Here is a 57521-nt window from a genome sequence, read left to right as displayed (position 1 = left end):
GCGAGCTGGGTCACCGAGATGGTCGCGTCGACCGCGGCGTCGGCGGCCTCCTCGGAGATCGCACCGCAGAAGGTCTCGTAGTCGATGAGGCCGGTGACGGTCGGGTTCTCCCCGCACAGCGCGCAGTTGGGGTCCTTGCGGACCTTCAGCTTGCGCCACTCGAGCTCGAGGGCGTCGTAGATGACCAGCTTGCCGATGGCCGGCTCACCCGCACCGATCAGCAGCTTGATGGCCTCGTTGACCTGGATCGAGCCGATCGAGGCGCACAGCACTCCCAGCACGCCGCCCTCGGCGCAGGAGGGGACCATGCCCGGCGGCGGCGGCTCGGGATAGAGGCAGCGGTAGCAGGGCGCGTCGTCGGACATCGTCGGCGCGAAGACCGAGGCCTGGCCGTCGAAGCGGTAGATCGAGCCCCAGACGTAGGGGATGCCGAGGAAGTACGCCGCGTCGTTGACCATGTAGCGGGTCGCGAAGTTGTCGGTGCCGTCGACGATCAGGTCGTAGCCCTTGAAGACGTCGAAGACATTGTCGTTGTCGAGACGCTCCTCGTGGAGGACCACCTCGATCAACGGGTTGATCTCGTGGATCGACTCCTTGGCCGAGAGACCCTTCGACTTGCCCAGGTCGGACATGCCGTGGATCACCTGGCGCTGCAGGTTGGACTCGTCGACCTCGTCGAACTCGGCGATGCCGAGGGTGCCGACGCCGGCGGCGGCCAGATAGAGCAGCGCGGGGCTGCCCAGCCCGCCGGCGCCGATGACCAGCACCTTGGCGTTCTTCAGGCGCTTCTGGCCGTCCATCGCCACGTCGGGGATGATCAGGTGGCGGCTGTAGCGGCGGACCTCGTCGATGGTCAGCTCGGCGGCCGGCTCCACCAGCGCGGGAAAGCTCACGGGGTTCAGCTCCTCGGTCGAACAGTGCGAAGTGGGGATGTCTACCGGCGTCAACGCCGTGGTGCGCCGCCGTGTTCCCCTGCTCTCCATGGTCCCTGCCCGATCCAGGCCCTGGACGCCACGTCCCACCGGCTGGACGGCCGTGGTCGCCACGGGGACCTGTCCGATCCTGCGGGCTACCAGCGAGTAGGCTTCGCAGCGTGGTGACCGAGCAGTTCGACCTGGACGATTCGCGGCGACGCGGCGTACGCCTGCCCCGGCGCGAGCGGCGTGCCCAGCTGCTGGCCGCCGCCCTCGAGGTGTTCGTGGCGCAGGGATACCACTCCGCCGCGATGGATGACATCGCCGAGCGTGCCGGCGTCTCGAAGCCGGTGCTCTATCAGCACTTCCCGGGCAAGCTCGAGCTCTACCTCGCGATCCTCGACGCCGCCTGCGACGCCATCATCGCCAACTGCCGCAAGGCCCTCGAGTCGACCCACGACAACAAGCAGCGCGTGAAGGCCGCGATCGCCGCCTTCTATGCCTACGTCGGCCACGACACGGGGGCGTTCCGTCTCGTCTTCGAGTCCGACCTCACCAACGAGCCCGCCGTCCGCGGTCACGTCGACAGGGTCACGACCGAGTGCGCCGACATGATCGCCGCCGTCATCGCCGAGGACACCGACCTGCCGGCCGGTGCCTCACAGCTGCTCGGTCTCTCCCTGGTCGGCATGGCCCAGGTCAGCGCCCGCTACTGGCTGACGGAGTCGGAGACCGCAGCGGCGCAGCTCAAGCGCGACGACGCCATCGCCCTCGTCGCGGGCCTCGCCTGGCGCGGGATCCGCGGCTATCCCAAGGTCGAGGAGCAGGCCGACGCCTGATCCCGCAGCTCCCGGCGTGGACCGAGGTCCTAGTCTGGACACGACGGGCCAAGACCGGCCCTCGCAGCGACACGAGGAGAGTGACCATGACCGTCGAGGTCAAGATCGGTGTGCAGCAGTCCGCCCGCGAGCTCGTCATCGAGACCGACCAGACCAACGAGGACGTCGCCGCGCTGGTCAAGGACGCCCTGGCCACCGAGGCCGGGGTCCTCACCCTGACCGACACGAAGGGCAAGGTCACGGTGGTCCCGACCGCCAAGCTCGCCTACGTCGAGATCGGTCGCAGCTCCAGCGGTCAGGTCGGCTTCCGGTCCTGAGCGCAGCGAAGGGCGGGAAGAAGCCGTTGGTCGAGGTGCGCCTGAGCTCGCGACGGCGCCTCGAGACCCGGTCCTGAGGCACGCCGCGACCGGTCGCGAAACCAGCCGATCGCACAGACTTTTCACAGCTTCATCGGCGACACTGGACCCAGGCCCCTCACGGCCGGATCCGAGGTCACCATGGTGCATTTCCGCGTCGCCGCGCTGAGCGACACTGGCCCTGTCCGGGAGATCAACGAGGACAGCGCCATTGCCGGGCCCCGGCTGCTCGGCGTGGCCGACGGCGTCGGGGGCGCCGCCGCCGGCGAGCTGGCCTCCGCCACCACTGCCTGTGTGCTGGACGCGCGGGCCCAGGCCCACCCCGGCCTGGCGCCCGACCGTCTCCTGCGAACCGCCATCGCCGAAGCACAGCGGATGCTCGCCACCGCTGTGCGCGCCGACGCCTCCCGCGCCGGCATGGCCACCACGCTCACCGCGATCCTCACCGACGGCGAGCACACGGCGATCGCGCAGGTCGGCGACTCCCGCGCCTACCTGCTCCGCGACGGACGTCTGGCGCCGCTCACGCGCGACCAGACCATGGTGCAGTCGCTCGTCGATGCAGGCCGCATGACACCCGAGGAGGCAGCGACGTCGCCGTACCGCCACGTCGTGCTGCAGGCCGTCGACGGCGAGCACCCGTCCGACCCTGTCGTCACGTCCCTCGACCTGCACCCCGGCGACCGGCTCCTCCTCTGCAGTGACGGGCTGACCGACGTCCTCTCCCCCGCCGCGCTGCAGATGGTGATGGGACTGGAATCGCGCGCGACGGTCGCAGAACGGCTCGTGCGGGGAGCGCTCGACGCGGGCACGCGCGACAACGTGACCGTGGTCGTCGCCGACGTCGTCGACGGTCCGCCTGCCCCGGGGCGGGGCGCCCAGGTCGGCGCGGTCGTGGATCCGGCCAACATCATCGCGCCGGCCCCCTACCTGGGCCTGCGGACGGCCTGACCGCTCGCGGACACACGGCGAGACCGAATCCGGCACGACGGCACGCGTCATGCGACCTACACTGACGACGTGAGCGGTCGACGGCAGTACGAGTACGCGCGCCTGTGGGTGCCGCTCTATGACGCTGCCGCGCTCGCCGTGACACGGCCGATCTACCTCGTCGAGGCCCACGACGGCTTCGAGGGCGTGGTCGCCGAGAAGAACACCACGCTCATGGGCGTCCTCGACGAGCTGGGCCGGCAGGGGTGGCGCATCGACATGGCCGCCGCCCGCGTCACCGATGCCACGGCCGAGCTCCAGCTGCTCATCGACGCCACGCTCGACGAGGCCGACCACGCCGTCGCCCCGGAGGAGCTGGCCGGTGTCGTGGGCTCCGGCGGCGACCCGGCCGGCGTGGTCACCGAGTTCGACGTCTACGGGATGCGCCGGCGCAGCGACGCGTGAGGAACGAACGCGGCGCGTGGGCGCCGGCGGATTGAGCAAGCGCGCGACCGAGGAACGAGGTCGCGACCGCGCGTCGAAATCCAGTCCGTTCCGCGCGACAGTCGACAGGAGGAGGTCGCGACCGCGCGTCGGAGTCGGAGCAGTCAGGCGAACAGGTCGCCGTACTCATCCACGCGCTCCAGCGCCTGCGCCATCGTGAACTGGTCGAGACCCAAGGGATCATCGGCTCCTTCGGCGACCTCCTCCCAGGTCACGGGCGTGGCCACCTGGGGTCGCGGTGTGCCGCGCAGCGAGTAGGGCGCGACCGTGGTCTTCGATCCGGCGTTCTGCGACCAGTCGAGAAAGACCTTGCCCCGCCGACGGGCCTTCGTCATGGTCGCCGTGACCAGGTCGCCGTGACCGGTCTGCAGCTCCTCGGCGATCTCCTTCGCCAGCGCGCTCGTCTCCTCGGGCGGCAGCGGCGCGTCGAGGCGTGCATAGAGATGCAGCCCCTTGCTCCCGCTGGTGACCGGGTGGGCGTCCAGGTCGCGCGCCGCCAGCGCCTCGCGCACGAGCAGGGCGACGCCGCAGCACTCGTGCAGGCCGGCCCCCTCTCCCGGGTCGAGGTCGATGACGAGCCGGTCGGCGCCCACCGGCTCGCCGTCGCCGTCGACCGTCCACTGGTGCACGTGGAGCTCGAGGGCCGCCAGGTTGACGGCCCACATCAGGGTCGCCAGCTGGTCGATGATGGGGAACACGAGCGTGTCGCCGTGCCTGCTCGCGCCGCGGCTGCCGGTCGTGGGCACCTCGGCCGTGCGCACCCAAGAGGGCGTGCCCGCCGGGGCGTTCTTCTCGAAGAAGCTCTTGTCGCCGACGCCGTGCGGCCAGCGGATCCGGGTGACCGGGCGGCCGGCGAGGTGCGGCAGCAACACCGGCGCGATCCGCGCGTAGTAGTCCAGCACCTCGCCCTTCGTCGTACCGGTCGACGGGTAGAGGACCTTCTCCAGGTTGGTCAGCCGCAGCGTGCGGCCCTCGACGTCGACGTGCACCTCGGTCTGCGGGCGCTGGGGACTCCTCGGCATCAGCGGTTCACCAGGTCGTCCGGGGTGAGGTCGGTCCGGACGCCCTGGAACGACGGTTGGCGCAGCCGGTCGTAGCCGACCCCGTGCGTGTCGACGTCCACCACCACGACCGGCTCGACCCACGTCGTGCCGGCGGCGTCGACGCGCGGGACCTCGTCGGCGAAGGGCCCGGTTGCCGTGCTGAGGTCCGCCAGCAGCTCGGTCAGGACCCGGGACTGCTTCGGCCCGATGCCGCTCCCGACCCGGCCGCGATAGAGCAGGCCGTCGGCGGTCGGCTCACCCACCAGGAGGGACGCGAGTCGGTCGGCCGTGCCGGTCTGGGGGCGCCAGCCGCCGATGACGAAGGAGCCGCGGTGGCGGTGCGGGAGCTTCACCCAGTGCGGCGTGCGCTGCCCGGGCCGGTAGGCCGACCCGACCCGCTTGCTGACGATGCCCTCGAGGCCCTGGGCCCGGGTCGCCTCGAAGAGCATCGCGCCGTCGTCGTAGTCCTGGGGGACCTGCCAGCCGGCGCGGCTGAGGTCGAGGTCGGCGAGCCGGCGGCGACGCTCCTCGAGCGGGAGGTCGCAGAGGTCCTCGCCGGCCAGGCGGAGCACGTCGAAGACCATGTAGGTCGCCGGGATCCTCTCGGCCAGTCGGGCGACGGTCGCAGGCTTGCGCACGTGCATCCGATCGGCGAGCACGCGGAAGTCGGGCACGCCGCGCTCGTTGAGGGCGATGATCTCCCCGTCCACGACCGTGTCGTCGCCGACGGCCGGCGCGACGGCGAGATCGGGCCAGGCCGCGGTGATGCGGTTGGCGTTGCGGCTGGTCATCGTGACCGAGCCGCCCGTGACGTGCGTCAACGCGCGGACGCCGTCCCACTTCACCTCGTGGCGCCACTCCTCGCCCGCCGGCACGTGGCTGCTCGGGGTGGCGAGCATCGGCAGCAGGTCGGGCACCCGTCCATCCTGTCAGGCCGGCTCGATCGGGGGACGCGACGAGTACGCTCGACCCATGCGTGCGATCTGGAAGGGCGCGGTCTCCTTCGGGCTGGTCAGTGTGCCCGTGAAGCTCTACAGCGCGACCGAGAGTCACGACGTGTCGTTCCGTCAGGTGCATGCCAAGGACGGCGGGCGGATCAAGTACCAGCGGATCTGCTCGCTCGACGGCGAGGAGGTCCCCTACTCCGACATCGCCAAGGGTTACGAGACCGAGGACGGCGAGATGGTCATCCTCACCGACGAGGACATGGCGAACCTCCCCACGACGTCGTCGCGCGAGATCGCGGTCGAGCGGTTCGTGCCCGCTGAGCAGATCGACCCGCTGCTGTTCGAGAAGTCCTACTACCTGGAGCCGGAGGGGACCGGCGCCAAGCCCTATGCCTTGCTGCGTCAGGCCCTGCTGGACTCGAAGCGGATGGCCGTCGTCACCGTGGCGCTGCGTCAGCGCACCACCACCGCCGTCCTGCGGGTGCGCGAGACCGAGACCGGCGACGTGATCGTGCTGCAGACGATGATGTGGCCCGACGAGATCCGGCAGCCCGATTTCAGTGTCGAGGCCGGCGAGGTCAAGGACGCCGAGGTCAAGATGGCCCAGATGCTCATCGAGACGCTCTCCGGCGACTTCGACCCGGCCGAGTTCGAGGACGACTACGCCGAGGCGGTCCAGGCCGTCGTCACGGCCAAGATCGAGGGCGGCGAGGTGCAGCGCACCGAGACGTCCGCCAAGACCGGCGGCGAGGTGGTCGACCTGCTGGCAGCCCTCCAGCGCTCGGTCGAGGCGGCCAAGGTCTCCCGCGGCGAGTCCGGCCCCGAAGAACCGGTGAAGAAGGCCGGCAAGGCGGCGGCTGGGAAGGCCGCTGCGAAGAAGGCACCGGCCAAGAAGACGGCCACGAAGAAGACAGCCGCCAAGAAGACTGCGGCAAAGAAGTCCACTGCCAAGAAGACGGCCGCCAAGAAGGCCAGCTGACTGGCGTCGACGCGCGGCGTCAGCCGACCGCGGCCTCGGCCTCCTCGATCAGGTCCTTCACGACATCGATCGAGCGGATTCGGCCACTGGTGACGGTGGTGCCCTCATCCGACTGGAGGGCGGTCGGGATGCCGATCAGCTCTCCGTCGTTGTTGACGGCCATGCCACCGGAGTTGCCGGGCGCGATGCGGGCATCGGTGTCGAGCTCCGAGCGCGGGCCGAGCTCGGGAATGTTGAGCACCGTCGAGATGACTCCCGTGGTCACGGTGATCGACGCCCCCGAGCCCGCCACCGCCGGGAAGCCGAGGACCGTGACGTCGTCGCCCGCCCTCAGGTCGTCGGAGTCGCCGACCTCGACGGCCGGCAGGTCCAGGTCGCCGTCGAGGTCGCTGCCGTCGGCGTTGGCATAGATCTGGACGACCGCCGCGTCGAGGTGGCCGTCAGCCGCGACCACCCGCGCGCGGAACGCCGGCGGAGCGTTGGTGTCGGTCATCCCGTCGGTCAGCGAGATCAACAGGTACTCGGGATTGGCGATCTGCGGCCCGCCGTACTGCTCGTAGAGGCCCTCGGCCTCCGGCTCGGCGACATGGGCGTTGGTGAGGATCAGCCCGTCGGAGCTGATGATCGACCCGGAGCCGTGGTATTCGCCGATCGAGGACGGGTCGTCGATGTAGTGCGTCTCCGCGGTGATCTTCACCGTCGCGGCCTTCGCTGCGTCCAGCTCGGCGTCGGACAGGAAGCCCATGGAGTCCGTCCCGGGAGACGGCGGGTGTGTGCCGTCGGGACCGGGCGCGGTGCCCTCGGAGCTGGACCCGCTCGTACGACGGTCGCCGTCGTCGTCCCGACCGATCAGCCAGGCACCAGCCACCGCCCCGCCGATCAGGGTGAGGACGGCAGCGACCACGCCGACGACCACGAGGCGCCGGCCCCAGCGACGACGGGCGATCCGCCGCTCCTCCTCGGCCGCCGACAGGATCGGCACCAGGATCAGCTCGGGGCCTGCCACCGGATGGCCGAGCCGGAGACTGGTCCGCTCGTCGAAGGCGCGGTGCACGACGCGTCGTCCGTCGAGGAAAGAGTTCTCGTTGGAGAGATTGGTGAAGCTCCAACCGCCGGGGTGCGCGTCGATCCGGCCGTGGATGCGCGAGCACGCCGGGTCGCTGATCACCACGGTGCAGTCACTCCGGCGGCCGACGGTGACCTGGGCGGGGTGGCGGAACCGGTGCTCGCGGCCCTCGGCGACCACCAGCAGGTCGGGGCCCGTGCGCGGGGGTGGTGGACCGCTGGGTCCGGGCTGCCCGACCGGACCCGGCGACGCGATGGCGGCCAGGACCTGGGTGGCCTCGTTGCCGTCGATCGGGGGTGGCACGACGGAGCCACCCGGCGGCCGTGCTCCCGCCGCGGGCGGCGCCTGGGGCACAGGAGGCAGGGCCGCAGGGACCGGCGGTGGGCCTGACAACGGCGCCGGCGGCAGGCCGGGTGGGGTCGCCGGAGCCGCACCCGGGGGCGCGAAGCGCTCACTGCCCGGCGCCGCCGCTGCTGGCAGGGGCGGTGGCGAGAGCGGGGGCACGGGAGCGTCCGGCGCACCGGCGCGGCGCGGCGCGACCGCCGTGTGGTCGGGCCGCGGCGCCTCCCCGCCCGGCGTGACCGGCCGCGGGACCGACGTCGGCTCGTCGAGCAGTCCGTCGGGCATGGGCGCGAGCGGCGCCGGGACGGACGGCGTGGCCGACGCGTCGTCGTACTGCTCGGCGGGGATGACCGTGAGCGTCGCGCCGGCCGCCGGCGGACCACAGCGCACCTCGACCCGCTGCTCGATGGGGTGCTCGGTGATCCGCTGCTCGTCGACGAACGTCCCGAATTGGCTGCCCGCGTCGATCAGGGTCCACACGCCGTCGACGGAGCGGATCTCGGCGTGGCGTCGCGACACCGAGCCCGCGGTCAACACGATGTCGGCCTCGATCGCCCGCCCGATGTGGAACGCGGATCGGCCCTCGAGGCGCAGGACCCGGCCGTCGACCTCGACCACGAGCGCGGACACTCCGCTCACCCCACGACGCTGGTCACGGGCGACGACGGTGCCGGCGGCGTCGGCTGTCGGACCTGCACGGTGGCGTTGCGGATCTGGATCCGAGCGCCGTTGACGAGCTCGATCGTCCGGTCCGGCTCCAGCAGGAAGTGCTGACCGCCCGGATAGGTCACGGGCCAGGAGAAGTCGGAGTCGTTGTGCAGGCCCCAGCGCTCACGCGCCTCAGGGTGCTGACGCACCCGTGCGAGCGGCGTCGGCTGATCGACCCCCGAGGTCAGGTGGTCGGAGCGGATGGCCGTCTGCGGCCCGACCGCCAGCGTGCGGCGGCCGATCTGCAGGAGATAGGGCGGGGTGAACTCGGTCTGGTCCTGCCAGCAGGTGAGGCTGGCGTCGCCCTGGCTCCAGAAGTTCGTGGTGCCGCAGGTGGGACAGGCGAGCATCCCGTCGCGCAACCGGTCCATCGCCTTGATCCACTGGCCCTCGGTCACGCGGGCACCCGGGTTGTCCATCCCGTCGACGAAGGCCTGGGTGAACAGGTCACGCAGGAACTTCGGGTAGATGTTCCAGTACTGCTGCACGATCGTCGCGGGGCGGTTCTCGGCGCGGGAGGGGTGCATGCAGAAGAGCGGGTCGGTGCCGAAGTGGGTCATCAGCCAGTGCGCGTCGCGCATCCCGGCATCCGTGCGTGCTCCCTCGAGCGGGTGCCCGAGGAAGAGGGAGTAGAAGAGCAGGACCGCCAGCGAGTGCCGGTCGGTGTCGGTGTTGGGCAGGGTCCGGTAGGTCGTGTCGCGCACGACCTCGGGCGCCATGAAGTACGGCGTGCCGAGCACTCGGCCGGTCCCGTTGTCGATGCCGACGTTGTCGTTGTCGCAGATCAGCACGTCCCCGTTGGACGGATCGAAGAAGACGTTGCCGAAGGAGATGTCCCGGTAGCACAGGCCGCGCGCGTGCAGTCGAAGGAAGCTGTAGCTCAGCTGCCGGCACAGCTCGATGATCGACGCGAAGGAGACGTCGAGGGGCCGACCGTCGCGATCGGCGTTGAGGAGGAGGTAGCTCAGCTCGAGGAAGCGCTGGTGACGCAGGTGCATGACGTAGCCGAAGCTCGCCTCAGCGCCGACCCGGGCCATGCTCAGCGGCCACAGGAAGCGCTGGTGCGGCGAGCCGATCTCGACGAGCTGCTGCATCTCGTCGTACTGCTGCGCGGTCGCGCTCTCGGGCTTGTACCACTTCAGCGCCAGCGGCTCGCCCGAGTCACGACGGACCTCGAAGACGTAGCCCTGACCGCCCTGACCGAGCAGGGAGGTCACCCGGGCGCGTCCCAACGGTCCGAGGTCGACCTCGACGCCCTCTGGAAGAACCATGGGTGTGCCAGACCTCCGTGTGATGACCTGCGGTGTCGTTGTCGCTGTGCCGGGACTGCGTGACAATCTATAGCCTCCACAGGTTCCGGCAGGTTGAAACGCGGACCCAGCCACCGAGGACCGATAGCGTGGACACCGCAACCACCGCTTCCCCCGCACCATCGCAAGGAGGGCTGAGATGAGTGATCGCCTCGGCGGCGCACTCGCCCGCAAGCCACTGCACTTCATCTTCGTCCTGGACGTCTCCGGATCGATGATGCGCGGGGGCCGCATCCAGGCCCTCAACAACGCGATCACCGAGGTCCTGCCACACCTGAAGGACGAGGCACGCGCCAATCCGCACGCCGAGCTGCTGATCCGAGTGCTCGCCTTCGCCAACGACCCCGCCTGGATCATCGAGGAGCCGACTCCCGTCGATCAGGTCCACTGGACCCGTCTGGAGGCGGTCCCGCGCGGCTTCACCGAGCTCGGCAGCGCGCTGCAGACACTCGCCGGGGCGCTCGACCACCTCGACGAGAGCAGCAGCGCCTTCCCGCCGGCGATCATCCTGGTCTCCGACGGCCGCCCCACGCAGAGCAGTGGAGTCACGTTCTCCGAGGGACTTCAGTCGCTGCTCAACAACCGGTGGGGAGCGACCGCCGTGCGGCTCGCCCTCGGCGTCGGCCGGGACGCCGACATGCACTCCCTGCGCCGCTTCATCGGCGACGAGGACGTGCCCCTGCTCCGAGCGGACAACCCGGAGCAGCTCGTCGAATACATCGTCTGGGCCTCGAAGGCCGCCAGCAAGGTCGCGTCCCGACCGGTCGTCGGTCCGGCCACCGGTCTCAACGCGGCGCCCCCGAGCCCGATCGGTGACCCGATCTGGAGCTCCCTGGCATGACCACCCGCCCACCGGGCGATCGGCCCGGGCGGACGCCCGCGACGTGGACGGCGCTGTCGGCGTCGACGATCGGGTCGGTCCACGTCCGTGACGAGCTCCCACTTCAGGATGCCGTGCTGACCTGGACCGATCCGTCCACGGGGCGTGCCGTGATGGCCGTCGCGGACGGCCATGGTCACAAGCTGCACTTCCGCAGCGACACGGGCGCGGCTCTCGCCGTGATCAGCGCCGTCGAGGAGCTGCGGCGGACACTGCCCCGCCTGGCCGACCTCGCCCCCGGTGCCGGCACCGGCGAGGTGGCCACCGACGAGGCACGCGTCCAGGCGGTGCACGCCCTGCTGCGCGAAACGGGAAGCGCCCTCGTCGCCACGTGGACCGAGAAGGTCGGCCACCACCTGGCGGCCCATCCCTACTCGGCCACCGAGGTGGAGTCCGGCGCGGCCGACGACCGGCTCCGCGCCTACGGCGCCACGATCCTGGCGACCGCCGCCGTCGGCGACCTCATGGTCTTCCTGCAGATCGGCGACGGTGACTCCGTGGTGGTCTCCTCCGACGGCGAGGCCGCGCGTCCCCTGCCGGAGGATCCCGACCTCGACGGACTGCACACCACGTCCCTGTGCCAGGCCGACCCGGTCGCGGCACTCCGCGTCGCCGCACTGGACGCCCGCGGCGACAGGGTGGCCCTCGCCTTCCTGTGCTCCGACGGCTTCAGCCGGCCGCGGGTCGACGCCGACGGCTGGTGGCGCGAGACCGGCCAGCAACTGCTGGACTTCAGCCGCCAGCGCGGGCTGACCTGGGTCAAGGAGCAGTTGCCGGACTGGCTGGCCGAGCCCGCCCGCGTCGGCGGCGACGACACCACCATGGCGCTGCTCATCCGCTCCGACGTCACGGGGATCTCGCGCCCCGACCTCGCCGACACGATCCCCACGCCGGACACGACCCCGCGCGCGCCCCAGCCCGATCAGCCGGACGCGCCCGACGAGTGGTCGGCGACGGACGAGGAGCCGTTCGATCTCGACGCGGCACCCGACACCGTCCCGACGCCGGCACCCGGATCCGGCTGAGCCGCCCAGCGCGCAGAGATCAGGCCGGGGTCACTCCTCGCTGGGCCACCAGTCCTCGACGAGCTTGAGCTTGCCGTCGAAGCTCCATGCGATGCCGTAGCAGAAGCACTGCGCCTCGTTCCAGTCCCAGTAGACGGTCGCGGTCGTTCCCTCGGCGTTGAGGTAGCCGTAATAGGCACCCTCCGTCCTGCCCTCGCCGAAGCGCCACGGGCCCCCACCGCCCTGGGTGGAGGCGGCGTCGTACTCACCCTTGTAGTAGGCCCGCTGCTTGCGGAGACCCTCACGGGTGGTGAAGCGGCCCACGCTCACGACGACGCCGTCGACATCCGCCGTGCAGTTGTCCTCCTCCGACTCGCCGTCGAAGTAGGTGTGGCTGCGGGTGCAGCCGGCGATGTCCATGTTGATGCCGATGAACTCGCGCAGCTTCTCGTTGCCGGGCCCGCTCGGGACGCTCACGCGAGGCGACGCGTCGTCGAAGAGCGCGCGCACGGTGTCGAACTCGGCGCCTCCCTCGCCCCGGATCGTCGCGGACTGGAGGGCCGCGGTGCTGTCCCAGTAGACGAGGGCGGCGTCGTTGCTGCCCGCGGGCTCCGGGTCGAACGTGTAGAGAGCGGATGCGTCCTCGACCTGGGTGATGGTGCCGGCTCGGTAGTCGAGCCGGGTCTCGCGCGCGTTGGTGAAGGCCGCTTCGTCCGACCAGGTGACGAGCTGAAGGGTGGCAGCGTCGAGGGTGCAGTCGACGACCTCGGACTGTCCCGACGTGGGCGTGCCCGCCTCGCACTCCCCCGCACCGGTGCTGATGCCGGCCGCCAGGGCGTCGTACCGCTCGTCGATCGCGTCGGGCTCGACGTCGACCGTCGCCTCGGTGGCGCTCGGTGAGGCCTTGTCCCCGTCGTCGTCGGCGCTGGGGTCGTCACCACCGCCGGCGATGAGGACGACAGCGACGATGGCTCCGGCGATCACGACGACGACGGCAACGGCCGCGGCGACCCACACCGCCACCGACCGCTTCCTCGGCGGCGGAAAGCCGCGGGACGGGACCGAGGAGTAGGGCGCCCCCGGGATGCCGACGCCCGGCGGGGCCGTGGTGACGCCCTGCTGCGGCACCTGCGGCCACGAGGTGGGTGGCGACTGCATCGGTGGCTGCTGCACCAGTGGCTGCTGGACCGGCGGCCAGGACGGTGGGGGCGACTGCACCGGCGGCGCGGTGGTCGGCGGCGGACGATGCGTGCCCGGCGCGCGCTGGGACCGGTAGCGAAGGACGACCGCCTCCGGCACCTTCCCGACGGCGAAGCCCAGCACCGCGGCGGCCCAGCTCGCCGAGACCCGGTCGTCTCCCCCGCGTTCGCGGGCGAGACGGGCACCCGTCTCCTCGACGGCGCGGTCCGGGGTGGCTCCACCCGACAACAGGTCGTCCAGGCTGGTGAGGACGTCGAACCGAACCGCGTCGACGAGCAGGTTGATCTCACCCGTGGTCGCCTGGTCCTCCTCGAGCACGTCGTCGAGGACACCGCGGAAGCCGGCTGAGTCCTGCATCATGCCGGGTCCGTGCGCCGTCACCAGCTCGCGCAGGGCGTCGTGCAGCTCCACGGGGGCCTCAGATGCCGAGGGCCGAGGCGCGCTCTGCCACCTCGGCCGCGGTGCGCGGGCGCGCTCCGACGTCGGTCGACAGGCACGCCTCGATCAGCTCCCGCGCGGCGGGAGGCAGGTCGTCGGCCAGGGTGGGCTGGGACCCGAGGATCGAACGGACCAGCAACAGCGGCTCGGTGCCGCGCAGCTCGCCGTAGACGCCCTTGCCGCTGATCGCGAAGTGCAGGGACGCCCCCAACGACCAGATGTCGCTGGCGCGCGAGGCCTGCGCGCCGAGCATGATCGCCGGGTCGGTGAACTCCAGGCCGATCTGCCCCAGACCCGTGGTCACCATCCCCGGGGACAGCAGCTGGGACAGGCCGAGGTCCGCGAGCCGCCCGCCGTCCTCGGCCAGCAGGATGTTGGCGGGCTTGATGTCACGGTGTGCGATGCCCCGCTCGTGCAGCGCGTGCGCGGCCAGGGCCGCGTCGCGCACGGCCGCGACCCGGGCGCTGGTGTCGATCTCGACGTTCGGCTTCTCGAGCGAGCCCAGCGGCAGGAACTCCATCGCGTAGTAGAACGCGCCGCCGTGGCGTCCGGCGTCATAGACGGCGACGAGGCGGTCGGAGTCGGCGACGCTGAAGTGCTTGAGCTCGCGCGTCGCACGGCGGAACGCGTCGTCGGAGGTCGGTCCGGCGATCACCTTGACCACGACCTCGGCAGCGGGGACACCCAGGCGCGACGGGGCCTTCGACAGGTAGTTCGTGCCGTAGTTCGACTCGCCCAGGGGGCGGACGAACTCGTAATCAGCGATTCCCTGCACTCGATCCTCCGTGACTGTCGGTGCCGACACCCGGCCGGGGACCAGCATGTCACGGGCGGACGGACTCCACACCCGGAAACACCGCCGGACCGCGACCGTGACCGCCTGGCGTCGATCCACCGATCCACGGCCTGGCGAACGGCACCAGACAGGTCCGGTGAAACCCTCCCAATCAGGACCGGGATGGTGCAAGGATTCACTGAAACGCACATCGGGTAGCGGGTGTAGCGTTCCGACGCCCCGAGCGACCGAGGAGAGGCACCTTGATCGATCCCTCCGCAGCATCGGTGGTGCCCACCACCGACCCGTCGACGTACCTGCCGGCACAGCAGATCACGGGTGATCTCAACGACCAGCTGCTCCAGTCGGACTTCTGGACCGACGAGATGGTGGCAGCGGCCGGCATCCCGATCGTCGACATCCCGTTCGTGACGATCGGCGGCGGCATCGGCAGCTTCGTGACGCTCGACTATCTCCGGATCGCCGGCGTGCCGACCTCGCAGATGCGGGTGCTGAGCACGCTGGACTTCGCGTGGCAGACCTACGAGTACCTGACCCGGGTCTCCCAGGTGCCCCGGCCCGAGCGGATCCGCTCGGACTCGGCGTCGCGACCCGACAACATCTGGGGCTTCCCGTCCTACGGCTTCGCCGAGGGCGTGCGAAAGCTCGACCCGAAGGTGCTGTGGGGGCTCTTCAGCGAGCCGATCTTCGCCGACTACTACACACCGAAGGCCGGCAACGTCTTCGAGCAGCTCGAGCGCGAGGCCAAGCGGATCGGCTACGACGAGAGGCTGGTCAAGGGCCTCGTCCGGATCGTGCGACGCCGCTACGGCGGTGGCTACTTCACGATCCTGACGCCGCCCGAGGGAGCCTCGGCGACCAAACGCGTCGCGTTCCGATCACAGTACGTCCACGTGGCCGTGGGCTATCCCGGCCTGAAGTTCCTGCCCGAGCTGCAGCGCTACCGGACCGAGAACAACGACTACCGGCACATCGTCAACGCCTACGAGGCCCACGAGCACGTCTATGAGCGTCTGGTCCAGCACCCCAGCACGGTGCTGGTGCGCGGCGGCGGCATCGTCGCGTCCCGCATCCTCCAACGCCTGATGGACGACCGCGAGAAGTTCGGCGCGCAGACCAACATCGTGCACCTCTTCCGCACCTACATCACCGGCACCAACGACGGCTACGGCAACGAGGCCGACCCGCGCCCCGGTGGCGGCAGGACGCGGGTGTTCATGCGGCGACGTGGCGGCAACGGCTGGGCGTACCAGGGCTTCAACTACCCCAAGTCGGTGTGGGGCGGTCAGCTCAAGGCCCAGGTGCGTCAGCTGGAGGGCGAGCAGCGCGCCGAGCTCTACAAGCGGATGGGCGGCACCAACACGCCGTGGCGCAAGAGCTGGCAGCGCCAGATGAACCAGGGCCGTCGCGAGGGTTGGTACAACTGCGTCGTCGGCACCGTCGACGACATGCAGCCCAACGGCGAGCGGATCGTCAACCAGATCCGGACCGCGCAGGGCGTCGTACCGGTCGAGGTCGACTTCGTCATCGACTGCACCGGACTGGAGGCGGACATCGCCGAGCACCGGCTGCTCAAGGATCTGCTCGAGCACGGTGGTGCGAGCCGCAACCCGGTCGGCCGGCTCAACGTCGACCGCAACTTCGAGCTGATCGGCACCACGTCGGGCACCGGCGCGATGTATGCCTCCGGTGCCACGACCCTCGGCGGCTACTTCCCCGGTGTCGACACCTTCCTCGGCCTCCAGGTGGCGGCCCAGGAGATCTACGGCGACCTCGCCAAACGCGGCTTCTGCAAACGGCTCGGTCCCGTCCGGTCGACGACCCAGTGGTGGAAGTGGCTGGCCGGGAGCGCGCCGTGACCGCCGCTCCCCCGCTGCACGCCCCCACCCGACCGACCGCCCCGGGAGACTGCTGATGTTGCCCACCCTCAACGGCCGGATCCAGACCAGGATCTTCATGCTCGTCGTCTTCGGCGGCGTCATCACCTTTCTCATCACCCCGCTGCTCCCGGGCAACGACGACGTGGACCTCGGTTTCGACGGCGACAGCTACCAGGCCACGTACCTGATCCTGCTGACCACGCTCGTGCTGGGCATCGTGTGGGAGCTGATCTACCACGGCATCCAGCAGTTCCGCTGGGAGAAGGACTGGCCGACGATGTTCGGCCTGATCACGATCGTCAACGAGGCGGCGCTGGTCTGGCTGCTCGTCGACATCGGCGCCGTTCCCGGCATCGAGGAGGACTCCGTCCCGTTCTGGGCCTTCTTCATCGACTTCTCCGTGATCTGGTTCGTGATCTGGGTCTGGACCAACGGCCCGATGCGCGTGCCCTTCATCCGCTGGCGCTTCTTCGGTGGAAGGATCGTGTGACCATGCCCCTCACCTCTGCAGACGACTGGTCCCGAGCCACCGTGGTGCCCGGCCCCGGCGAGGGCACTCTCGCCCGGGTCGGCCCGGTCGCCCTCCTCGTCGGATCCACCGACCCCACGGCGGTCAAGCCGTATCTCGAGCACGCCCAGATGGTGGCCGCCAACGGGGGTCAGGGCCGCCAGCTGGTGCGCGGCTACGCGCTGATGCTGTCCACGGCCGTCGACCAGTCACCGGGCTTCGCCGCGCTCGCTCCGCACTCGACCGGTCTCGCCGTGTTCGTCGACGGTGACGTGACGGTGACGGTCGACGGCGAGCAGATCTCGGGAGCCGACTCGCTCGCCTGGGTGGAGCGCCTGATCCCATGGCCCGTCTCCTCGGTGACCGTCACGCTGCCCCTCACCGCAGCGCCGACCGACGACTCGCCCTATCGCCTCGACGGCGGTGTCGTGCCCGCGGGGTCCTTCACGGTGCCCGCGAACAGCCCACTGATGAAGGCACCGACCATGGCGCCCGACACGGCCGAACCGGCCATGGCAGAGGCCATGTCCGGTGACGCCATGATCGACGACAGCAGCGGGTCGACGGACGAGATGGCGGTGCCAGCGACCCCCGTCCCTCCGGCGCCGCCTGCGCCGGAGGTCGTCGCCGACATCCCCGAAGCCGCGGCACACGCCCACGACGACGGGCACGTGCACGACGCGCCCCCGCCCGTCCCGTCCGGACGCCCCCTGCCTCCCCCAGTGGCCGACGAGCACGTCAGCTTCCAGTCGGTGCTGATGTCCGACGTGGACGACGACATCGACGACTTCGAGCCCCTCCCGATCGTCGAGCACGCCGAGCAGGTCATGGACGACGCGGCGCAGGAGATGGTCCGAGGCGTCTACTGCAAGAACCGGCACTTCAACGACCCGCGAGTGCTGTTCTGCGGCATCTGCGGCATCAACATGGTGCAGCAGACGCCGGTCCTCGTCAGCGGCGTGCGACCTCCGCTCGGCGTCATCGTGCTCGACGACGGGTCAGTCTTCCAGCTCGACACGGCCTACCTGCTGGGCCGCGACCCGGGCGCGGACTCCCGGATCACCTCCGGTGAGTTCCGGCCGCTCCCGATCATCGACCAGTCCAACCAGGTCTCACGGGTCCACGCCCGGCTGGAGATGCGTGGCTGGGACGTCGTGCTGATCGACAACAACTCGACCAACGGGACCTTCGTGCACGTGCCGAAGACGCCTGACTGGGTGCGGATGCCGCCCGGCACCGAGCAGGTCCTGGTCCAGGGCACACGGGTACGCATCGGCCACCGCACGCTGGCGTTCAACACGCACGCCGGCGCCAGCAGCTGAGCTCAGCCTGGAATCAGCCCCGTGCGGTCGTCGCCCCCAGCTCCACAGCGGCGAAGTCGACGGGTGCGGCGTCGAGCTCGGCGCGGACCCGGATGACGGCAGCGCCGCTGAGTCCCGCGACCTCGATCGGCGGCGCCGCGAGCGGTCCGTCCTCGGGCGTCCCGTCCAGCAGCGGGATGCCGCGCTCCTGCAGCTGGGAGCGCACACCGGCCGGCCGTCGGCCATCACCGCGGACCTCGAGCGACACACCTCGGGCCACCGCCAGGCGGGCACCCAGCAGCACCGCGGCGTCACCGTTGCCGTCCCCCGTCCAGTGCGCCACGACCCGGGCATCGACGTCCGGCGCCGCCGCTCCAGCGGCCACGATGACGACCGGGGACTCGTTCGCTGCCCGCACGGCCTCCTCGGCCGGGTCGTCCGACCACACGACCAGTCCCTGGGGCTGCAGGACGTCGACCAACTCCAGGAGGTCGCCTTCGACGTCACCGCTCGGGTGGGCGATCACGCGGACCGGGATGCCGATCTCCTCACCGCGGCGGACCAGGACCTGCTGTCGGCCCATGGCCTCGGCCATCTCGGCCAGGTCGAGCGACATGCCGCTGCCGACCTCCAGCGCACGTCCCTGCAAGGTGATCTCAGCGACGACGATCTCCGCCGGTCGCGCGCCAGCCAGGGCTGCGGCGGCCACGTCGAGGAGCACCTGGTTGTCGTGCCCGTCCCGAGCGAGCACGAGGACCCGATCGACCGCCTCCTCGCCGAGTGCCGCCCGCTCCGCCTCGGCGATGTCGCGGGCCACACGACGCCGGGGATAGGCGAGGTTCAGCAAGGGCCCGGTCATGATGGTCGTGACCAGGGCCATCACCACCATCATCGTGAACAACTCGTCGCTCAGCAGGTGGAGCTCCTTGCCGACGGTGAGGATGACGATCTCAGTGAGACCCCGGGTGTTCATCAGGATGCCCAGTGAGTTGGCCTGCCAGTGCGGCACTCCGGCCGAGCGCGCACCCAGGTAGGCGCCGACGTACTTGCCGACGATGGCCACCGCGAGGATCGCGACCAGCTGCAGGAAGTTCTCCCCACTCAGGCCACGGATGTCGACTCCCAGCCCGGCGACCAGGAAGAACACCGGCAGCAGCAGGAGGACCGATATCTGCTCGAGCCGCACGAGGATCTCGTGGCGCAGCTGCGCTGCGTCCTCATGCGGAAGGATGGCACCGAAGAGGAAGGCGCCGAAGATGAAGTGCACCCCGAGGTACTCGGTGGCTGCGGAGAACAGCAGGATGCCGACGAGCACGATCGAGAGGATCGAGGGAGTCAGCTCCCCGGCCTTCCGGTACATCGATGTCAGTCGGGTCAGCACCGGGCGCACGACGAAGATCGCCACCAGCGCGAACGGGATCGCGAGGTAGATGATCCAGTCCGGCCCATGGCCGTGACCCTCGCCTCCGGCGACACCGATCACGACCGCCAGCATGGTCCAGGCCAGGACGTCGTCGGTCGCGGCGCAGGCCAGCGCGAGGCCGCCGGTCTCGGTGCGGTGCATCCGGCGGTCGGTCAGGATCCGGGCGAGCACGGGGAACGCCGTGATCGACATCGCTGCGCCGATGAAGAGGGCGAAGGGCACCACGTCGGCGCCCGCGAACCGCAGGTCCTTGAGCGCCAGCGCCAGGAAGAAGCCCATGGTGAAGGGCAGCAGGATCGATGCGATCGAGACCGAGGCAGCCACCCGGCCCCGCCCCTTCACCAGCGACACGTCGAGCTCGAGCCCGACGACGAACATGAAGAGGACCAGCCCGATGCTCGCCAGCAGCTGCAGGTAAGGCTGGGTGTCGAGCGGGAAGAGCTGCTCGCTCAGATCGGCTCCGAGCAGGCTCGGGCCGAGCAGCACGCCGGCGATGATCTCGCCGACGACGGGCGGGATCCCCACCCGACCGGCTGCCAGACCAGCCAGACGGGCCACGACGATGATCAGGGCCAACTGGGCCAGGATCACGGTGATGTCGTACACAGGCGCACCTCTCTCGACGGCCGACTGGGCTGAGCCTATTGGTTGCCCGTCAGGGGTGAGGACCAATCGGTCAGGTGGTGTCCCAACGGAACAGCTTCGCCGCCAGCGCCGTGATGACGACGGCGAAGGCGGCGAGGATCAGCAGCGGGACGACGGCGCTGCCCGGCCCCTGCCCCCGCACCATCACGTCCAGCATCCCCTCGTTGAGGTGCTTGAGGGGAAGGAGGTCCGAGAACCGCTGCAGCCAGGTGGGCGCGCCGTCCAGCGGGAAGAAGGAGCCGCTGAGGAAGGCCATGGGCAGGACCAGGAAGTTGGCGAGGTTGACCGCACCCTCCACCGTCTTGGCCACGGCTCCCGCGAAGAGCCCGACGGCCATGAAGCACAGGGTGCCGACAACCACCAGGGGGAGCGACATCCACCACGAGCCGGTGAGCTGCAGGCCGAACGCCGCCGCTGCGAGGCCGACGAAGACGGCGAGCTGGACCAGCGCGATCGTGAGGGTCACGGCGATGCGCGCCGCGACCACCGTGCCGGTGCCGACCGGGGCGAGCTGGAGCCGGCGCAGAAGCTTGGACTGTCGCCAACCCTGGAGGGTCGCGGCTGCACCGAATGCCGCACTCATCGCGATCGCCCAACCCAGGAGGCCCGGGGTGACGAACTGGATCGTGGTGAGCGAGTCGTCCTCGACGGCGGCGCTGGACAGGGAGAAGCGGGGCGGCTCGCCGCTCAGCGCCACGTTGGTGCCGTCGACCAGCGCCCGGAGAGTGCCCTGGGTGATGGCGGCCTTCACCTGTTCGGTCTGCGTGTAGTGGGCGATCAGCTCGTCGCCGCGCTGCTCGAGCACCACGTCGGCATCGCCCTTGCGAACCTCTTCGATCGCGGCGGCCAGGTCGTCGGACCTGGTGACCTCGAAGGTGTCCTCGAAGGCCTCCCGAGCCCCGTCGGGCAGCTCATCGACGAGCGCGACGTCCCCCACCTGCACCAGGTCGACCTTCGACTGGTCCTGGCTGGAGAACAGGCCGCCGAAGAGCACCAGGAACATCAGCGGGAAGATCACGGCGAAGAAGACGGAGGCCTTGTCCCGCAGGAAGCCCCGAAGGATCGCGACGGACAGCGCCCAGAACGCCGAGCGGTGATAGCTCATGCGCGATACTCCCGTCCGGTCAGGGAGAGGAAGACGTCCTCCAGCGTGCCGGTCTGGACCCGCACACCGTCCAGACGGCGCGAGGTGGCGAGTTCGGCGAGGACGGTCGACGGGTCACGTGTCACCAAAACGATCCCGTCCAGGTCGTCGTGCTCCACCTCGGCGACACCCGGGAGCTCCAGCGCTGCGGCATGGTCCAGCACTCCCGGCGCCACGGTGATGCGTGCGGGCGCGTCCAACCCACGGACCAGCGAGGCCGGGGTGTCGAGCACCAGCACCCGGCCGCGATCCATCACCGCGACGCGGTCGCACAGCGCCTCGGCCTCGTCCATGTGGTGGGTCGTCAGGACCACGGTCCGTCCCGCATCGTTGATCGACGACAGCAGGTCCCACAGGTTGCGCCGCGCCTGCGGGTCGAGCGCTGAGGTCGGCTCGTCGAGGAACACGAGCTCGGGATCATGGACGAGCGCGCAGGCGATCGAGAGTCGCTGGGCCTGGCCTCCCGAGAGGTCCTCGACCCGGGTCGAGATCTTGTCGACCAGTCCGACCCGTTCGAGCCACTCGTCGGCGGGCGCCCTGCCGACGCCGTAGAGACTGGCGAAGGTGTGGATCTGCTCACGGACCGTGAGCCGCTCGAAGAACGACGAGGCCTGGAGCTGGACGCCGATCCGTGCCTGCAGCCCGCCATTGCGAGGCCACACCGCCTCGCCGAGGACCCGCACCTCACCACCGTCGGGGCGACGCAGCCCCTCGATCATCTCCAGCAGCGTCGTCTTGCCCGCACCGTTGGGGCCGAGCACCCCGACGAACTCTCCCTCGCCGACCTCGAGATCGACGTGATCGACCGCTGTCAGGTCGCCATAGGTCTTGATCAGCCCCCGCGCCAGGATGGCCGTCACGACAGCAGGCCACGCACCACGCGCAGACCCACCGACACCTTCGCGATGTCGGCGGGCTCCTCGCGACACACGGCGGCGAGGGCCGTCATCGCCTGACCCACGTCGCCGCCGGCCTCGGACTCCCAGTCCGCGACCCGTCGCTCGGCGGCGGTCATCGCCTCCTCGCCCGAGACATCGGCCGTCTGGTCCTCCGCTGGCGGGGAGTCCACCGTCGCCGCGAAGACCTGCGCGGTCAGCTGGGCGTGGACGCCGTGCAGGTCGTCACGCAGGGCGGCGCGCGCCATCGTCTGCCACTGGTCGGCCCGGGGCAGGTCCACGATCTGTTGGTGCAGCGCGGACAGTCCGAGCCTTTCGCCGAGGGCGAAGTGCACCCGCGCGACGTCGGCTGGCGGGAGCTCCAGGCGTGTGGCGATCTCGACCACGTTGAGCAACGAGTAGGCCACGTCGTAGGTCGCCACCCTCGCCGCGAGGTCCTCCGGCACCCCCTGGCCCTCGAACGTGCGCCGGCGCGCCTCGTAGGCGTGCAGCTCGGAGCCGCTGAGGAGTTCGGGCAGCTCGAGCATCGTCGACTGCACCGGCTCTGCGAACATCTCGACCGTGCCGTGGCTGTCCAGCGGCGCCCGCCGGTTGGTCACCAGCCATCGCGACGCCCGCTCGACCAGGGTGCGCATCTCGACCCGCATCCGTGTCTGGACCGCGGCGTCGAGCTGGTTGTCGTACTGCTCCAGCTCCTTGCGCAGTGCCAGCGATCCGAAGATCTCGCGAGCGACGAAGTTGGCCCGGGTCAGCTCAGCCGGGCTGGCGCCAGTCTCCCCCGCGAGCCGCGGCCAGTAGGTCATGCCGGCGCCGTTGACCAGGTCGTTGACGACCTGGGTGACGATGATCTCGCGCCGCAGCGGATGGGCCGCGACCTGCTGGCGGAACCGCTCCTGGACCGGCGTCGGGAAGTACGACACGAGATCCAGCGTGAGGTAGGGATCCTCCGGCAGGTCGGTGGCCAGGAGCTCGTCGGCCAGAACGATCTTGGTGTAGGCCATCAGCACCGCCAGCTCGGGCATCGTCAGCGCTCCCTGCGACTCGAGTCGGCGCTGGACCTCTCGGGTCGCCGGCAGCGCCTCGAGCTCGCGGTCCAGCAGGCCCTCGCGCTCGAGATGACGCATCCACTGCTCGTGCACGTGAAGCAGCGACGGTGCGTTGCGGGCCGCATTGGCCAGCGCGAGGTTCTGGTCATAGTTGTCCCGCAGCACCAGGTCCGCGACCTCGTCGGTCATCGACGCGAGGAGCTCGTTGCGCTGCTTGCCCGTCAGGTCACCGTCACGAACGATCTGGTCGAGCAGGATCTTGAGGTTCACCTCGTGGTCGGAGGTGTCCACGCCCGCCGAGTTGTCGATGAAGTCGGTGTTGATGCGGCCGCCGGCACCGTTGACGGGGTCGGCGTACTCGATCCGTCCACGCTGGGTGAAGCCGAGGTTTCCGCCCTCGCCGACGCACCGCACCCGCAGCTGACCGCCGTTGACGCGGATCGCGTCGTTCGCCTTGTCCCCGGCATCGGCGTTGGTCTCGGTCGCCGCCTTCACGTAGGTGCCGATGCCGCCGTTCCACAGCAGGTCTGCGGGGGCGAGCAGGATCGCCTTCATCAGCTCGGCCGGTGTCATCTGCTCGACGTGCCCGGCGATGCCGAGGGAGGCGCGGATGTGGGCGTTGACGGGGATCGACTTGGCGCTGCGCGGGAAGACGCCGCCACCCTCGGAGATCAACGCGGTGTCGTAGTCCTGCCAGCTCGAACGCGGCAGGTCGAAGAGACGACGTCGCTCGGCGTACGACGTCGCGGCGTCCGGCTCCGGGTCGATGAAGATGTCGCGGTGGTCGAAGGCCGCCACCAGTCGGATGTGCTCCGAGCAGAGCATGCCGTTGCCGAAGACGTCGCCCGACATGTCGCCGATGCCGACGACCGTGATGTCCTCGGCCTGGCAGTCGATGCCCATCTCGCGGAAGTGTCGCCGGACCGAGACCCAGGCACCCTTGGCGGTGATGCCCATCGCCTTGTGGTCGTAGCCCACCGAGCCGCCGCTGGCGAAGGCATCGCCCAGCCAGAAGCCGTAGTCACCCGCGACCCCGTTGGCGATGTCGGAGAAGGTCGCCGTGCCCTTGTCGGCGGCCACCACCAGGTAGGAGTCGTCGCCGTCGTGCCGGACCACTCGCTCGGGGGGCACCGTCTCACCGGCGACGAGGTTGTCGGTCACGTCCAGCAGCCCACGGATGAAGGTCTTGTAGCAGGCCACGCCCTCCGCCAGCCAGGCCTCGCGATCGCTCGCGTCCGGCAGCTGCTTGGCGTAGAAGCCGCCCTTGGCCCCGACCGGCACGATCACGGTGTTCTTGACCATCTGGGCCTTGACCAGGCCGAGGATCTCGGTGCGGAAGTCGTCGCGGCGGTCCGACCATCGCAGGCCGCCTCGAGCGACCGAGCCGAACCGGAGGTGCACCCCCTCCACCCGCGGCGAGTAGACGAAGATCTCGAACTTCGGGCGCGGCTCGGGGAGGTCGGGGATCGCGGACGGCTCGAGCTTGAGCGAGAGGTAGTCCTTCACCTCGTGGGCGGCCGTGCCCGATGCTCCACCGACCTGGAAGTAGTTGGTGCGCAGGGTCGCCTCGATGTGGGTGAGGTAGGCCCGGAGGATGCGGTCGTGGTCGAGGCTGACGACGTCGTCCAGCGCAGCCTTGATCCGTCCGACGAGGTCGGTCCGCCGAGCTTCGCGGTCATGATCGAGGTCCGGGTCGAAGCGCGCCTCGAACAGCCCGACCAGCAGCCGGGCCAGGTCGACGTTGTCGACCAGCGCCTGCTCGATGGAGTCGATGGCAAACGGACTGTTGCCCTGCTTCATGTACTTGGCGTAGGCGCGCAGCAGCAGGGCCTGCCGCCAGGTCAGCCGCGCGCGCAGGACGAGGCGGTTGAACCCGTCGATCTCGGTCTGCCCGTCCCACATCGCGCGCAGCGCGTCGGCGAAGAGATCGCGGGCGTGGTCGGGCAGGGCACCGCCGTAGCGCAGGCCGAAGTCGTAGATGTGCGTGCGCCGCGGCACGCCGGCCAGCATGTAGGGCCGCTCGTCGACGACCTCGACCCCCATCGAGGACAACATCGGGAGGACCCCGCTCAAGGAGAGCGGCTCCCCGATGCGGAAGACCTTCAGACGAGCCTCGCCGTCGTCGGCGTCGACCTCGGAGTAGAGCGACTGGTCCAGACCCTGCTCGCCCTCGATGCCCTCGATGCGGGCGAGGTCGACCGCCGCGGTGCGCGGGCCGAAGTCCTCCTTGTAGGCCTCGGGGAAGGCGTCGACGTAGCGACGTCCGAGCAACGAGCCCGCCTCCTCGCCGTATTCGGCGATGACGGCCTGGAGGAAGTCCTCCTGCCACGACCGGGACGCCTCGACCAGTCGTCGCTCCAGGTCCGAGGTGTCGATGTCGTCCGGGACCAGCTCGCCCTTCGGCAGGTGGACGACGAAGTGCACCCGCGCAGTCATCGACTCGTTGATGCTGACGTTGAACTCGATGTCGTCCGCGGTGATCCGCCCTCGACCGATCTGGTCGACCAGGATGCGCACGAACTTGTGCCGGACGCTGGTGTTGTAGCGGTCGCGCGGGAGATAGACCAGCACGGACAGGTAGCGGGCATAGGTGTCGCGGCGGATGAACATCCGCACCGCCCGGCGCTCGCGCGCCTGCATCGCCGCCTCGACGATCGGGGTCAGCTCCTCGACCGGCGTGTGGAACAGCTCGTCGCGCGGATAGGTCTCGAGGGTGTCGAGGAGCGCGGCCCCGTCGTGGCTGCGGGCGTCGAGCCCACTGCGGGCGATCACCTCGGCGACCTTGTCGCGCAGCAGCGGGATGTGCTGCACCGACTCCGTGTAGGCGGCGCTGGAGAGCAACCCGAGGAAGCGCCGCTCCCCCACGACCTCACCGTCGGGACCGAAGGTCTTCACGCTGACGTAGTCGAGATAGGCGGGCGATGGACGGTCGAACGCGAATTGGCCTTTGCCAGCACCAGCAGCGTCTTCTCCCGCGCCTTGGCACGCACCGCCTCCGGCAGGCGTCCGAAGGCCACCGAGGAGTCGGCCTCGCCGGGCGCCTCGCGCAGGATGCCCAGCCCCGTGCCCGGAACGGCACGCAGCACATCCTCCTCGCCCGTCCCGCCCTCGATCGGCGCGCGATCGAGGACGTACTCGCGATAGCCGAGGAAGGTGAAGTGCTCGTCAGCCAGCCAGGTCAGCAGCTCGGCGGCGCGCCGGACCTCGGCCGGCTCCAACGGCGGCGGCGCCGAGCTCGTGCCGGCGACGATGTCGGCGACCTGCTCGTGCATCCGCGACCAGTCCTCCACGGCAGCACGGACGTCACCGAGCACGCGATGGCACTCGGCGGCGACGCGCTCGGCCTCGTCGTCATCGCCGAGGCGACCGACCTCGAGGTGCATCCACGACTCGCGGACGGCTCCGTCGGGCGCCTCGATCGATCCCGCCGCCACGGGCGCGGCGGACTCGAGGTGGCCGGCCGCGTCCCGTCGTACGTCGAACGTGGGGTGGACGACCGTGCGCACGTCGTGCAGCAGACGGGACAACACCATCGTGATGGAGTCGACGAGGAAGGGCATGTCCTCGACGACGATCTGCACGACCGAGTGTCCGGCCGCCGACCAGCCGTGCTCGGCGACGGTTGGCGTGTAGACGCGCACCCGGCCCGTCCCCGGCGGTCGCTCGAGGGCGAGATGATGATGCGCAGCGAAGGCGCCGTAGACGTCGACGTCGCTGCGGATCGCGAGGTCGTCCGTCGAGACGTGGCGATAGTAGGCCCGCAGGAGCGCTGGCAGGTCCGCCCGCGGTGGCCCCCCGCTTCCCTTGGCGGGGCCGGCCGCAGCCGCGGCCTGCTCGAAGATCCGGTCCCTGTCGGCACCGGGGGTCGCGGGCTGGAGCGTCGTCGTTGACACGCCACGACACTAGCGCTTCGACATGGGGTGGCAACCGCCATCCGCGAGTTCGTGCGACATGATGTCACCATGGACTACCGCCGTGAGCTGAGGTACGACGCTGCCCCGGCCGACGTGTTCGCGATGCTCGCCGATCCCTCCTTCCGGGAGAAGGTCGGTGCCGCTCAGGACGTGGTGTCGATGGACGTGACTGTCACGCCGAAGGGCGCAGGGGCCAGCATCCTGATCGACCAGGTGCAGAACACCGCCGGTCTCCCGGCCATCGCCAAGAAGATCGCCGGTGACACCACCCGCGCTCTCGTGCGCGAGGAGTGGTCGGGACCGACCTCGGCGTCGATCGAGATCACCGCGCCCGGCAAGCCGACCCGGGCGAGCGGGACCGTCACCGTCGTGGCCGACGGCGGCGGCACCCGCTATGTCCAGGAGCTCGAGGTCACCGTGAAGGTGCCGCTCATCGCGGGCAAGCTGGAGAAGCTCATGGCGGACAACATCGACGCGGGACTGACGGTCGAGCACACCGTCGGGGTCGCCTGGCTCAACGGAGAACGCTGACATGCCCACCCGACTGGTGCACACCATGACCTACGACGCGCCGGCGATCGAGGTCGCCGCCATGCTGTCCGACCCGACCTTCCGCGAGCAGGTGTGCCGCAACCAGCGCGCCACCCGCTTCGCGGTCGAGATCGAGGGCAACGTGGATGCGAAGGCGGTCCGCATCGAGATGGACCAGCCGACGGACCGTGTGCCGGCCTTCGCCCAGAAGATCGTCGGTGCGACGACCACGATCGTGCAGACCGAGACGTGGTCGAGCCCGACCAACGCCACCGTGCTGGTGGGCATCCCCGGCAAGCCGGGCGAGATGCGGGGCACCGCGACTCTCGTCGAGGCGGACGGCGTCACGACGGAGACCGTCGAGCTCGAGATCACCGTCAAGATCCCACTGGTCGCCGGCAAGATCGAGCAGTTGTTGGCCAAGCTGCTCGGCAGCGCCCTGCGCGCCGAGGAGCGCACCGGCAAGGAGTGGCTCGCGGCGGACTGACTACTCGCCGTCGTTCCGCTCCGGGCTGCTCCCGGAGCGGGTCTCGGCCCGCTTGCGCAGGGCGATCACGATGCCGAGCACGACGAACGGCCCGAAGGCGAGCACCATCGTCGCCGCCTGCTCGACGGGATGAAGCGCCCCGAGATGGAGCGGGGTCACGCCTTCGGTCCCGGACGCGGCGGCGACTTGCGCGCCGACCGCTGCGTCGCCTTGGCAACGACCTTCCCGGTCACCGAACCCTTCGTCGCGCGCCGGCCCCGAGGGGCACGGTCGCGGCCCTCGGCGGAGATCTCGAGGAGCTCGTCGAGTGCTTCCCCGATGCAGGTGCCGAACAGCTCGGCGTCGGGGATCCAGTCGCGGTCGGCCGTGATGCCGTAGAACACGCCGCCGTCGTACGACGTCACGCCGATCGCCAGCGGGTGGCCGGCCGTCAGCGGCGGCACGGGATAGCTGGCGAGCATCCGGGCGCCGGCGGCATAGAGCGGTGCCTGCGGTCCGGGCACGTTGGTGACCGAGAGCTGGTAGCCGCGCCGCAGCTCGTCGGACGCCACCCGCGAGCCGATGGCGTGGAAGGTGGTCGGCGCGAAGCCGGCGATGCCGGCGAGCCGGTTGGCCGCGACGCTGCGCCCGGTGTCCTTGTGCGCCTGGAACGAGTAGGAGACCTGGTGCAGCCGGACGGCCGGGCTCGGCTCGCCGATCGGGAGGTCGACGAAGTGGGCGGCAATCTGGGAGCCGAGCGACGTGGCTTCCAGCTCCTCGTCGATGACCGACACCGGCACGAGTGCGCGGACCTGGCGCAGCCCGCCCATCGACTCCGCCCGCGTCATCAGCCAGGCGCGGAGCGCGCCGGTCAGCGTCGCGAGGATGACGTCGTTGATCGTGCCGCCGTGGGCCTCGCGGACGCGGCGGTAGTCGGCCAGGCAGGTCTCGACCGTCACGACGCGGCGCTGCTGGGACAGCGGTCCGTTGATCACGCCCTTGGTGCGGGGGCGTCGGCCGGTCGCGGCGCGGGCGAACGAGCGGGCCCGGCCGGTGCGGCGATCGGCCTCACGCGCGAACGCGCGCGACCCCGTCCGCACCGTGTCGAGGAGCTCTCCGGGGTCGGTGAGGTTGCCGCGGACGGCGTCGGCCAGCAGCCGAGCAGGGTTGGGGGTCCGCCTGGGGGCCCAGTCGTCGGGCTCCAGCTCGCGCGTCTCGGGCTGCAGGTCGAGCAGCAACTGGCCGAGGTCGACGGTGTGCACGCCGTCGACCAGCGCCTGGTGGGTCTTGGTGAGCAGCGCGACGCGGCCGCCCTCGAGACCCTCGACGAAGTAGATCTCCCACAGCGGCCTGCTGCGGTCGAGCGGCCGGGACACGATGCGGGCAACCAGCTCCCGCAGCTGGGCGGCCGTGCCCGGGCGCGGCAGCGCGGAGCGGCGCACGTGGAAGGCGAGGTCGAAGTTCTCGTCGTCGACCCACAGCGGTGCGGCGAGGTGGCCGGGCACCGCCTGCAGGCGCTGGCGGTAGCGCGGGACGAAGGCGATCCGGTCGCGGATGAGGTTCAGCAGGGCCGCGTGGTCGAGCGCATCCTCGCCCTCACCGGGATCGAAGATCTCGATGGTGGCGTTGTGCAGCGGTGTCTCCGGCGACTCGTCCTCGAGGAACATCAGGTCGCGCGGCCGCACCCGATCAACCACGTCTCTCTCCAGCCTCTGCGACGGCCCCTGCAGTGGGACGACCCGCCCCATCCGGTCGCCTTGGGGGCACCGTGAGATTCTGGCAGAGAAACGCGCGGAGGACCCATCCGGTCCACTCCCGCGAACCCGACGAGGAGGATCGATGCAACGGCTGCGCCTGACCGGCAGCGCCCTGGTGGCGACGGCACTGCTGACCATGACGACGGCCTGTGGCGAGGACACGCCCGACTCGGACGAGACGGTGGTGGTGAACATCACCGACGAGGACGGCTCCATCTCCCCCAGCGGTGACCGCGTCGAGGCGCAGCGCGGCCAGGCGATCGACATCGTCGTGACCGCCGACCGCGCCGGATCGATCCACGTGCACTCCGATCCCGAGCAGGAGTTCGCCTACGAGGCCGGCACCCAGACCTTCGCGATCGAGTTCGACCGGGCGGGGGTCATCGAGGTCGAGTCCCACGAGACCGACCCAGCCCAGATCATCGTGACGCTCGAGATCCGGTGAGCGGCACGCCCCTCGCCCACGGTCTCGGTGGCCAGAAGGACCTGCCGATCTCGTTGGAGCTCGCCATGTCCGGCGCCGTGGCGGCACTCGTCGTGTCCTTCACGGTGCTGGTTGTCGCCTGGCGGCGTCCGCGGTACGACGGCGGCGACCATCCCGGCCGTCCGGCACCGGCCCTCCTCGACCGGGTCACCGCATCCCCCACGTTCGCGATCGCCCTGCGCGTCCTCGGGATGGCGTTCGCCCTGTTCACGGCGTTCACCGCCATCGCGGGCAAGGAGTCGCTGACCAACCCGTTCTTCGGCATCTTCTTCGTCTGGTGGTGGGTCGGTCTCGTCTTCGCCTCGGCGATCCTCGGGCCGGTCTGGCGGGCGATCAGCCCGGTGCGCACCATCAACGAGCTCCTGGCCCGGATCGCCGGCAGCGACCCCGAGACCGGCCTGGTCCGCTACCCGGCGTGGCTGGGCTACTGGCCCGCGGCGCTGGGTCTCTATGCGTTCGTGTGGTTCGAGCTCGTCTACAAGTACCCCACCGAGCTCGGCTCGGTGCGGCTGTGGTGCGCGCTCTACGTCGGCGTGATGCTCGTCGGCGGCTCGATCTTCGGCAACCGCTTCTATGAGCTCGCCGACCCGTTCGAGGTGTTCTCGTCGCTGATCGCGAAGCTGTCGCCGTGGGCGCGGGCCGACGCGGCCCCCGCCACCGGGGTGTCCCTGACCAAGGACCCCACCATCGACGACGTGCCGGCCAGCCCCGGCGCCCTGCTGGTGCGCAGCCCACTGGCCAACCTCGCGACCGTCGAGCCGCGGCCGGGGCTGGTCGCCGTGGTCGCGATCCTCTTCGGGAGCACGGGCTTCGACTCCTTCCGGGAGTCGACCTGGTGGGTGAAGTACTACCAGGGCGCGAGCATGACCAAGTTCACCCTCGACAACCTCGCGCTGCCGCTGTTCTGCCTCACGGCCGGCGTGCTGTTCACCGTGGCCTGTGCGCTCACCCGCTCCAGCAGCGGGACACCTCGCTCCGAGCTGCCCCGCCGCTACGCCCACTCGATCCTGCCCATCGTGCTCGGCTACTTCGTGGCGCACTACCTGACGCTCTTCCTCGACATGGGCACGCTGACGCTGGCCCGGATCAGCGATCCGCTCGGCAAGGGCTGGGACCTGTTCGGCACGGCTGCCGTCGAGCCGAGCTACTGGTTCTCCTACAACCCCTCGGTGCTGGCCACCGTCAAGGTGCTCGCAGTCGTCATCGGGCACGTGGTGGCCGCCGTCGCCGCGCACGACCGCGCGCTGACGCTGCTCCCGGAGCGGGACCAGATCACCGGTCAGCTGCCGCTGCTCGTCGTCATGGTCGGCTTCACCGCCGGCGGGCTCTACCTGCTGTTCAGCGCCTAGACGGAGCCGGCGGGCTCGGCGCGACCATCGCGTCCAGCAGGGCACCGATCGCACGGCTGAGCGCGGATTCACCCGTCTCGACGAGCAGCCGCCCGGAGACCAGGGCACGGTCCACGGCCGGCTGGTCGTCGGGCAGGAAGTGCACCGACCGGACGGCGCCGAAGCCGGCGAGCATCGCCACCACGTCCGGCTCGCGCCAGCCCAGGGTCGGCCGCATCCGGTTGACGACGACCCGCAGCGGCGGATCCGGGCGGAACTCGTGGAGCTCCGTGACGGCCCGCGCCAGTCGGGCCAGGCCGACGGGGTCGGCTCCCCCGACCAGCAGCACCTCGTCCGCGACCTCGACCGCCTCGCGGGTCAGGTCGTTGCGCCCGGGACGCCCGACATCGGCACCGGCATCGCCCTCGAGACTGAATCCGGTGTCGAGGACGACCTGACCCTGTGACCGCGCCGCCTCGACCAGCTCCGTCAACACCCCCGGTCGCAGCTCGACCCACCGGTCCGGCCGAGGCAGGCCCGTCAACACCCGCAGGCGGTCCGAGAGCCGGCGCTGCGTGGTGGCGAACCGCTCCTCCAGCGTGCCGGAGGCGACCAGGCGCGCCGCCGCCAGCAGGCCCGACACCTCGTCGAGGACACCGAGCTGCTGAGCGACCGCGCCGCCGTGCGGATCGGCGTCGACGAGCAGCGTGCCCAGTCCCCGGCGCGCGAGCTCCCCGGCCAGGCCGGTGGCGAGCGTCGTACGGCCCGGCGCTCCGGCGGCGCCCCAGACCGCCAACACCCGACCACCGCCCTCGCCCGGCGACGCCACCGTCGGGTCGGCTGCGGACGGCAGACGGGGCACTGCACCGGCGCCCGGAGGGCCCCCACCCGGCTGCGTCGGGTCCGCGGGCAGGTCGGCGACGAGCGCGCCGAGACCGCCGACCTGGTCGGCGTCGACGAGGGTGACCAGCCCGACCCGCCCGGCACGAGCACGGGTCTGCTCGGGATCGGTGGTGACGCCCACCGGTCGGACCCCGTGGGCGAGGAGCTGGTCGACGACCGAGCGGTCCAGACCCGTCAGGTCGGCGCCGACGACGGCGACATCGGCCTGCCCGGTGCTGGCGCTGGCGCGGAGGTCGGCGAGGTCCACGCACCGCTTGAGGACGACGACCCCGGGGTGTGCGGCGAGCGAGGCGAGCGCGGCCGGCTCCCATGCGGCGCCGGTCGAGACGAGGAGCGTGACGATCATCGGCCGGCCTCAGGCGCGCTGGAGGATCCGGATGACCGGATCGTCGAGGGACGCGAGAAGCTGCTCGAACGCGGCAGCTCGCTCGTCGTCGACCACCACGACCAGCTGGCGGGCGCCGGTCACCGCGAACGTGTCGTCGTAGGACGGCGCCGCGACGACGGTCACCTCGCTCAGCGCCGGCCCGGTCACCGGGGTGTCCGCGATGCCGGCCGCGCCGTCGGCGCGTGGCTCCCCCGTCGCCGCCGCGTCGCTGACCCAGACGTCCACCACCGAGCCCGCATCGACGGCGGGCGGCACCCGGTTGGGGTCCACCTCCAGCGGCACCTGGAGCGTGGGGCCGGCGTCGGCCGGACCGACCGCCGAGCGGGCGAGCAGCTCGCCGGCGCCGACGGCGCGGGTCAGCACCAGGCCCGAGGGCACCGGCTCGTCCGCCGGGAAGTAGCGGTCCAGCGATGCCGCGTCCGCGAAACGGACCCGCTCGACCATCAGGTCGGCAGGCTCGACCGTCGATCCCGCGCCGCGGTCGTCACCCAGCGACCACACGGCGACGGTGTCGTCGGCCGCGGCCAGCACCCGCGCGCCGAGGACGATGGAGCCGGCGACGAGCAGCAGCCCGAGCCACAACCTGGGGTCACGCCATCCCGGTCGGACCACCCTCGTGGCCGGCGGGACGGACGCGCCCGGAGAAATCCCGAGATCTCTGGACACCCGCTCATCATGCAGGGCCACGCGGGCGGCGTCACCCGGGCATCCACAGGATGGCGGGGTACCGGGCGACTTCCGTGCACCCGAGGTGCGACGATGATCCCATGGCCGGCACTCCGCGGTTCCTCACCCTCGCCGACGTCGCCGAGGTGCTCAACACCTCCAGCGCGCAGGTCTATGCGCTCGTGCGACGGGGTGAGCTGCCGGCGATCAAGATCGGCGGCCGCGGTCAGTGGCGCGTCGAGGGCAGTCGGCTCGAGGACTACATCGCCGAGCAGTACCGCCAGGCGGAGCAGTACGTCGCCGAGCACCCCTTCGAGGACTCCGACGCCTCGACGTGAGGCATCGGCTGCCGGCCCGGCCCGTCCTGGTGGCCCGTCCTGGTGGCCCCGCCTGGCTCAGCCTTCCTCGCCGTCGAGGGTGATCTCGACCGTCATCTCGTCCTCGCCGCGCTCGACCGTGAACTCGATCGTCTGACCCGGCTGGTAGACGCGGATCGCGACGATCAGCGCGATGCCGCCATCGACCCGGACTCCATTGACCTGGGTGATCAGGTCGCCGGCGCGGAGACCGGCGTCCTGCGCCGGGCTGCCGGCGACGATCTCCTCGAGCTCCGCGCCGTCGCCGCCGACGGTTTCGCCGGTCTGCACCTGCGCGCCGATCACGGGGTACTGCGCCTTGCCGGTCTTGAGGATCTGGTCGGCGGTCACCCGCACCTGCTCGACCGGGATCGCGAACCCGACGCCGATGTTGCCCGCCTCGGAGTCGATCGAGCCGCCTCCGGCCGTGGCGATCGCGGAGTTCACGCCGACGACCTCGCCCTGCATGTTGAGCAGCGGGCCGCCCGAGTTGCCCGGGTTGATGGCGGCGTCGGTCTGCACCGCGTTGATGTAGGACGCGGCGTCACTCGAGGAGCCCGTGGAGACCGGGCGCTGCAGGAAGCTGACGATGCCCGAGGTCACGGTGTCATTGAGTCCGAGCGGCGAGCCGATGGCGACGACCGGCTCACCGACCCTCAGCTTCGCCGACCGGCCGAGCGTGGCGGCGGTGAAGCTGTCGTGGTCCTCGACATAGAGGATCGCGAGGTCGTAGACGGGGCTGCGACCGATGACGGTCGCGTCATAGCGATTGCGGTCGTGGTCGATCACGACGATCGGCCCATCGTCCTTGGCGGCCTCGGCGACCACGTGGTTGTTGGTGACGATGTGGCCGTCGTTGTCCATGACCCACCCCGAGCCGGTGGCACCCGTCGCCTCGCCGCCGTATTCGGCGACGATCTGCACGGTGCTCGGCAGCACTGCCTGGGCCACCGCGGCCACCGATCCCGGCTCCTCGAGCGGGGGCAGCTCCTCGAGGTCGACCCCGGCCAGCCCACCCGCGGTGTAGCCGACACCGTCCGGGGTGTCGTCGTCGATCACCTTGTCGTAGACGAGCGCGCCGAGCAGTCCGCCACCCAGGCCGACGAGGAGGGCGAGGGCCGCCACCAGCGGCCACATCCAGCCCGCCGGACCTGTCCCGCGGGGGCGTCGGACCGTGAGGTCGTGAGCGGACGGGGGCACGGCGCCCGGCGCCGCGACCGGCGGCAGCAGCGACGGAGCGAACAACTCGTCGGCGAGCGGACGCGTGGGCTCGGGCTGCGCCCGGCCGGTGCCCGGCGCGGGCGGCGCCCACGGCGAGCCGTCGGCCGCCGTACCGTCGGCCGGCGAGTCCTCAGCCGGCTGCTCCGGCTGCTCCGGCTGCTCCGGCTGCTCGGCGACCGGCTCCGGCGCGGGCTCGCTGGGGGCCCCGGCCAGTGGCGGGGTGTCGGCGGGCTCGGGGCCGGGTTCCTGCGCGTCGTTCACCGGCCCATCATCCCCGATCGTCCCAACCGGCGCGGCAGGACCTAGCCCGGGACCCACCTCGGCGCAGCAGAGCGGTCAGGGCAGCATCCGGCGCAGGGGCGTGCGCACGACGCTGGACTGGCCGACCACGTTCGTGGCGAGGGTCCCGGCGACGCTCGTGCGCGACGGCGACGGCACCGAGGTGTTGACCTGGGTGGCCGGCGGCCGCCGCTCGGCCGGCGCCGAGCCCGGCGCGAGGCCGAGCGCGAGCACACCGAGCATCGCCGCACCCACGGCGCCTCCACCGATCAGCACGACACCGGTGTGTCGGCGACCGTGGTGCCCGCACTCGGACGACACCGCGAGGCCGTCGCCGGGCGGCATGCTCAGCAGGGACCCCTTGAGGCCGGACGGCGCGCCGCCGCAGGCAGTGTTGTCGGGGCCGGCGAGGCCGGCGAGCCGGGTTTTGACCCAGCCCTCCCTCTCGACGAGGTCACGGCAGGGATGGCAGGCATAGACGTGCGCCCAGGCCTCCTCTGCCTCGCGGGCAGCGAGCTGGCCGTCGAGGAGAGCGCTGACACGGTTGCCGAGGTGACCGATCACGGGCGCCCCGCGCTCAGGGAGTACGACGCCGGGCCGGCGTAGCGCGTGCGGCCGGCCGTCGGCGCCCGATGGGCCAGGGCAGCGCGCAGCATCGACCGTCCGCGGTGGATGCGCGAGCGGACCGTGCCGAGCTTGGCGTCGAGGATCTGCGCGATCTCCTCGTAGCTCAGGCCCTCGATGTCGCAGAGCACGACGGCCGCGCGGAAGTCGGGCGGCAGGGCAGCGAGCGCGGCCTCGACATCGTCGTCGAAGGTGCCGTCGCTGTAGGCGGTGTCGGGTGCGGCGGTCGGGCTCGCCAGCCGAGCCGCGCGCTCGTCGGAGAGTGCGTCGAAGCGGATCCGCTGCTTGCGGCGGGCCTGGTCGAGGAAGAGGTTGGTCGTGATGCGGTGCAGCCAGCCCTCGAAGGTCCCGGGCGTGTAGGTGTGCAGCGATCGGAAGACCCGGACGAAGACCTCCTGGGTGAGGTCCTCGGCGTCGTGGCGGTTGCCCGTCAGGCGCAGGGCGAGGCGGTAGACCCGGTCGGAGTGCTGATCGACGATCTCCTCCCAGCTGGGAAGGGCGGGCGCGTCGGCGCTCACCGACGCGTCCCGACGATCCGTCCGGGTATCGACGGGCTCCTTCATGGTGGCCTTCTTCCGCTGGGTCCACGCCACGGTCTCGTGGGCTCCTCTCACGCTAGGGGCGGGTCCTGAACGTTCCCTGTGAACTTGCCAACGATCGGCAACGAGCTCGTGTTCCCGGCTCCGCCTCGATGCACCGACTTCCCGCTGCCGCGCGCCACCCGATGGAGCGTCGGCGCGACAATTCGGTGGATCGAGGCTCGGCTCCGCTGCGACGAGGCGGCTGAGCCGTAGGGTGAGCCCGTGGCTCCGACACCGATCAATGCGACCAGCTGGACCTTCGCCGACACCTGGGTGGCCGAGGACGAGGTCCTGGCGGCCGCACGCGCCAGGTCCGCGGAGGTCGGCGTGACGCCGATCGGCGGCGGCACCGGCGCCACGCTGCGCTTCCTGACCGCCGTCCTCGAAGCCCGCGCGGTCGTCGAGATCGGGACCGGCACGGGCGTGTCCGGGGTCTGGATGCTGCGGGGCATGCGTCCCGACGGCGTCCTGACCACCGTCGACATCGAGGCCGAGCACCAGCGGCTGGCCCGCGAGTCCTTCAAGGAGGCGGGCATCGCCTCGCAGCGGGTCCGCACGATCGCGGGCTCTGCGCTCGACGTACTCCCCCGGTTGACCGACGGCCACTACGACCTGGTCTTCGTCGACGGCGACAAGCGGGAGTACGGCGCCTACCTCGCCGAGGCGCTCCGCCTGCTCCGCCCCGGCGGCGTGGTCGCCTTCGACAACGCGCTGTGGCACGACCGGGTCGCCGACCCCGCCCAGCGTGACGAGCAGACCGTCGCCATCCGCGACCTGGTCCACCAGGTCGGGGTCACCGAGGGGCTCGTGCCGACGCTGCTCCCGGTCGGCGACGGCCTCCTGGTCGCCAAGAAGGAATGGGTGCCCGAGTCCGGCGAGTGACGCCGCGCCTCAGTCGCTGACGCCCGCCAGCGGCTCGGGCGTCCCGAGCCAGGTGAGCAGCAGGCGCGCACCGAAACCGGACGGTCCGACCGTCCACTCGTGCCACTCCTTCTCGACGTCGCCGACCGAAGCGATGTCGAGATGTGCCCACGGCACGTCCCCGACGAACGGCTTGAGGAACAGCGCAGCGGTGATCGATCCCGGTCCCCCGGGATCGTTGCTGGCGTCGGCGACCTTCGAGGCGAGCTTGTCCTCGTAGGCGGCGTGGAGCGGGAAGCGCCACAGCGGCTCGCCGGCGCGCGTTCCGGCGGCGTCGAGCGCGGCGGCCAAGGCGTCGTCGGTGGCGAACAGGCCGCCGACCTGCTGGCCGAGGGCGACCTTGACGGCGCCGGTGAGCGTGGCGACGTCGACGATCACGGCCGGGTCGTGCTCGGCGGCGGCATAGGCCAGGGCGTCGGCGAGGACCAGTCGGCCCTCGGCGTCGGTGTTGCCCACCTCCGTGGTGCGTCCGCCCCAGTGCCGGATGACGTCGCCGGGACGCAGGGCGCTGCCGGAGATCGCGTTCTCGGCGGCGGGCACGAGGCCGACGACCCGCACCGGGCAGTCGACGTCGGCCAGCGCGGCCATGGTCGCGAGGACCACGCCCCCGCCGGTCATGTCGCGCTTCATCGACCCCATCGATGCGGCTGGCTTGATGGAGAGGCCACCCGAGTCGAAGGTGATGCCCTTGCCGACGAGGACCACGACGGGGAGCTTGCGCGCGGCGCGGGCCGCGATGCCCCGGGGCGTGTAGGTGAGCTGGATCAGACGGGGCGGCGTGGCCGAGGCCGCGCCGACCGCGAGGATGCCGCCGAAGCCCTCCCGGGCCAGTTGCGACTCGTCCCAGATCTTCACGTCGAGACCGGCGGCGGAGGCGATCTCCTCGGCCTGGGACGCCAGCCAGGCGGGGTTCTTGAGGTTGGACGGCACCGAGGCCAGCAGCCGGGAGCGCCAACCGGCGCCACCGAGGGCGACCGAGCGCTCCAACGCCGCGCGGTCGGCGACGAGGCCGGGCGCGGCGATGACGACGCGGCGCACCGGCTGGTGGGGCGGGCCCTGCGAGCGCCAGTGGAACACGAACCCACCGAGCATGACGCCGGCGACGAACGCCTCGATCGCCTCACTCTCGTCCACGACGTCCTGGTCGTCGACCGCGAGTGCGGGGATCGAGGTGGCGACGGCCTCGCGGTCGCGGGTCGCGCGGGCCAGCGCGGCGCCGGCCCGGCGCAGGTCGATCGGCCGGGCGGCACCGACCCCGACGAGCACCACGAGCCGCAGGCCGGGGTTGGTCGTCGTACCGTCCGGGACGGGGAGGGTCGCGACATCGCCGACCTTGCCGGTCAGGCCATGGAGCTCCGCGACGGCGACCAGGTCGACGGCGAGGTCGTCGGAGAGCTCGGCGGCTCCTGGTCCGAGCAGGACCGTCCCGTCACCACCGTCGTCGGCCGGCAGCACCGGCACGGCGACGACGTCGACGCCCGTGATTGCACCCGGCAGCAGGTCGCTCACCGCGAACTGCGGTGGCGAGACCTGGGCCGGAAGCACCGGCGCGGCGATCGTGGGTGGGGTCACCCGACCACGTTCTTGAGCGCTTCGCCCAGTGCGGAAGCCTCCTCGGCGTTGAGCTCGACCACGAGCCGGCCGCCGCCCTCGAGCGGGACGCGCATCACGATGCCGCGACCCTCCTTGGTCACCTCGAGCGGACCGTCGCCGGTCCGAGGCTTCATCGCCGCCATGCGGCACCCCTCTTCCACTTGCCTGTGCGAGTTTGTCGTGCGCCCGGTGCGCGCGACTGTGCGCTGTGACCATTATCGCCCATGCGGCTCAAGCCGCGCAGCCACCGGGGTCAGGTCGGCGGCGCGTCGTCCTGTTCATCACGGCCCGAGAGCCCGAGGCCGACCCGGGACGACCGCTCCATCTCGGCGGCCAGTCGGGCCAGCAGAGCGTCGACCTCCGCCATCCGGTAGCCCCGCAACGCCAGCGGGAACCGGACCCGGCGCAGGTCGTCGGCGCCGATTGGGCGGTCCCCGGGCACGAGGGCGTCCGGCCGGTCGTCGTAGGCCGGCTCCATCGGCTGGCCGTAGCCGGCGGCGAGCATCGCGACGCCGCCCATCGCCGCGACGACCAGGAGGGCGAAGATCCACATCATCGGGTGGCTCATGACTCTCGGGCGGACCGGTCGCGGGCCTCGACCATCAGCGCGACGGCCTCGTCGACGTCGTCGGTCAGGGTCAGCATGTCGATGTCGGACTGCTTGATGCGGGCGTCCTCCAGCATCGAGCCCTGCATCCAGTCGAGCAGGCCGCTCCAGTGCTCGACCCCCATCAGCACGATGGGGAACTGCGTGATCTTGAGGGTCTGGGAGAGCGTCATCGCCTCGAACAGCTCGTCCAGCGTGCCGAGGCCTCCGGGGAGGACGACGTAGCCCTGGGAGTACTTCACGAACATCGTCTTGCGGACGAAGAAGTAGCGGAAGTTGAGACCGAAGGTGACGTAGTCGTTGAGGCGGGCCTCCCAGGGCAGCTCGATGCCGAGGCCGATCGACTCGCCGCCAGCCTCCATCGCACCCTTGTTGGCCGCCTCCATGGCGCCGGGACCGCCGCCGGTGATGACGGCGAAGCCGGCGTCGACCAGACCCTTCCCCAGCCGGACGCCCATCTCATAGGCCGGGTGGGCGGGGCCGATCCTGGCTGAGCCGAAGACGGAGATGGCGGGACCGACCTCGGCCAGGTCGTTGAAGCCCTCGACGAACTCGGCCTGGATCTTCAGCACCCGCCACGGGTCGGTGTGGACCCATCCCCCGTCGCCGCGGCTGTCGAGCAGCCTCTGGTCGGTGGTCGATCCCTCCGGGCGGCCCGCACTGGGACGCGGCCCCGGGCCGGTGCGCTTGGTCATCGGTGCTCCTCGCTCTGGGCCGGTGACGTCAGCCACCGGCGCAACTGCTGCTCACAGCGCAGGATCTGCGCCGTCTCGACGTGCTCGTCGTGCTTGTGAGCAAAGATCGGGTCGCCCGGCCCGTAGTTGACCGCCGGCACGCCGAGGACGGTGAAACGTGCGACGTCCGTCCACCCGAATTTCGGGTTCACGTCACCTCCGACGGCCGCCACGAACGCCGCTGCCGCCGGCCGGTCGAGGCCGGGCAGCGCGCCCGGCGCGGAGTCGGTCACGGTGATCGCGAAGCCGTCGAAGAAATCCTCCACGAAGGCCAGCGCCTCTGCCTCGGAGCGGTCGGGGGCGAACCGGAAGTTCACCGTCACCACGCACTCGTCGGGGATCACGTTGCCGGCGATCCCGCCGGCGATGCCGACCGCGTTGAGTCCCTCGTGGTATTCGAGGCCGTCGATGACGGGTCGGCGGGCCTCGTAGGCGGCCAGTCGGTTGAGGACCTCGGCGGCGCCGTGGATCGCGTTGACCCCCCGCCAGCTGCGTGCCGAGTGCGCCCGCTCGCCGACCGTGCGCACCTCGACCCGCAGCGTGCCCTGGCAGCCGGCCTCGACGCCGGCGTTCGACGGCTCCATCAGGATCGCGAAGTCCGCCTCCAGCAGCTCGGGGTCGGACTCCCCCAGCAGGCGCAGCCCGTTGTGGAGCGACTCGATCTCCTCGCCCTCGTAGAGCACGTAGGTGACGTCGTGGACCGGCTCGGCGACGGTGGCAGCCAGCTTGAGGATGACCGCGTCGCCACCCTTCATGTCGCAGGTGCCCAGACCGTGCAGCACGCCCGCCTCCTCGTCGAGGCGGCTCGGCAGGTTGTCGTTGACCGGGACCGTGTCCAGATGCCCGGCGATCACCACGCGGGAGCCCCGACCCAGGTCCGTCCGGGCGACGAGCGTGTGCCCGCGTCGTACGACGGACAGGTGGGGCAACGCCCGCAGCGCGGCCTCCACCGCGTCGGCGATCTCCTGCTCGTTGCGGCTCACCGACTCGATGTCGACCAGCTGGCGCGTCAGCGTGACGACATCGGCGGACAGGTCGATCTCGCGCGTCGGGCTCACCCTCCTAGTCAATCAGGCGGGAGCGCTCGCCCGACGCCGGACTCGACGGTCAGGCCCGCTCGAGGGCCAACGTCGCCGTCTCGCCGTCGCCGACCTGGACCGGAGTGCCGCCGGGCGACCCCGCCTCCGTCACGTCGTACGACGTCGCGAGGGTCTCGCCCGCGATCAGCGCCTCGTGGGCGCGCGCGGCCGCGAGCACCGCCGGCGAGCCGCTGATCGTGAGCTCGATCCGGTCGGTGACGTCGAGTCCCGAGTCGCGGCGCAGCTGCTGGACCGCGCGGACCAGGTCGCGGGCGACGCCCTCCTCGGCCAGCTCGGCGGTGACCACGGTGTCGAGGACGAGGAAGCCGCCGCCGGGCAGCATCGCCGTGGCCGCTCCGTCGGCGGCCTCCCCGACGTGGGTCTCGAGGCCGTACTCGCCCTCGACCAACGCCAGACCACCAGCGGTCACGGTGCCGTCCTCCGCAACGGACCAGTCGCCGGACTTGGATCCCTTGATCGCGAGCTGCACGTCCTTGCCGAGCCGCGGGCCGGCGGCGCGGGCGTTGACGGTGAGCTTCTGCTCGACGCCGTAGCCGCGAGCCTCCTCGGAGTCGGCCGCGAGGAAGCGCACCGACTTCACGTTGACCTCGTCGGCGATGATCGCCGCGAAGGGCTGGAGGGCTGCCGGGTCGTCCACGACGACGGTGAGCCCGGCGAGCGGCAGGCGGTTGCGCAGGCGGGCGGCCTTGCGCAGGGCCGACGTACTGGAGCAGACCTCGCGGACCTGGTCCATCGCGGCGACCAGGGAGTCGTCCGCGGGCAGCGTCGTCGCGTCGGGCCAGTCGGCCAGGTGGACCGAGCGGCCGCCCGTCAGGCCGCGCCAGATCTCCTCGGTGACCAGCGGCAGCAGCGGCGACACGGCCCGGCACACGACGTCCAGGACAGCGGCCAGTGTCTCGAACGCCTCCGGCTTGCCCTCCCAGAAACGCTCCCGCGACCGACGGACGTACCAGTTGGTCAACACGTCGATGAACGTCCGCGTCGTCTCGCAGGCGTCGGCGATGGCGTAGGCGTCGAGCTCGGCGGTCAGCTGCTCGACGTACTGCCGCGTCTTGGCGAGCAGGTAGCGGTCGAGCGGGTCGTCGCTTCCGAGCGACTCGGCGCGGCCGACACTCGCCTCGTACTGCTCGGCGTTGGCATAGAGCGCGAAGAAGTACCAGGTGTTCCAGAGCGGGATCATCACCTGGCGCACGGCATCGCGGATGCCCTGCTCGGTGACGACGAGGTTGCCGCCGCGAAGGATCGGGCTCGCCATCAGGAACCAGCGCATGGCGTCGGCGCCGTCGCGGTCGAAGACCTCGGAGACGTCGGGGTAGTTGCGCAGCGACTTCGACATCTTGTTGCCGTCGGAGCCGAGAACGATGCCGTGGCTGATGCACGACGAGAAGGCCGGCTTGTCGAACAGCGCCGTCGCGAGGATGTGGAGGGTGTAGAACCAGCCGCGGGTCTGGCCGATGTACTCCACGATGAAGTCGGCCGGGAAGTGCTGCTCGAACCACTCGGCGTTCTCGAACGGGTAGTGCACCTGCCCGAACGACATCGAGCCCGAGTCGAACCAGACGTCGAGGACGTCGGTGACGCGGCGCATCGTCGACTGGCCCTGCTCGGGCGTGCGCGGGTCGTCCGGGTTGGGCCGGGTCAGGTCGTCGACCCAGGGCCGGTGCAGGTCCGGCTCACCAGCCGCGTTGCGGGGCAGACGGCCGAAGTCACGCTCGATCTCCGCGAACGAGCCGTAGACGTCGAGGCGCGGGTAGGCCGGGTCGTCCGACTTCCAGACCGGGACGGGACTGCCCCAGAACCGGTTGCGGGTGATCGACCAGTCGCGGGCGTTCTCCAGCCACTTGCCGAACTGGCCGTCCTTGATGTGCTCGGGCGTCCAGCGGATGTCCTGGTTGAGCTCCATCATCCGCTGCTTGAAGGCAGTCACCTCGACGAACCACGACGAGACGCCCTTGTAGATCAGGGGCTCGCGGCAGCGCCAGCAGTGCGGGTAGGAGTGGTCGTAGGTCTCACGGCGCAGCAGCACGGTGCCGGGGGTGACGGCGCCTGCCGCCTCGCCCTGCTCACCGCGGGTCGCGGCCTTGAGGTGGTCGATGATGTGGAGGTTGGCGTCGAAGACCAGCATCCCGGCGTAGTCCTCGACCGGATGCGTGAAGCGGCCATCCTTGCCCACGGGCATGACCGGCTCGATGCCCTCGCGGTCGGTGACCTCCTTGTCGACCTCACCGAAGGCGCCGGCGCTGTGGACCAGGCCGGTGCCGTCGGTGGTCGTGACGGCCTCGTCGGCGGCCACCACGCGAAAGGCGTTCTCGTGATCGGCGAAGTAGGAGAACGGCGGCGCGTAGGTCAGGCCGAGGAGGTCCTCGCCCTTGCCACGCCAGGTGATCGTGGGCTCGTCCCCCAGCTCGCGGGAGTACGACGCCAGGCGGGCCTGCGCGAGCAGGACGCTCGTCCCGTCGTGATCGACGGCCACGTAGTCGATGTCGGAACCCACCATCACGGCGAGGTTGCTCGGCAGGGTCCACGGCGTGGTGGTCCAGATCAGCAGCCTGGTGCCCTGCAGCTCGCCGGGCGTGGTGATCTTGAAGCCCACGGTGACCGCCGGGTCCTGGCGCATCTTGTAGACGTCGTCGTCCATCCGCAGCTCGTGGTTGGACAGCGGCGTCTCGTCGTTCCAGCAGTAGGGCAGGACGCGGAAGCCCTCATAGACCAGGCCCTTGTCGTGCAGGCCCTTGAAGGCCCACAGCACCGACTCCATGAACTCGGGGTTCATGGTCCTGTAGTCGTTGTCGAAGTCGACCCAGCGAGCCTGGCGGGTGACGTAGTCACGCCACTCGCCGGTGTACTTGAGCACCGACGCGCGGCAGGCGTCGTTGAACTTGTCGATGCCCATCTCGACGATCTCGTCGGTGGTCTTGATGCCGTTGAGCCGCATCGCCTCGAGCTCGGCGGGCAGGCCGTGGGTGTCCCAGCCGAAGCGGCGCTCGACGCGCTTGCCGCGCATCGTCTGGTAGCGCGGCACGATGTCCTTGACGTAGCCGGTCAGCAGGTGGCCGTAGTGCGGGAGCCCGTTGGCGAACGGCGGGCCGTCGTAGAAGACGAACTCGTTCTCGCCGTTGGCGCCGGCGTCGCGCTGCTCGACCGACGCGCGGAAGGTGTCGTCCTCGGCCCAGTAGGCGAGGATCCGCTCCTCGATCTCGGGAAAGCGCGGCGAGCTCGGGACGGCGTGGCCGTCGGCGGAGTCGGTGGTGACCTTCGGATAGGTCATGGCGGGGCGTCTCCTGCGGGTCGGGATCGTCGTCTGCGGCTCTGCCACAGGGACGGTCGTCAGGACCGCGGTACCACCCTGCTTGCCCCACCCTGACTGCTGGCGGGACCCCTCGTTCACGGCTGTGACGGGCCTACCCGCCGGGTTCTAGTGACCTGGGCCGAGGCTCAGGCGTTCTTCCCGGTGCTCGCCGCTGATGACGGCTCGAACGCTGTGGGGCCAGCCTACGGCGCCCGCCCGCACCCCCGCCAATCGGAAAAGCATGCCGCGGGACAATGGCGCGGTGACCTTCCTCCTCGACAGCGCCGTCGCCTCCGAGCGCCGCGGCGACGGCCGGTTCGACGTCCAGCTCACGGCCGACTGGAACACCGCCAACGGCACGCCCAACGGGGGCTACATCCTCGCGCTCCTGCAGGACGCGGTGATGGCGGAGTCGAAGCACCCGGACGCGCTGACCATCGCCGTGACCTACTTCCGCCCGGCGCTGCCCGGCGCTGCCACGGTCACGGTGCGCGAGGTCCGCGCCGGGCGCCGCGTGTCGACGTACGACGCCGTCCTGGTGCAGGGGGACAGGGAGATCGCGCACGCCGTGGTCAGCACCCACGACTGGGACGCGACGGGCACGGTCGAGCACACGCCGCACGCCGCACCGGACGTGCCGGCACCCGACGACTGCACCGACGTGAGCGACCTGATCCCGCTGGGCATGGTCCCGATCCTCGACCGCTACGCCTACCGCTCCCCCACCGTCCCGGGCTGGCTGAGCGGCCAGCCCTCGGGGGTCACCGAGTCCCTGTGTTGGATCCGGGCCGCCGACGAGCGCCCTGTCGACGCGCTACTGGCCGGCGCCATGGTCGACGCCTTCCCGCCCGTCACCGCGGAGATCGGCCACCTGGCGTCGGCGACGATCCAGCTGACCGTGCACTACCGCCGCCGACCCTCGACCGTGTGGGCGCTGGGTCACGTCGTGTCGCGCCACGTCATCGCGGGCTATCACGACGAGGACGTGGAGCTCTGGGACGAGAGCGGCCAGCTCATCGCCCAGGGCCGCCAGCTGGCCATCCTCGCCAACGGCTGACGCTCCGTAGGTGGTCGAGGAGGCCCGCGAGGAACGAGCGGGGCGTCACGAGACCCCTGTGGTGACCTCCGCAAGGTCCGCACCGGCATCTCGTGACGCTCGCTGGCGCTCGCTCCTCGATGACCAGGAGGCGGGCGCCCGCTCCTCGATGACCGGTCTGCTAGCCGCGGACGAGCACCCTTTGCTGCGGCGTCATCCGCGACGCCGGTGCCGAGAGGGTGCGCAGGTGGATGTTCTGCAGCAGCCCGATGGCGAGCATGCCGGCGAACATCGACGAGCCGCCGTAGGAGACGAAGGGCAGCGGGACGCCGGTGACCGGCATGATGCCCAGGCACATGCCGATGTTCTGGAAGGCCTGGAAGCCGAACCAACAGGCGATGCCGGCCGCCGCGATGCGGCCGAAGACGTCGTCGGTCCTGGTGGCGATGCGCAGCGCCCGCCACAGCACGATGCCCAGCAGCGTGACGATGAGGGCGGCACCGACGAGCCCGAGCTCCTCGCCGGCGACGGTGAAGACGAAGTCGGTGTGCTGCTCGGGGACGAAGCCGGACTGGGTCTGCGAGCCGCCGAAGAGACCCTGGCCGAACAGGCCTCCGTTGCCGACGGCGATGCGCGCCTGCTCGACGTTGTAGCCGGCGCCGCGCGGGTCGAGGTCGGGGTTGGTGAAGGCGAGGAAACGGTCGATCTGGTAGTCCTCGAGGAAGCCGCTGACCACCGCGAAGGCCGCGACTGCGACACCCGATCCGGCCAGGACGGCCAGCCAGGCGCGATGGGCGCCCGACGCTGCGACCACACCGAAGACGGTGGCCGTCAGCACCAGCATGGTCCCGAGGTCGGGCTGGGTGAGGATCAGCGTCGCCGGGACGCCAGCCACCACCAGCATCAGCAGCACGTCGACGGTGCCGACCCGGTCGCGCCACCGGCCCTCGCTGCGCTCGGCGACGACGAGCGCCATGCCGACCACGACCGCCAGCTTCGCCAACTCGGAGGGCTGGAAGGACATCCCGCCGATGATCAGCCACGAACGCGAGCCGTTGATGGTCGAGCCCATGACCAGCACGAGCACCAGTCCCGCGACGGCGGCCACGTAGGCGACCGGGGCGAGGATGCGCACCCACCGGTGGTCGGTGACGGCGACCAGGACCATCAGTCCCACGCCGATGGCGACGTTGACGGTCTGCTTGAGGAGGAAGGCGCGGGTGTCGCCGCCAGTGAGGTCGTCGCGCTCCAGCGTGGCCGACCAGACCAGCACGCAGCCGATCAGTGAGAGCGCCACGACGGCGGCGAGCAGGACACGGTCGAGGTCACTCCACCGGGGCAGGGTCACCCGCCGGGACGCGGTCGTCCGACGGGTGGCCGGTCGGGCGGCACTCGCGCGGGTCGACTGGATGCGGTTGCTCATCGAGTCACCTCAGTCCTTGTCCCGGGCCGGCGGCAGGATCGAGCCGTCCTCGCCGAAGATCGGCAGGGACGCGGGCGGCGTGACGCCGGGGATCGCGGCGTCGGCCGGGTCGACCTGCTCGCCGTCGACGCCATAGAGCGCCTCCCAGATCGCGCGGATGCCCTCGCCCGTCGAGCCGGAGCCGGTGCCGCCCTGGCTGATCATCATCACCACGACGTAGTCCTCGGTGTAGGAAGCGACCCACCCCGTCGACTGCTTGCCGTAGACCTCAGCGGATCCGGTCTTGGCCCGGATCTTCACCTGGTCGATCGGGAAGCCGCCGAGCTTCCACGCCATCGTGCCCCGGGTCGAGACGCCCTGGAGGGCCTGGTCGACGTAGTCCAGGACGGACTTCGGGATGCCGAGGTCGCGCTCCTTCTGCGGCTCGATCTCGCGGATCACCTCGCCGTCGGGCGAGACGATGGCCTTGCCGACGCGTGGCTGCCACAGCGTGCCGCCGTTGGCGATCGCGGCGTAGCCGCGGGCCAGCTGGAGCGGGGTGACGATGGTGTCGCCCTGGCCGATGGAGAAGTTGACGGCGTCGGGGAGCTTGTACTTCCAGCCCTCCACGCAGAACTCGCCGGCGAACTTGTAGACGAAGTCGGAGGTCTTCTCGTCCTGCGGGGCGTCCGCGAGGTCGCAGTAGTAGTCCTTCATGGACTCGTAGTAGTCCCGCTTCCAGTGGCGGTCGGCGACGCGGCCGGACGCCTCCCCGGGGAGGTCGATGCCGGTCTGCTCACCGAAACCGAAGTTCTCCGCCTCCTCGACCAGCGGGTCCTTCGCGTCGACGTCGTCGGGGTCGGAGCCCAGCGTCTGCCAGAAGTGCATGCCGACCTGGTAGAAGAACGTGTTGCAGGAGACCTCGAGGGCCCGCGCGAAGTCGATCGACCCGTAGGCACCCGACTCGTGGTTGTGGAAGGGGCGGTTGCCGACCTGCACGGCCGACGGGCAGCCGAGGATCGTGTCCGGTGAGTAGCCGTTGGTCAGGGCCCCCACCGTCATGAACGGCTTCCACGTCGAGCCGGGCGCGAACTGGCCCTGGAACGAGCGCGCCAGGAGCGGCGTGCCCGCCGCCTCGGAGTAGAGGCGCGTCAGCTGCTGGTCGGTGATGCCGCCGACCCACACGGACGGGTCGTACGTCGGCTGGCTGGCCATCGCGACGATCCGGCCGGTGCTCGCCTCCATCACCACGGCGGCGCCCGAGTCGGCCTCGAAGTTGCGGCCCGTCACCGGGTCGCGGGTGGCGCGCTGGGTCTGGATCATCTTCGCCAGCTGCGCCTCGACGACACCCTGCACCTGCGCGTCGATCGATGTCACAAGCGTGTCGCCGGGCTGGGCCTCGAGGTCGGAGACATCGTCGCGGACCCGGCCCTTGGAGTCGACCGCGACCTGCTGGTAGCCGGGCTGCCCGCGCAGCCACTGGTCGTACTCCTTCTCGACGCCGGCCCGACCGACGACCGAGGCCCCGTTGACCGAGCTGTCGCCGCTCAGCTCGGCGGCGTCGAGCTCCTCGGAGGTGATCGGGCTGAGGTAGCCGAGCACGTGGGCGGCGTTGATGCCGTAGGGGGCGGGATACTGCCGCACGGTCTGGCGCTCGGCGACCACGCCGGGGAAGTCCTCGGGCTGCTCGAGGATCCGCAGGGCGGCGGCCTCGCCGACGTCCTGCGCGACGGGCACCGGTTGATAGGGCGACCCGTTCCAGCACGTGCCGGCGACCGCGCCCTCGTCGCCACACAGCAGCAGGCGGGCCTCGATCCTCCGCGGGCGCATGTCGATGGCGCGACCGGTGCGGCGCAGCAGCTCGACGCGGTCCTCGTCCGACATGCGGCCGAGCAGGGTGCGGTCGAGGGACACGACCCAGGTCAGGCGGTTGGTCACCAACGGGCGACCCATGGCGTCGACGATCAGGCCGCGCTGCGGCTGGACGACGATCTCGCGCACGGACTGCGAGGCCGCCTGACCCTGGTATTCCTCCCCGGAGATCACCTGGAGGTAGTAGAGGCGGGCGCCCAGGGTCGCGAGCAGCGAGAAGACCAGGGTCTGGATGACGATCAGCCGCAGGCGGCTGCGGTGCGAGGCGCCCTGTGCCGTCGATGCGGCCATCAGGAGCGCGCCAGCGTTCGACGACTGGTCCGCGTGGTCCCGGCGAGCGTGCGCTCGGAGCGTTGGCGACCGGCGGGCCGGCTGAGCAGCGCGAGGACGACGGGGACCACGACGAGCGCAGCGACGACGTCCATCACCAGTGCCGCCAGGACGACGGGCAACAGGTCGGCGACACTCGCGGCGGAGTCGCCGAGCACGAGGCCGGACAGCGCGAAGACGGTGGTGCCGATGAATGATCCTCCGGCAGCGGCGGCGACGACGAGCGGCAGAGGCGGGCGTCGTACGACGTCCTCATCGGGGCGGCCGACCTCCGCGACGTGGTCGTGGGCGAGCCGGCCGATGACGTAGCCGACGATCATCAGGGCCAGGGCGCCGCGTCCGGCGACGTGGTCGGCCGGCGGCGCGAGATCGGTCAGGACGCCGGCGAAGAAGCCGGTCAGCGTGGCGTAGCGGGTGTCGGTGACGAGGGCGACGGCCACGACCACGAGCAGCACCAGGTCGGGGACGACCCCGAGCCCCCCGATGCGCCACGCGAAGTGCGGCAGCACGGTGACCTGGAGGAGCAGTGCGACGACGAGGGCGATCGTGACGGAGAGCAGGCGCATGGTGCGGTGGGTCATCGCAGGCTCCCGTCCGCCTCGATGACGGGACCGGGACTGCCGGACGGCACGACGACCGCGACGTAGTCCAGGGCGGTGAAGTCCACGGCGGGGTGGATCTCGGCGCGGTAGGTCGTCTCGCGCAGGGACTCGTAGACTTTGGCGACCTTGCCGATCGGCACGCCCGCGACGTAGGGCGCACCGCCCTCGCTCCCCCACGTGACGACGGTCTGGCCGACCTTGGGGACGACGTTGCGATCCGTGAGCTCGAGCTCGAGCCGGTCGTCCTCGCCCAACGTGCCATGGCCGCTGACGAAGCCGAGCTCGGAGTTGTCGCCGATCCGGCCGCCGATCTTGGAGGTGGAGTCGACGGCCAGCAGCACCGTCGCGGTCCGGCTGGTGACCGAGGTGACCCGGCCGACCAGGCCCTCGGAGGCCACGACGGTCATGTCCGGGTGGAGGCCGGCGTCGGACCCGGCGTCGATGGTGATCGTGCTGGAGAAGTTCTGCGCGCTGCCGATCGCGATCACCCGCGCCACCCGCAGGGCGTAGCCGAGGTCCCCGGCCAGGGTCTTGAGCCCGTCGAGCTGCGCGGCGCGCCCCTCGTCGTAGCCGGCCTTGTCGAGCTGGTTGCGCAGGGCGTCGTTCTCCGCCTGGAGGTCGCGGACGTCTTGGCGCAGACCGTCGTTGCTGCGGAAGGCGTCGGGCAGTCCGGCCACCGGTCGCACGACCGTGGCGGCAGCGTTCTGGAGCGGGCCGACGGTCTCACCGACGACCTTCCTGACCTCGGCCACCGGCGAGTCGTCGCCCCCGGTGGTGTCGAGGACCATCAGCGCGGCGCACGCCAGGACCAGCGCCACGACCAGGGAGCGGGACAGGTTGGGCGGGCGGGGATCGATGGCCATGGCGCGCTCAGAACCGCCGCGGGTTGGTGACCAGCACCTGCTGGAGGGCTTCGAACTCCTCGACACACCGCCCGGCGCCCATGGCGACGGAGACCAGCGGGTCCTCCGCGACGTGGACGGGCATGCCGGTCTCGTGGCGGATGCGCTCGTCGAGTCCGCGCAGCAGCGCTCCGCCTCCGGTGAGCACGATGCCGCGGTCCATGATGTCGCCGGCGAGCTCCGGTGGGGTCTGGTCGAGGGTGACCCGCACGGCGTCGACGATGGCGTGCAGCGGCTCCTCCAGGGCCTGGCGGACCTCGGCGCTGGTGACGGCGACGGTGCGGGGCAGCCCGGTGACCATGTCGCGGCCGCGGATCTCGCCCTCGGGCTCGGCGGGGCGGGGGAAGGCCGACCCGAGGGTCATCTTGACGTCCTCGGCCGTGCGCTCGCCGAGCATGACGCCGTGCTCCTTCTTCATCCACGCGATGATCGCGGCGTCGAGGTCGTCGCCGGCCGTGCGGACCGAGAGGGAGGTGACGATGCCGCCGAGAGAGATGACGGCGACCTCGGTCGTGCCGCCGCCGACGTCGACGATCATGTTGCCGGTCGCCTCGTGCACCGGCAGCCCGGCACCGATCGCGGCGGCCATCGGCTCCTCGATGACATAGACCCGCCGGGCGCCGGCCTGGTAGCCGGCCTCCTTCACGGCCCGCTGCTCGACCGGCGTGACCGAGCTCGGGACGCAGATGACCATGCGGGGCTTGGCGAAGTAGCGGCGGCGGTGCACACGGGCGATGAACTGCCGCAGCATCTGCTCGGTCGCCTCGAAGTCGGCGATGACGCCGTCACGCAGCGGGCGGAGAGCCGTGATGCTGTCCGGCGTGCGGCCGAGCATCTGCTTGGCCTGGTGGCCGACCGCGATGACCTCGCCGGTCGCGTCGTTGATCGCCACGACGCTGGGTTCGTCCAGCAGCACCCCGCGGCGGCGGACATAGACCAGCGTGTTGGCGGTGCCGAGATCGACGGCCATGTCACGGCCGATGATGGAGTTCGCCCTCACGCTTCCTCACCCAGGCATCTGTGCGCATTGGGGGAAGCCGGCGAACCGGGGCGGCCGCCGGGCGCACGGGGACGGCGACCTCCGGTTGCGAGACTAGGTAAGGGAGGGCGCTCAGTAGCGCAGACACGCCCGAGACGCGTGTGATGGGTGTGACGGTTGTGACAGGCAGGGCCGCGGAGTCAGCGCGGACTCAGCGGGGCGACGGCGTCAGCCTCGGGTCACAGGGCGGGAAACCACAGCGCGATCTCGCGCGCGGCCGACTCCGGCGAGTCGGAGCCGTGCACGAGGTTCTCGCGGTTGGACAGCGAGAGGTCGCCGCGGATCGTGCCGGGCGCGGCCTTGCGGCCGTCGGTGGCGCCGTTGATAGCACGGACGACCTCGATCGCCTCGTCGCCCTCGAGCACCAGTGCCACGAGCGGCCCGCTGGTCACGAAGTCACGCAGGGGCGGGTAGAAGTCGCGCTCCACGTGCTCGGCGTAGTGGGCGTCAGCCTGCGCGGCGTCGATGAGGCGGTGCTCCATGGCCACCAGGCGCAGTCCCTTGGCCTCGAAGCGGGCCAGCACGTTGCCGACCAGGCCCCGGCGGACGGCGTCGGGCTTGAGCAGGACGAGGGTGCGTTGGGTCACGGCCCGACCCTACCGGTGCCGCGCCTCACGGCCTGTCCAGACCCGTTCAGACCCGGTTGAGCGAACTGGCGATCAGGTTGTTGGCCGAGCGCTGGAAGCCACGCACGATCGCCTCGAGGGTCAGCTGTCGCAGCGTCGAGATCGTCGTCTCGAGGTGCTCGGCATCGTCGCGCGAGGTCTTCTGCTCGTGTCGCCACGGCTCGATGACCTCGTGGTGCAGGACGTCGGTGAGCTCCTTGGCGAGCGCCGACATGTGCCGGTTGATCGCGACCCCGGCCAACCGCATGCCATTGGTCGGGATGTCGAGCTGCAGCAACTGGGTGGCGACGTCGAAGCCGTGGATGGGCAGGAAGCGCTCGCGACCCTGGTCGTCGGTCACGCGGCGGAGCAGCCCGAAGTCCTCGATCAGCCCCACCTCCTCGGCGGTGAGCTTGCGACCCGCATAGGCGTCCAGTTGCTTGCGCGTCAGCTCCTTGGGCTCCTCGACGGTCCAGGACGTGAGCATGGCCCGCTGGACCGCGAGCTCCTCCACGCCAGCGTCCTCCGGGAGGGAGGCGAGGTACTTCTCGATCGCCTGCAGCGTGAAGCCGTGGTCCTGCAGCGCGCGGATCATCTGCAGGCGCGCGAGGTGACCCTCGTCGTACCACGCCATCCGGCCACGGCGCGCCGGCGGCGGCAGCAGCCCGAGGCTGGCGTAGTAGCGCGTCGTCCGGACGGTCAGACCGGCCGCGGCGGCGAGCTCGTCGACCGTGCGCAGCGCGGCGCCGCCGTCGGCACCGTCGGCTGCCTCGAGGTCAACTGCTGCGCTCATGACTGTCACAGTACGACTGTCACATGCTCTGTGCAACCGCCGCGGTGGTCCCGATTCCCGCCGTAACTGACGCTGTGACATCTCGTTGAGCGATACGGCTTGACGTGAGTCACACGACCCACCACAGTACGTGTGTGACAGTTCCACTGTCATTCTCAACCTCGTCCCGCAGACATCAGGAGCGCCCATGGCATCGAGCAGCCTCGTGCCGGCCCTGAAGCGTCCCGTCAGCGAGACCCTCGCGATGCTGCAGTTCGCGCGCACCGTCCTCGCCGCGTTGGTCAGGTCGATCAGCGCCCGCCGCTTCCCGCTCAACGAGACCGTCGTGCAGACCTGGTACGCGATCCGCGTCTGCACCCTGCCGGCCCTGGCCGTGTCGATCCCGTTCGGCATCATCCTCGCGCTGCAGGTCGGCGTGCTGGCCCAGGAGGTCGGCGCCGTCGCCTTCACGGGAGCCGGCAACACACTGGCCGTCGTGCGGCAGGCCTCACCGATCATCACCGCGTTGATGCTCGCCGGCGTCGCCGGCTCGGCCATCTGCGCGGACCTCGGGTCGCGGAAGATCCGCGAGGAGATCGACGCCATGGAGGTCATGGGACTGTCGGTGCTCGAGCGTCTCGTCGTGCCCCGCACCATCGCGATCATCGTGGTCTCGGTCTGCCTCAACGGCATCGTCATGTTCTTCACGATCATGACCACGCTGTCGATCAGCGTCGTCCTGCAGGACCTGCCGCCCGGCAGCTACCTCGCCTCGGTCACCACCCTGGCGCAGCTCTCGGACCTGTGGCTATCGCTCGCCAAGGCCGCGGTGTTCGCGATCATCTGCGCGATGGTCGCGTCCTACAAGGGGCTCAACGTGGCCATGGGCCCCACGGGCGTCGGTGAGGCCGTGACGAGCTCGGTGGTCACGAACTTCATCCTCCTGTTCGCCGCCAACTTCGTGATCTCCCAGGTGCACACGACCTTCGCCGGAGGGCCGATCGGATGAGTCATCCCGTGAGCGCCGTGAGCAGTGCGCCGGCCGCGATCGTCGACAAGGCAGTTGTGAAGCCCTGGGCGGGGGTGGGCCTCCAGCTCGTCCTGGCGTGGCGGGCCGTCGCCGGCATCCCGATCGCGGTCACCCGCTACCGCGGCGAGATCGCCCGCATCCTCGCGGACGTGACCCTCGGCTCCGGCATCTTCCTCGTCGGCGGTGGCGTCGTGGGCGTGGTCCTGCTGTTGTCGACGTTGACCGGCACCGAGGTCGGGCTCGAGGGCTACCAGGGCCTCGACGTCATCGGCCTGGCTCCCCTCACCGGCTTCATCTCCGGCTACGCCAACACCCGCGAGCTCGCGCCCATGGTCGCCGCCCTGGGCTTCGCGGCCCGCATCGGCTGCGGCTACACCTCACGCATCGGAGCGATGCGCATCAGCGAGGAGATCGACGCACTCGAGGCGATGGCCATCCGGCCGATCCCCTACATGATCTCGACCAGGCTCATCGCGTCGTGGATCATCGTGCTGCCGCTCTTCCTCATCGGCCTGGTCGGCACCTACATCGCCACCGACTTCATGGTCACGACGTTCTACGGGCAGTCGGCCGGCACCTACGACCACTACTTCCGGACGTTCGTCGCTCCGATCGACGTCTTCTACTCAGCCATCAAGGTCGTCGTGCTGACGACCGTGGTGACCCTCATCCACTGCTACTACGGCTTCACCGCCAGCGGTGGGCCCGAAGGCGTCGGCCGCGCCACGGGCAGCGCTATCCGGGCCAGCATCATCTCGCTGACGATCGTCGACATCATCCTGACCCTCATCCTCTGGGGCGCCGACGCCCAGGTCCAGATCTCCGGGTGAGTCGATGAGCGAGTTCCTGTTCCCGCACTCCCAGATCCCGCAGCGGACCCTGAAGCTGCGCCTGGCCGCCCTCGGGATGACCGGCGGCCTCCTGCTCAGCCTGGTGCTCGGCATCCTGGCCCTGCAGACGATCGGCGTCCTCAGCAACAACCTGCGCGTCACCGTCCAGCTGCCGACGGTCGGCGACACGCTCGGCATCAACTCCGACGTGAAGTACAACGGCCTGCGCGTGGGTCGCGTCATCGAGGTCGACCCGGTCGCCCGCGAGGCCGAGACCGGCTGGGACGGCCCCACCGCCGTCGTACTGGTCGAGCCCGACCATGCCGAGCTCATCCCCGCCGGCGTCAAGGCGCGGGTCCTGCCCGGCACGCTCTTCGGCAACGAGTACGTCGACCTCGTCGTCACCGGCGCGACCGGCAGCACCGATGCGGCCACTGCGGCGGCCACCACCGGCACCGGAGGGATCTCCGCGGCCGGGGCCCACCTCTCCGACGGGGACGTCGTCGAGGCCGACACCTCGGTCAAGACGCTTCGCCTGATGGACACCTTCTCGGCGACGCAGCGCCTGCTGGCGGCCGTCGACCCGGCGCAGTGGGACGTCGCGCTCTCGCAGCTCGCCGACTCGCTCGACGGCCGGGGTCTGAAGCTGGCCGAGATGATCGAGGACGGCGGTGCCTTCCTCGGTCGCTGGGAAGACGTCCAGCCCCAGCTGCAGGAGGACATGGACCTGTTGGCCGAGACCTCCGAGCTGTTCGCCGACGTCGAGCCCCAGCTGATCCAGGCGCTGCGCGACACGCGGCCGCTCGCCCGCACGCTCGTCGAGCAACAGACCGGCACCCGCGCGCTGCTGCAGGGCCTGCCCGCGCTGCTCGACGGTCCCGAGGGCATCACCGAGTTCCTGCGGACGCACGGGGACGCGACGGCACGGCTGCTCAACGCCACGGCCGCGAACCTCGAGGTCTTCGCCCAGCGCTATCCGTCCTTCGCCCAGCTCCTGCAGAAGGTGCCGGCGCTGCTCCGCAACGGCGCGGCTGCCGTCAAGGGAGGCAACATCCAGATGGAGGGCGTCATCAGCCCCGCGCTCGTGGATGCCTACGACGACGCCGACTGCCCGGACTACCGCGGCCTGCGCGGACCCTGCGGAGGTGGGGCGCGATGAGCCGTCAGCTGAGCGAGCTGGCCCGCAACAAGGGTGCGGTGATCGGTGTCGCCGTCTTCGCCCTGGTCGCGGTGGTGCTGACCTCGATGGTCGCCGGCACCCTGTCGCGCGCACAGCGCGGCGACACGATCGCCGTCACCGCGGTCTTCCGCGACGCCACGGGACTCCGCCCGGGCGACGACGTGCGGATGGCCGGCGTCCGCATCGGCCGGGTCGCCGAGACCCGGGTCGGCACCGGCGACGACCAGGGCCTGGCCATCGTGACGATGAACATCGACGGCAACCAGGGGCTGCACGACGACATCATCGCCTCGATCGACTACCTCAACCTGATGGGTCAGCGCTACGTCGCGATCACGCGACCGGACCGCACCCAGGAGGCAGGTGCTCTCGAGGACGGCGCCGAGGTGCCGCTCGCGCGCACCCGCACTGCGCTGGACCTGACCGCGATGTTCAACGCGTTCCAGCCGATCTTCGACCTGCTGAGGCCCAGCGACGTCAACGAACTCGCGACCAACATCGTGCAGGTCCTGCAGGGGCAGGGCCCCACTCTCGACCACCTGCTCCGGCAGACGGCCGACCTGACGTCGGGCCTGGTCGACCGCGAGGACGTCTTCGCCCGCGTCGTCGACAACGTCACCCTCGTGCTCGACACCACCAACGAACACCGCGCCGAGGTCACGGCGATGGTCGACGGTCTGGCCTCCCTCACCGAGGGCCTGGCCAACGACCGTGACCGCATCGCCACCAGCCTGGACTCGATCGCGCGGCTGACCGACACCACCGCCGACATCGTCGGCGAGGCGGCGCCCGAGGTGCAGGCCGTCACGGCCCAGAGCCAGGCATGGTTCCGCTATCTCGCGACCCGCGCCGACCTGCTCGCCGACACCGGTGCTGCCCTGCCCCAGCAGCTCAAGGTCTATCTCCGCACGCTCGGCTACGGCAGCTACCTCAACGTCTACGTCTGCACGAACATCGCCCGCGTGAAGGGCGTGCCGCTCGGGATCGACCTCGGCGTCGCCGGCGACAAGCACTCGAAGAGGTGTCGGTGATGGGGACCATGGGTGACACTTGGCGGCGGCTCGGCTGGCCACTGCGGCT

General features: G+C 70.8%; 54 protein-coding genes (2 of these 54 cut by a window edge). 22 read left to right on the top strand and 32 right to left on the bottom strand.

Annotation, left to right across the window (positions count from 1 at the left end; all coding sequences use genetic code 11):
* Positions 1-893: the 5' portion of an adenylyltransferase/sulfurtransferase MoeZ gene (gene moeZ, locus E9934_RS01120; protein ID WP_136560987.1), read on the bottom strand. 316 nt of this gene lie to the left of the window's left edge; 893 of the gene's 1209 nt are visible here — the first part of the coding sequence; it begins with the start codon at positions 891-893; the stop codon falls past the left edge of the window.
* Positions 894-1093: 200 nt separating this feature from the next.
* Here moeZ and E9934_RS01115 point away from each other — a divergent pair, with 200 nt between their 5' ends.
* The 4 genes from E9934_RS01115 (at position 1094) to E9934_RS01100 (ending at position 3504) form a co-directional block, all read left to right on the top strand.
* On the top strand, positions 1094-1753 hold the full coding sequence (locus E9934_RS01115; RefSeq protein WP_238694678.1) for a TetR/AcrR family transcriptional regulator: 660 nt from the start codon (positions 1094-1096) through the stop codon (positions 1751-1753).
* A gap of 86 nt (positions 1754-1839) precedes the next feature.
* Positions 1840-2070, top strand: a complete 231-nt coding sequence (locus E9934_RS01110; protein ID WP_136560986.1) for a DUF3107 domain-containing protein — start codon at positions 1840-1842, stop codon at positions 2068-2070.
* Between the two features lie 180 nt (positions 2071-2250).
* Positions 2251-3060, top strand: a complete 810-nt coding sequence (locus tag E9934_RS01105) for a PP2C family protein-serine/threonine phosphatase (protein WP_136560985.1) — start codon at positions 2251-2253, stop codon at positions 3058-3060.
* A 69-nt stretch (positions 3061-3129) separates the two neighbouring features.
* Positions 3130-3504 (top strand): hypothetical protein, encoded by a 375-nt coding sequence (locus E9934_RS01100; RefSeq protein ID WP_136560984.1) that lies wholly within the window; start codon positions 3130-3132, stop codon positions 3502-3504.
* A gap of 143 nt (positions 3505-3647) precedes the next feature.
* On the opposite strand, the gene ligD (E9934_RS01095) is transcribed toward E9934_RS01100, so the two are convergent.
* Positions 3648-4565: a non-homologous end-joining DNA ligase gene (gene ligD / locus E9934_RS01095; protein ID WP_136560983.1), complete on the bottom strand. Its 918-nt coding sequence runs from the start codon at positions 4563-4565 to the stop codon at positions 3648-3650.
* A complete protein-coding gene (ligD, locus tag E9934_RS01090; protein ID WP_136560982.1) occupies positions 4565-5503 on the bottom strand; it encodes a non-homologous end-joining DNA ligase in 939 nt (312 codons plus the stop codon). Before ligD (E9934_RS01090) ends, ligD (E9934_RS01095) begins: the two co-directional genes overlap by 1 nt.
* A 55-nt stretch (positions 5504-5558) precedes the next feature.
* Between ligD (E9934_RS01090) and ku the strand changes: the two genes are divergently transcribed.
* Positions 5559-6512, top strand: coding sequence for a non-homologous end joining protein Ku (gene ku / locus E9934_RS01085; RefSeq protein ID WP_136560981.1), 954 nt, complete (start codon positions 5559-5561; stop codon positions 6510-6512).
* 19 nt (positions 6513-6531) lie between these two features.
* On the opposite strand, the gene E9934_RS20400 is transcribed toward ku, so the two are convergent.
* Positions 6532-8559, bottom strand: a complete 2028-nt coding sequence (locus E9934_RS20400; RefSeq protein ID WP_136560980.1) for an FHA domain-containing protein — start codon at positions 8557-8559, stop codon at positions 6532-6534.
* Positions 8556-9899: a protein kinase domain-containing protein gene (locus E9934_RS01075; RefSeq protein WP_158294883.1), complete on the bottom strand. Its 1344-nt coding sequence runs from the start codon at positions 9897-9899 to the stop codon at positions 8556-8558. Before E9934_RS01075 ends, E9934_RS20400 begins: the two co-directional genes overlap by 4 nt.
* A gap of 178 nt (positions 9900-10077) precedes the next feature.
* On the opposite strand from E9934_RS01075, the gene E9934_RS01070 reads away from it, so the two are divergent.
* Together E9934_RS01070 and E9934_RS01065 are read left to right on the top strand one after the other, a co-directional pair.
* Entirely contained in the window at positions 10078-10779 is a 702-nt protein-coding gene (locus E9934_RS01070) for a vWA domain-containing protein (protein ID WP_136560978.1), read from the top strand.
* Positions 10776-11843: a protein phosphatase 2C domain-containing protein gene (locus tag E9934_RS01065; protein WP_136560977.1), complete on the top strand. Its 1068-nt coding sequence runs from the start codon at positions 10776-10778 to the stop codon at positions 11841-11843. Before E9934_RS01070 ends, E9934_RS01065 begins: the two co-directional genes overlap by 4 nt.
* Positions 11844-11873: 30 nt before the next feature.
* On the opposite strand, the gene E9934_RS01060 is transcribed toward E9934_RS01065, so the two are convergent.
* Both E9934_RS01060 and E9934_RS01055 read right to left on the bottom strand, forming a co-directional pair.
* On the bottom strand, positions 11874-13433 hold the full coding sequence (locus E9934_RS01060; protein ID WP_136560976.1) for a hypothetical protein: 1560 nt from the start codon (positions 13431-13433) through the stop codon (positions 11874-11876).
* A gap of 7 nt (positions 13434-13440) precedes the next feature.
* Positions 13441-14235, bottom strand: a complete 795-nt coding sequence (locus E9934_RS01055) for a protein kinase domain-containing protein (RefSeq protein ID WP_136560975.1) — start codon at positions 14233-14235, stop codon at positions 13441-13443.
* Positions 14236-14498: 263 nt separating this feature from the next.
* Between E9934_RS01055 and E9934_RS01050 the strand changes: the two genes are divergently transcribed.
* Genes E9934_RS01050 through E9934_RS01040 form a run of 3 tightly spaced genes read left to right on the top strand, consistent with a single transcriptional unit; the run spans position 14499 to position 17966 of the window.
* Complete coding sequence (locus tag E9934_RS01050; RefSeq protein WP_202977143.1) at positions 14499-16115, top strand: FAD/NAD(P)-binding protein; 1617 nt, start codon at positions 14499-14501, stop codon at positions 16113-16115.
* Positions 16116-16170: 55 nt separating this feature from the next.
* Positions 16171-16626, top strand: a complete 456-nt coding sequence (locus tag E9934_RS01045; RefSeq protein WP_136560974.1) for a hypothetical protein — start codon at positions 16171-16173, stop codon at positions 16624-16626.
* A gap of 2 nt (positions 16627-16628) precedes the next feature.
* Positions 16629-17966, top strand: a complete 1338-nt coding sequence (locus tag E9934_RS01040) for an FHA domain-containing protein (protein WP_136560973.1) — start codon at positions 16629-16631, stop codon at positions 17964-17966.
* Between the two features lie 13 nt (positions 17967-17979).
* Here the strand turns inward: E9934_RS01040 and E9934_RS01035 are convergent, their stop codons facing one another.
* From E9934_RS01035 to E9934_RS20525, 5 genes are all read right to left on the bottom strand, one after another.
* Positions 17980-19974 (bottom strand): cation:proton antiporter, encoded by a 1995-nt coding sequence (locus E9934_RS01035; RefSeq protein WP_158294882.1) that lies wholly within the window; start codon positions 19972-19974, stop codon positions 17980-17982.
* Positions 19975-20044: 70 nt separating this feature from the next.
* A complete protein-coding gene (locus tag E9934_RS01030) occupies positions 20045-21118 on the bottom strand; it encodes an ABC transporter permease (RefSeq protein ID WP_136560971.1) in 1074 nt (357 codons plus the stop codon).
* Complete coding sequence (locus tag E9934_RS01025; protein ID WP_136560970.1) at positions 21115-22017, bottom strand: ABC transporter ATP-binding protein; 903 nt, start codon at positions 22015-22017, stop codon at positions 21115-21117. The genes E9934_RS01030 and E9934_RS01025 overlap by 4 nt, the downstream gene beginning before the upstream one ends.
* Positions 22014-25994: an NAD-glutamate dehydrogenase gene (locus tag E9934_RS01020; protein WP_338036658.1), complete on the bottom strand. Its 3981-nt coding sequence runs from the start codon at positions 25992-25994 to the stop codon at positions 22014-22016. The genes E9934_RS01025 and E9934_RS01020 overlap by 4 nt, the downstream gene beginning before the upstream one ends.
* Positions 25991-26992, bottom strand: coding sequence for a hypothetical protein (locus E9934_RS20525; RefSeq protein ID WP_338036657.1), 1002 nt, complete (start codon positions 26990-26992; stop codon positions 25991-25993). The genes E9934_RS01020 and E9934_RS20525 overlap by 4 nt, the downstream gene beginning before the upstream one ends.
* Before the next feature lie 69 nt (positions 26993-27061).
* Between E9934_RS20525 and E9934_RS01015 the strand changes: the two genes are divergently transcribed.
* Complete coding sequence (locus tag E9934_RS01015; protein ID WP_136560969.1) at positions 27062-27544, top strand: DUF2505 domain-containing protein; 483 nt, start codon at positions 27062-27064, stop codon at positions 27542-27544.
* Between the two features lies 1 nt (position 27545).
* The gene (locus E9934_RS01010) at positions 27546-28031 is read left to right on the top strand and encodes a DUF2505 domain-containing protein (protein WP_136560968.1); all 486 of its coding nucleotides are present in this window, start codon (positions 27546-27548) and stop codon (positions 28029-28031) included.
* Here E9934_RS01010 and E9934_RS19440 read toward each other — a convergent pair whose 3' ends face one another.
* Entirely contained in the window at positions 28032-28190 is a 159-nt protein-coding gene (locus E9934_RS19440; protein WP_158294881.1) for a hypothetical protein, read from the bottom strand.
* Positions 28187-29707: a WS/DGAT/MGAT family O-acyltransferase gene (locus E9934_RS01005; protein WP_136560967.1), complete on the bottom strand. Its 1521-nt coding sequence runs from the start codon at positions 29705-29707 to the stop codon at positions 28187-28189. The genes E9934_RS19440 and E9934_RS01005 overlap by 4 nt, the downstream gene beginning before the upstream one ends.
* Positions 29708-29849: 142 nt before the next feature.
* On the opposite strand from E9934_RS01005, the gene E9934_RS01000 reads away from it, so the two are divergent.
* Both E9934_RS01000 and E9934_RS00995 read left to right on the top strand, forming a co-directional pair.
* Positions 29850-30212, top strand: a complete 363-nt coding sequence (locus E9934_RS01000; protein WP_136560966.1) for a hypothetical protein — start codon at positions 29850-29852, stop codon at positions 30210-30212.
* Positions 30209-31600, top strand: coding sequence for a hypothetical protein (locus tag E9934_RS00995; RefSeq protein WP_136560965.1), 1392 nt, complete (start codon positions 30209-30211; stop codon positions 31598-31600). Before E9934_RS01000 ends, E9934_RS00995 begins: the two co-directional genes overlap by 4 nt.
* Here the strand turns inward: E9934_RS00995 and E9934_RS00990 are convergent.
* Both E9934_RS00990 and E9934_RS00985 read right to left on the bottom strand, forming a co-directional pair.
* The gene (locus E9934_RS00990) at positions 31590-32828 is read right to left on the bottom strand and encodes a CpaE/TadZ family protein (RefSeq protein ID WP_136560964.1); all 1239 of its coding nucleotides are present in this window, start codon (positions 32826-32828) and stop codon (positions 31590-31592) included. The two genes, E9934_RS00995 and E9934_RS00990, sit on opposite strands and share 11 nt — an antisense overlap.
* Positions 32829-32837: 9 nt before the next feature.
* Positions 32838-33536 carry a hypothetical protein gene (locus tag E9934_RS00985; protein ID WP_136560963.1) on the bottom strand — a complete coding sequence of 233 codons (699 nt, stop codon included), beginning with the start codon at positions 33534-33536 and terminating at the stop codon, positions 32838-32840.
* Between the two features lie 101 nt (positions 33537-33637).
* Here E9934_RS00985 and E9934_RS00980 point away from each other — a divergent pair, with 101 nt between their 5' ends.
* Positions 33638-33874, top strand: a complete 237-nt coding sequence (locus E9934_RS00980) for a helix-turn-helix domain-containing protein (protein ID WP_136560962.1) — start codon at positions 33638-33640, stop codon at positions 33872-33874.
* 57 nt (positions 33875-33931) lie between these two features.
* Here E9934_RS00980 and E9934_RS00975 read toward each other — a convergent pair whose 3' ends face one another.
* From E9934_RS00975 to sigE, 3 genes are all read right to left on the bottom strand, one after another.
* Positions 33932-35374 (bottom strand): S1C family serine protease, encoded by a 1443-nt coding sequence (locus tag E9934_RS00975; RefSeq protein WP_136560961.1) that lies wholly within the window; start codon positions 35372-35374, stop codon positions 33932-33934.
* A gap of 75 nt (positions 35375-35449) precedes the next feature.
* Complete coding sequence (locus E9934_RS00970) at positions 35450-35956, bottom strand: hypothetical protein (RefSeq protein ID WP_136560960.1); 507 nt, start codon at positions 35954-35956, stop codon at positions 35450-35452.
* A complete protein-coding gene (gene sigE / locus E9934_RS00965; protein ID WP_136560959.1) occupies positions 35953-36579 on the bottom strand; it encodes an RNA polymerase sigma factor SigE in 627 nt (208 codons plus the stop codon). The genes E9934_RS00970 and sigE overlap by 4 nt, the downstream gene beginning before the upstream one ends.
* Before the next feature lie 240 nt (positions 36580-36819).
* On the opposite strand from sigE, the gene E9934_RS00960 reads away from it, so the two are divergent.
* The gene (locus E9934_RS00960; RefSeq protein WP_238694677.1) at positions 36820-37479 is read left to right on the top strand and encodes an O-methyltransferase; all 660 of its coding nucleotides are present in this window, start codon (positions 36820-36822) and stop codon (positions 37477-37479) included.
* 9 nt (positions 37480-37488) lie between these two features.
* On the opposite strand, the gene E9934_RS00955 is transcribed toward E9934_RS00960, so the two are convergent.
* The 6 genes from E9934_RS00955 to ileS all read right to left on the bottom strand — a co-directional run bounded on the left by E9934_RS00955 (position 37489) and on the right by ileS (position 44820).
* Entirely contained in the window at positions 37489-39090 is a 1602-nt protein-coding gene (locus tag E9934_RS00955; protein WP_238694676.1) for a leucyl aminopeptidase family protein, read from the bottom strand.
* Complete coding sequence (locus E9934_RS00950; RefSeq protein WP_082612288.1) at positions 39087-39254, bottom strand: DUF3117 domain-containing protein; 168 nt, start codon at positions 39252-39254, stop codon at positions 39087-39089. Before E9934_RS00950 ends, E9934_RS00955 begins: the two co-directional genes overlap by 4 nt.
* 110 nt (positions 39255-39364) lie before the next feature.
* Entirely contained in the window at positions 39365-39667 is a 303-nt protein-coding gene (locus E9934_RS00945; RefSeq protein ID WP_238694675.1) for a DivIVA domain-containing protein, read from the bottom strand.
* 8 nt (positions 39668-39675) lie between these two features.
* A complete protein-coding gene (locus E9934_RS00940) occupies positions 39676-40413 on the bottom strand; it encodes an LOG family protein (protein ID WP_136560958.1) in 738 nt (245 codons plus the stop codon).
* Positions 40410-41510 carry a succinyl-diaminopimelate desuccinylase gene (gene dapE / locus E9934_RS00935; protein ID WP_202977142.1) on the bottom strand — a complete coding sequence of 367 codons (1101 nt, stop codon included), beginning with the start codon at positions 41508-41510 and terminating at the stop codon, positions 40410-40412. The genes E9934_RS00940 and dapE overlap by 4 nt, the downstream gene beginning before the upstream one ends.
* Positions 41511-41559: 49 nt before the next feature.
* Positions 41560-44820 carry an isoleucine--tRNA ligase gene (gene ileS / locus E9934_RS00930; protein WP_136560957.1) on the bottom strand — a complete coding sequence of 1087 codons (3261 nt, stop codon included), beginning with the start codon at positions 44818-44820 and terminating at the stop codon, positions 41560-41562.
* Between the two features lie 283 nt (positions 44821-45103).
* Between ileS and E9934_RS00925 the strand changes: the two genes are divergently transcribed.
* The gene (locus E9934_RS00925) at positions 45104-45898 is read left to right on the top strand and encodes an acyl-CoA thioesterase (RefSeq protein ID WP_158294880.1); all 795 of its coding nucleotides are present in this window, start codon (positions 45104-45106) and stop codon (positions 45896-45898) included.
* Between the two features lie 160 nt (positions 45899-46058).
* Here E9934_RS00925 and rodA read toward each other — a convergent pair whose 3' ends face one another.
* The 7 genes from rodA to E9934_RS00890 form a co-directional block, all read right to left on the bottom strand.
* Positions 46059-47300, bottom strand: a complete 1242-nt coding sequence (rodA, locus tag E9934_RS00920) for a rod shape-determining protein RodA (RefSeq protein WP_136560955.1) — start codon at positions 47298-47300, stop codon at positions 46059-46061.
* 9 nt (positions 47301-47309) lie between these two features.
* Positions 47310-49442, bottom strand: a complete 2133-nt coding sequence (mrdA, locus tag E9934_RS00915) for a penicillin-binding protein 2 (RefSeq protein ID WP_136560954.1) — start codon at positions 49440-49442, stop codon at positions 47310-47312.
* Positions 49442-50062 carry a rod shape-determining protein MreD gene (gene mreD, locus E9934_RS00910; protein ID WP_238694674.1) on the bottom strand — a complete coding sequence of 207 codons (621 nt, stop codon included), beginning with the start codon at positions 50060-50062 and terminating at the stop codon, positions 49442-49444. The genes mrdA and mreD overlap by 1 nt, the downstream gene beginning before the upstream one ends.
* Positions 50059-50946 carry a rod shape-determining protein MreC gene (gene mreC / locus E9934_RS00905; RefSeq protein WP_136560953.1) on the bottom strand — a complete coding sequence of 296 codons (888 nt, stop codon included), beginning with the start codon at positions 50944-50946 and terminating at the stop codon, positions 50059-50061. Before mreC ends, mreD begins: the two co-directional genes overlap by 4 nt.
* 7 nt (positions 50947-50953) lie before the next feature.
* The gene (locus E9934_RS00900) at positions 50954-51985 is read right to left on the bottom strand and encodes a rod shape-determining protein (protein ID WP_275106599.1); all 1032 of its coding nucleotides are present in this window, start codon (positions 51983-51985) and stop codon (positions 50954-50956) included.
* A 218-nt stretch (positions 51986-52203) separates the two neighbouring features.
* Entirely contained in the window at positions 52204-52611 is a 408-nt protein-coding gene (ndk, locus tag E9934_RS00895) for a nucleoside-diphosphate kinase (protein WP_136560952.1), read from the bottom strand.
* 46 nt (positions 52612-52657) lie between these two features.
* Entirely contained in the window at positions 52658-53422 is a 765-nt protein-coding gene (locus E9934_RS00890; protein WP_136560951.1) for a MerR family transcriptional regulator, read from the bottom strand.
* 187 nt (positions 53423-53609) lie between these two features.
* Here E9934_RS00890 and E9934_RS00885 point away from each other — a divergent pair, with 187 nt between their 5' ends.
* The 5 genes in view from E9934_RS00885 to E9934_RS00865 are tightly spaced (at most 8 nt apart) and all read left to right on the top strand, a layout consistent with a single transcriptional unit that may run on beyond the window.
* On the top strand, positions 53610-54410 hold the full coding sequence (locus tag E9934_RS00885; RefSeq protein WP_193556849.1) for an MlaE family ABC transporter permease: 801 nt from the start codon (positions 53610-53612) through the stop codon (positions 54408-54410).
* Between the two features lie 8 nt (positions 54411-54418).
* Positions 54419-55261 carry an MlaE family ABC transporter permease gene (locus tag E9934_RS00880; protein WP_238694673.1) on the top strand — a complete coding sequence of 281 codons (843 nt, stop codon included), beginning with the start codon at positions 54419-54421 and terminating at the stop codon, positions 55259-55261.
* 4 nt (positions 55262-55265) lie between these two features.
* A complete protein-coding gene (locus tag E9934_RS00875) occupies positions 55266-56420 on the top strand; it encodes an MCE family protein (protein ID WP_136560949.1) in 1155 nt (384 codons plus the stop codon).
* Positions 56417-57472, top strand: a complete 1056-nt coding sequence (locus E9934_RS00870) for an MCE family protein (protein WP_136560948.1) — start codon at positions 56417-56419, stop codon at positions 57470-57472. The genes E9934_RS00875 and E9934_RS00870 overlap by 4 nt, the downstream gene beginning before the upstream one ends.
* Positions 57472-57521: the start of an MCE family protein gene (locus E9934_RS00865; RefSeq protein WP_238694672.1), read on the top strand. Its footprint extends 946 nt past the window's final position; only the first 50 of its 996 coding nucleotides appear in the window; it begins with the start codon at positions 57472-57474; the stop codon falls past the right edge of the window. Before E9934_RS00870 ends, E9934_RS00865 begins: the two co-directional genes overlap by 1 nt.

It is taken from the genome of Nocardioides caeni (assembly GCF_004912195.1).
Taxonomy (GTDB): Bacteria; Actinomycetota; Actinomycetes; order Propionibacteriales; family Nocardioidaceae; genus Nocardioides; species Nocardioides caeni.
The sequence above is the reverse complement of the archived record's forward strand: the minus strand, read 5'-3'. Positions and strand labels throughout refer to the sequence as shown.

Coding starts and splice junctions, on each gene's coding strand:
- ileS (WP_136560957.1), bottom strand. CDS start 44,820: ATGACCTATCCGAAGGTCACCACCGACTCCGCCGACGGCCACGCCGTC.
- E9934_RS00890 (WP_136560951.1), bottom strand. CDS start 53,422: ATGAGCGCAGCAGTTGACCTCGAGGCAGCCGACGGTGCCGACGGCGGC.
- E9934_RS01030 (WP_136560971.1), bottom strand. CDS start 21,118: ATGAGCTATCACCGCTCGGCGTTCTGGGCGCTGTCCGTCGCGATCCTT.
- E9934_RS01015 (WP_136560969.1), top strand. CDS start 27,062: ATGGACTACCGCCGTGAGCTGAGGTACGACGCTGCCCCGGCCGACGTG.
- ligD (WP_136560983.1), bottom strand. CDS start 4,565: ATGCCGAGGAGTCCCCAGCGCCCGCAGACCGAGGTGCACGTCGACGTC.
- sigE (WP_136560959.1), bottom strand. CDS start 36,579: ATGAAGGAGCCCGTCGATACCCGGACGGATCGTCGGGACGCGTCGGTG.
- E9934_RS01070 (WP_136560978.1), top strand. CDS start 10,078: ATGAGTGATCGCCTCGGCGGCGCACTCGCCCGCAAGCCACTGCACTTC.
- mreD (WP_238694674.1), bottom strand. CDS start 50,062: ATGACCCACCGCACCATGCGCCTGCTCTCCGTCACGATCGCCCTCGTC.
- E9934_RS00940 (WP_136560958.1), bottom strand. CDS start 40,413: ATGACCAAGCGCACCGGCCCGGGGCCGCGTCCCAGTGCGGGCCGCCCG.
- E9934_RS00875 (WP_136560949.1), top strand. CDS start 55,266: ATGAGCGAGTTCCTGTTCCCGCACTCCCAGATCCCGCAGCGGACCCTG.
- mreC (WP_136560953.1), bottom strand. CDS start 50,946: ATGGCCATCGATCCCCGCCCGCCCAACCTGTCCCGCTCCCTGGTCGTG.
- E9934_RS00885 (WP_193556849.1), top strand. CDS start 53,610: ATGGCATCGAGCAGCCTCGTGCCGGCCCTGAAGCGTCCCGTCAGCGAG.
- E9934_RS01110 (WP_136560986.1), top strand. CDS start 1,840: ATGACCGTCGAGGTCAAGATCGGTGTGCAGCAGTCCGCCCGCGAGCTC.
- E9934_RS01105 (WP_136560985.1), top strand. CDS start 2,251: ATGGTGCATTTCCGCGTCGCCGCGCTGAGCGACACTGGCCCTGTCCGG.
- ku (WP_136560981.1), top strand. CDS start 5,559: ATGCGTGCGATCTGGAAGGGCGCGGTCTCCTTCGGGCTGGTCAGTGTG.
- E9934_RS01040 (WP_136560973.1), top strand. CDS start 16,629: ATGCCCCTCACCTCTGCAGACGACTGGTCCCGAGCCACCGTGGTGCCC.
- E9934_RS00950 (WP_082612288.1), bottom strand. CDS start 39,254: ATGGCGGCGATGAAGCCTCGGACCGGCGACGGTCCGCTCGAGGTGACC.
- E9934_RS01045 (WP_136560974.1), top strand. CDS start 16,171: ATGTTGCCCACCCTCAACGGCCGGATCCAGACCAGGATCTTCATGCTC.
- mrdA (WP_136560954.1), bottom strand. CDS start 49,442: ATGGCCGCATCGACGGCACAGGGCGCCTCGCACCGCAGCCGCCTGCGG.
- E9934_RS00945 (WP_238694675.1), bottom strand. CDS start 39,667: ATGATGTGGATCTTCGCCCTCCTGGTCGTCGCGGCGATGGGCGGCGTC.
- E9934_RS00870 (WP_136560948.1), top strand. CDS start 56,417: ATGAGCCGTCAGCTGAGCGAGCTGGCCCGCAACAAGGGTGCGGTGATC.
- E9934_RS01000 (WP_136560966.1), top strand. CDS start 29,850: ATGCAACGGCTGCGCCTGACCGGCAGCGCCCTGGTGGCGACGGCACTG.
- rodA (WP_136560955.1), bottom strand. CDS start 47,300: ATGAGCAACCGCATCCAGTCGACCCGCGCGAGTGCCGCCCGACCGGCC.
- E9934_RS01075 (WP_158294883.1), bottom strand. CDS start 9,899: ATGGTTCTTCCAGAGGGCGTCGAGGTCGACCTCGGACCGTTGGGACGC.
- E9934_RS01010 (WP_136560968.1), top strand. CDS start 27,546: ATGCCCACCCGACTGGTGCACACCATGACCTACGACGCGCCGGCGATC.
- E9934_RS00990 (WP_136560964.1), bottom strand. CDS start 32,828: ATGATCGTCACGCTCCTCGTCTCGACCGGCGCCGCATGGGAGCCGGCC.
- E9934_RS01065 (WP_136560977.1), top strand. CDS start 10,776: ATGACCACCCGCCCACCGGGCGATCGGCCCGGGCGGACGCCCGCGACG.
- E9934_RS00980 (WP_136560962.1), top strand. CDS start 33,638: ATGGCCGGCACTCCGCGGTTCCTCACCCTCGCCGACGTCGCCGAGGTG.